The sequence below is a fragment of the Brevibacillus sp. 1238 genome, from assembly GCF_029892995.1.
Lineage (GTDB): Bacteria > Bacillota > Bacilli > Brevibacillales > Brevibacillaceae > Brevibacillus > Brevibacillus parabrevis.
The window spans coordinates 288357-346027 of record NZ_JARXWC010000005.1; the positions used below are offsets into that span (position 1 = coordinate 288357).

The following is a 57671-nucleotide window of genomic DNA, read 5'->3' on the forward strand; positions in this document are numbered from 1 at the left end:
GTATCCGCGCTGTTCAATGCTTTTGATCGTCTCTGTCGTCGGATCGGTAATCGTCTCGGTCGCGCCGTGCTCCAGATTGATTTCGTCTACGTATTTGATCAAGCCGAGCACAGTCGAAGGATTGAGGTAATCCGTCATCCATCCGCCGAACTCCGTCGTAATGTTGAATTTGCCGTCACTGTAAGCGCCTGCTCCACCAAACCCGCTGGTGATCGAACAGGCCGGAAGACAGCCTGCGTAATCCTTTTTCCCGGCAGGAGGCGGGCAGAGCTTGATTTTCTCTTCCAAAATCGGGCAGCGTCTGCTGTAAATATCGTGGCCTTTATCTATGAGCAGCACCTTCGCATTCGGCGCTTTTCGCGTCAGTTCATAGCATGTAAAAATTCCGGCTGGTCCTGCTCCTACTACAATGGCATCGTATTTTTTCATCTGCAATTCCTCCCTGTAAACACGTTTGAATACTTGGTTTTTATCAAGCATGAGTCACTCTTGCGCAGTCTCCCCTGAGTTGTTGTATGGACGACAACACAAAAAATTCCCGGCCGACGAATAAGGTATGTCAAAAAACAACCTCATTCGTAGCCGGGAATTTACGGTTCCCTGTAGAGACCCTCAAACCATATTTTCGAGGATATACGAATTTATTAAGGATTCATCAAGCCAGTTCATCTTGCTAACAACCATATGTATAGTAGCGCATAATCTGAATCAAGTCAATATACGATCATCCATTTATTCGTGTTTACAATTTTTTAACATGAAAACAGCTTGTTTGAAACGGTTACATTCAGCAAAAACCGAACATTATATCCGAACGTTCGTAATTTCCAAGGAACTCCCCCAAAAAAGTTGGAAGGAAACGACATAAAAAGATAGAATATGTAGAATTTTAAGAAATATTTTCGTATTACTACACTCATACAAAAAGGATGGGGCTTGCCCATGCGGGATTATCGTTATTACCAGTCTGCCTTTGCAGGGATTCCAAAGCCATTCGCTTTCGTCGACCTGGACCTTTTGGAGCAAAATGCCGAGCAGATCGCTTTGCAAAGCAATAGAAAGCCGATTCGGATTGCCAGCAAGTCAATCCGCAGTGTCGCCCTTCTCAAGCATCTGTTGCAGTTCGATGACTGCTTTTCCGGGCTTATGTGCTTCTCGGCTCCCGAAGCGCTCCATTTGTGCGCGGCAGGCTTTGACGATTTGCTACTGGGGTATCCCGTCTGGGAAAAAAGCTGGCTGCTCGCCCTTGGCGAACAGATCAGGCAAGGCCGTACCATCACTTTGATGATCGATTCCGTCTCCCATGTGGAACATCTGGAACAAATCGCCCGCGAGCAAGACGTGATTTTTCCCGTCTGCCTGGATATAGACATGTCGTCCGATATGTTGGGCCTGCATTTCGGCGTTTGGCGCTCTCCTCTGCGTTCTCTGGAGTCGGCCGTTGCGCTTGCTTCCCGCGTTGCTTCCTCCAAGCATCTCCGCCTGGACGGAATCATGGGCTACGAAGCGCAAATTGCAGGCGTCGGCGACCGCTATCCCCGGCGATTTATGAAGAACAGCCTGATTCGACTGCTGAAGCAACGATCGGTAAAGGAGGTGGCACATCGCAGAGCGGAACTGATGAAGGCACTTACGGCAATGGGAATCTCGCTGCGCTTCGTCAACGGCGGAGGGACAGGAAGCTTGCACCATACGGGAAAAGAAGACGCCGTTACAGAACTCACGGCTGGCTCCGGCTTCTTTTCTCCCGGACTTTTTGATTACTATCAGGACTTTCATTTCCAGCCAGCAGCCGGCTTTGCCCTGGAAATCATCCGCAAGCCGACCGAGCATATTTACACTTGCGCAGGCGGCGGCTATATCGCTTCCGGTTCGGCCGGAGCGGACCGATTGCCCAAACCGTATTTGCCGCAAGGTGTCCGGCTCATTTCCAACGAAGGCGCCGGAGAAGTGCAAACCCCCATCCAGTATCGCGGGTTGGAAACATTGGAATTGGGTGACCCCGTCTTCTTTCGCCATGCCAAAGCGGGCGAGCTGTGCGAGCGCTTTTCGCGGCTCTATTGTGTCTCAGGAGGAAACGTTGTTGATGAAGTGACGACATATCGGGGGGATGGACTATGCTCACTGTAAGCAAAAAAACAAACCGCTGGAGCAACTGGACAGGAAACGTTCAGAGCCAGCCGCGGCACATTGCCATGCCGCAATCTTTGGATGAGGTCATCTCCGTCGTCCGCGCCTGCAAAGCTGACGGAACGCGCATCCGCGTCGTTGGTTCCGGGCATTCTTTTACCAGACTCGTCCAGACCGAGGAATGCCTGCTTTCCCTGGATCGCTTGCAAGGAATCGTCCACGTCGACCAAGAGCAGCAAACCGTGGAAGTCTGGGCGGGAACGAAGCTCAAGACGCTTGGCGCGCTGCTCCATCAGGCGGGCTATTCCCAGGAAAATCTCGGCGATATCAACGCCCAGTCCATCGCAGGTGCCGTCAGCACCGGAACGCATGGCACGGGCATTCAATTCGGAAGCGTCTCGACACAAGTCGTCGGATTGACGGTCGTTACCGCATCAGGCGAAGTGCTGGAGGTGTCAGAGCAGTCACATCCCGATCTGTTCAAAGCGATGCAAGTCTCCCTTGGATTGCTCGGCATCATCGTTCGAGTCAAACTTCGCGTCCTGCCTGCTTACCGCCTTCGCTACCAAAGCCATCGCATGCCGCTTGATGAATGCTTGTCTTCCCTCGATACATTCAAGCAATCGCACCGTCATTTCGAATTTTACACCTTCCCGTACTCCGATACCGTCCAGGTCAAATTCATGAATGAAACCTCCGAGCCATCCAGCGCGAATCAGCAATGGAGCTACATGAAAAAAATGGTGGTGGAAAACGGTCTGTTCTGGCTACTTTCGGAGAGCTGCCGGCTGCGCCCGACGCTTACCCAATCCGTGAGCAAGCTGTCGGCGCAAAGCGTCCCGAACGTCAACGAAAGCGGCTATAGCCACGAGCTGTTTGCCACGCCGCGTCTGGTCCGTTTTTACGAGATGGAGTATTGCATTCCCGCCGAGCATATGGGCGAAGCCATCAAGGAAATGCGGCAAGCCATCGAGCAGGAACGCTTTGCCGTGCACTTTCCGCTGGAATGCCGTTACGTGAAACAGGACGATATTTGGCTCAGTCCCGCTTACGAACGAGACAGCGCCTTTATCGCCGTGCACATGTACAAAGGCATGCCATATGAAGCGTACTTTTCGCGCATGGAGCAAATTTTCCGCCGCTTTGGCGGTCGCCCGCATTGGGGAAAAATGCACAACATGACGGCAGAGCATCTGCATCAGGTGTACCCGCGCCTGCCCGACTTCCTCGCGATCCGCGCTCAGCTTGATCCTGACGGCATGTTCGTCAATCCGTATTTGTCTGAACTGTTTGGGCTGACCTGAATCTGACCCAAACAACCAGCCATACCTGACACGACACGCAAAAATGCCCCGCCACGGCAACTGGCAGGGGCATTTCATTTTGACCGATCGTCTAGCCTTGGGTCGGAATATCCGGCTTGATTTTCTTGTTGCGGCCATAGCGCAAATAGTAGTAGAGATAGAACAGCGCCAAAGCGCCGATCCCGTAAAACAACCCTACCCGCTGCGTCGGATCAAACGCCGGGAAGATGAGGATGAACGTGCACAAAGCCAGACACAACAGCGGCATCACCGGGTAAAACGGCGCCACGAACTGCAAGTCTTCAAGCTTGCCGCCTTCCTGCAAATATTTCCGGCGGAAGTTGAATTGGGACAGGGCAATGCCCATCCAGGTAAACGTGACCGCGATCCCGGAAACAGACATCAGTAAAACGTACACGGTATCAGCCGCGATCACGCTGGTCAGAAGCGACAAAAGCGAGAAGGCCAGAGTCGCAAGCAAGCTGTTCAGTGGAACGCTCCGCTTGGTCAGCTTGCCGAATGCCGGATGCGCCATCCCGCTGTGCGACAATGCCCAGAGCAAACGGGTAGCGGCGTACAGGCAAGAGTTTCCGACAGATAAAAGCGCTGTCAAAATGACGAAGTTCATAATATCCGCCGCAAACGGAATGCCTACCGAATCAAATACGGTCACGAACGGGCTTTCCAGCAACCCCAGCTCGCTGGATGGGAAAAGAGCGGACAAGATCATGACCGAAGCCACATAGAACACCAAAATGCGGAAAACGACATTGCGGATGGCCCGCGGGATGTTTTTGTGCGGATTTTCCGTTTCTCCGGCAGCGATCCCGATCAGTTCCGAGCCTTGATACGAAAACACGACGTTCATCATCGTGACGAAGACAATCGCAAACCCGAACGGAAACAGCCCGCCATCCGCGGAAAAGTTGGAGAAGAACGGAGCTTCCCTCCCCTCTATACTGACTATACCGAAAATAGCACCTAGTCCGACAATAATGAAGATAAGAACGGCCAACACTTTGATGCCCGCAAACCAGTATTCCGTTTCCGCGAATCCTTTGGTCGTCAGAGCGTTGAAGGTAAAGAGCAAAAGGATAAAGAGCGCGCACCAAATCCAGATCGGCGTATCCGGGAACCATCGCTGCATGACCATGCCGGCCGCAGTAAACTCCACGCCAGCCGTCGTCGCTGAACCGAGCCAGTACATCCATCCGAGTGTAAAGCCGCTTGCCGGGCCAATGTACTTCGTCGCATACGTTTGAAAAGAACCTGTTACGGGCATTTTCACGGAAAGCTCACCCAAGCAGGTCATCACCAGGTACAGCAGAATGCCCCCGACGACAAACGCGACGAGCGCTCCGCCCGGCCCCGCCTGATTGATCGTATACCCGGCATTCAGAAAAAGCCCCGTTCCGATTACTCCGCCAAGCGACAGCATAAAAAGATGGCGGCTTTTCATCGAGCGTTGCAGTTGTTTGTCCTTGTCATTCCCAGCGTTCATATAATCCCTCTCTTTCCCCAGCTCGTGAGTGGAAAATAGATGTGTAAAAAGTAAGCCGGGAAGGAACTGCCTGCGTTAGAAGCGCAGGGACAGGCAGCTCAATCCTCCATCTTGCTTGCGGAACTCGGACATATCCAGCTCGATTACTTGGTAGCCAGCATCCGTGATCTGTTTTTTCGTGCTGTCGAAGCCTTTTGGAATGATTACATGGTCATTGATGTGGATGCAGTTGGCGGAATACTCCACTTCTTTTTCCACTACCAGATGCTTGTAGTCTTTGAACACTTCGGAGTCGATAAATTCGCCTGCGAGTACGAGCGTGTCGTTACCCAGGTAAGCAATGCCCGTTTTCAGGTGGAAAAACTCCTTCAGCGGAACGATCGTAACCTCATAGCCGTATTTGGAGAGGATTTCCCGGAACTGGATCGCGCCTTCCTCGTTCGTACGCGTGGACAGGCCCACATAGAAATGATTTTCTACCTGCATGACATCTCCGCCGTCAAGGAAGCCCGGAGCCTGAATGTATTCAATCGTGTCATAGAAACGCGGGAGCACTTGTTTCATGTCCTCAATCTCACCGTTGCGGCTGTCCGCGCCAGGGTTGGTGATGACCGCGCACTTTTCGGTCAGAACCGCTGTATCTTCTACGAAAGTGGAATCCGGGAAACGCTCGTCCGCTTCCAAAACGGTCACTTCCAGACCCGCTTGCTTCAGCGCCTCTACATAAGCAGCATGCTGCTCCAAAGCAAGAGCGAAATCCGGCTTGCCCAGATCGGAAGTCGTCAGACCGTTCACGTAGCTCTGCCCCGGTTTTCTTACAATCGCACGAGAAAATTTCATGATAAAATCTCCCTTCTGTTTTGAAATCTCGTCAGTGGAACAAATGTTTCAGAGGCGATGATGCATCGCTTCGTTTTGCCATCGGTTATTCCGTATTGTGGAACGACTTCTACAATACAAAATTACACTCCTAATGTAAAATAGTTTTAAATTTTTTGTCAATGAATTTTTGTCTGCATGAAATGATGTTGATTCGTCCGAATAATTCTGATAGATTGATCTCATAAAAAGCTGGCGAAGCATCTGACAAATCGTCATTCGCAAAACGAAAGCCAGGAGGGAAACAACTTGGTACAATCGATTGACCGGGCGATGAGCATCATCTTGGTCCTGACATCTGACGAAAGCAAGACGCACTGGTCTATCTCAGAAATCGCAGAGAAGACATCTCTCCCCATCAGTACAGTCCACCGCCTGATCAGCAGTCTCATGAAGTACGGGCTGATTCAGCAGATCCCGGAAACCAAGCAGTACAAGCTTGGCATCACCTGGATGGAAATCGGTCTGCGCATCCTGGACAAAATCGACATGCGGGCAGTCGCCCGAACCGTTATGGAGCAGTTGGCGGCAGATGTGCGCGAGTCGGTCTACCTGAATATTCCGGATGGGCATGACGCCATCGTGCTTGAACGGGTGGAAAGCTCCATGACCGTCAGAAGCATCGACAATCTGGGAGAGCGCATCCCGCTGCACATCGGCGCGGCCAACAAAACGATTTTGGCGAACATGGAGCCTCGGGAAGCGGAACGAACCGTCATGGCACTGATTCCTGATCCTGAGCAGCAGCGTGAATTTATGAAGCAACTCCCCGCCATCCGCGAAAATGGTTACGCTGTCAGCTACGGGGAGAAAACGGAAGGAACCGCCTCCATCGCCGCCCCCATCATCGGCTATAACCAGCGAGTGGTCGGCGCCCTGAGCATCGGTGTTCCCACTTATCGGATCACAGAGGAGCTATTGGCTACCTTGATCGATCGCGCCAAGCAAAGCGCCAAGGAAATTTCCAAAAGAATCGGAGCAACTCCGTAATTTTTTTGCCCACTAAACGGAAATGGTTTTCACTATACGGAAAACGGAGGCATACCCCATGCAAAAATGGCAAACAAAAGAGCAACTCGTCGATCTTCTGTGCAATTTGGTGAACATCCCGAGCATTACCGGATCGCCTGCTGAGAAAGAGTTGCCTGGCTACATCGTCGAGCAGCTGCGTTCATTGCCTTACTACCAGGCGAATCCCGACCACGTTCAGGCCAATCCGACCGAGGATGGACGTCATTTTGTCACGGCGCTCGTCAAAAAACCGGGCGTTCGCGACACCGTCATTTTGGTAAGCCACTTCGATGTAGTCGATGTGGAGGATTACGGCGGCTGGATGAAGCATGCCTTTGATCCGAAGACGCTCACTCCGCTGTTTCAGCAAAACCAGGCGGACATGCCTGCCGATGTGCAGCAAGACTTGCGTTCCGGCAACTGGCTGTTCGGACGCGGGACGATGGACATGAAATGCGGCTTGACCCTGCACATGTCCATGATCGAGCAAGCTTGCGCGGGCGAGTTTGACGGCAACATCCTCTTGCTGACGGTTCCGGACGAAGAAGTAAACTCCGTCGGCATGCGGGCAGCTGTTCCTCGTCTTTTGGAAATTGCCCAAGAGTTTGATTTGCACTACACGACCGTGCTTAACTCCGAGCCGATGTTCACCCGCTATCCGGGCGACCAGAACACCTACGTGTACACAGGCTCCATCGGAAAGGTCCTGCCAGGCTTCCTCTGCTACGGAAAAGAAACGCATGTAGGCGAGCCTTTTGCCGGGTTGAACGGGAACTACATGGCGTCGCAAATTACGTGCGAGCTGGAGCTGAACACTTCTTTTTGCGAAGTCGTGGACGGCGAAGCTTCTCCGCCGCCTACCAACCTGATCCAGAAAGATTTGAAAAAAGAATACTCGGTGCAAATCCCGCATCGTGCCGTGACGCTCTTCAACCTGTTCCTGCTGGAAAAGCAAATGGAGGAAGTCGTGGAGCCGCTGCTTGGCGCAGCCCGCAATGTAGCGGAACGCATCCGCGAAAACTACCTTCGCCACGCCAGCCAGTTCGCCAATTTCGCTCCGTTCAGCCCGCGCGACCTGACGATCTCTGTGATGACCTATGAGGAGCTGTACGCCTACGCCCTGAAAACGCACGGAGAAGACAAGCTGCGTCAGTTGGAGGCAGATGTCATCGCCAACCGCCAAGACAAGGACGACCGCGACACGACAATCGAGCTGGTCGATCAGCTGGCGATTTTGTGCAAAGAGCTGTCCCCGATGATGATTTTGTTCTTTGCCCCGCCTTTCTACCCGGCCGTCAGCTCGCGCAACCATCCGTTGATCCAGCAAACGGTCGCGGAGATGGAAGCGTACGCGCGCGAACAGCATCAAGTGACCTTGCTCAAGCAAAACTACTTCGGCGGAATCTCCGACCTCAGCTACGTCGGCCTGCAATACCCGGCCGCGTCGATGCAGCCGCTGGTCGCCAACATGCCGCTGTGGGACAACGGCTACTCGATTCCGCTCCAGGAGCTGGAAGCCTTCGACGTCCCTGTCATGAACCTCGGCCCCGTCGGCCGCGATGCGCACCAATGGACGGAGCGCCTGGACGTTGATTATGCGTTTGATACATTGAAAGACATGCTGCCGAAATGCATTCAGTCCTTGTTGCGGAATGGGCGGGCAAGCGAGTAACTAACACATCAATAGAAAAAAGGCTCTTACGGCGAGGCATGAAGCATGGCTGTCGCGTAAGGGCCTTTGTTTTTTATTGGAAAATGCTTTTTTCTGCCTACCTCCCCACTTTTTCTTTATAATGAAGAAAAGCTATCGCAAAGGAGAGCGGGACATGAATTTTGAAGCAAAAGAAAAAGGGTTCGTCACCCATTTATCATATGGCGATCTGCACGTCTCTGGCGATGAGGCGTACGGCTTTCGCCCTTACCAGCTGCTCGTTTCTTCCATTGCCGTTTGCAGTGGCGGTGTCCTGCGCAAAGTGTTGGACAAAATGCGCATGCCTTGCACAGATATGCAAATCACAGCAGACGTCACACGCAATGAAGCAGAAGCAAACCGCGTTGAAAAAATTCACCTTCACTTCATCATTACCGGAGAAAACTTGAAGGCAGAAAAAGTGCAAAAGGCCGTCGATGCCGCCAGCAAAAACTGCCCGATGGTACAGTCGGTAAAAGGCAGCATCGTCGTCACCGAGTCGTTCGAACTTGTGCCACTTGTACCGTAATCCGCTAACTCCACGCTATTCCATTTGAAATGAGAGGTCATCATGGGCGACAACCACGCAGCGACAACCTTTTTCCTCTTGAAAAGCATCCGGCAAATCGCTTTGCCTCCGAATCAAGCATGGTCGCTTCCCGGCTGCCCGGAACACGCCTTGCTCATGATTACGGAAGGCAGCGGATATTGGCAGGGCGACGACACCGCTAGTGCCCCGCCCCTGTCTTCCGGGAGTGTACGATTTTTCGCACCGGAAGCTGCTGATTCCATCGTAGCTGGGCGTGGTGCTTCCCTGTCTTTTTTCGCCCTCTTTTTTGACGCGCTGCAACAAGACATGAGGCAACATAACAGCTATGCACCGGATGGCCTGTGGCACCCTCCGGCCGACAGCTATCACGTCCAGTCTCTGCACGTCTGCCTGGAGCTGGCCCGCGCCTTGCTTGCCGACCATGAGCACAAGCACGAGGCAGCGAATCCACTGGATATGTTGCAAAATCAGATTCGTTTTCAGCAGCTGTTGCTCACGATCTGGGAGGCCCCTGCCGCGCAAGCAGTCGTGGAATCGTCGCACCCCATCGACCAGACTCTCTCCTACATCCATGAACATTACGCACAATCGCTCTCGCTGGCTGATCTGGCCAACAAGGCCGGGCTTACGCCTCGCTACTACACGGAGCTATTCAAAAAGAACGTAGGAAAAAGCCCGATTGAATACTTGACCGGGTATCGGATGGATCAGGCAAAAAAGCTGTTGTGGGACTCGAAAAAGCGTTTGCGTGAGGTAGCGCAGCTTGTCGGATACGAGGATGAGTTTTACTTCAGCAGACGGTTCAAGCAGCAGGTTGGCGTCTCTCCGACTGTCTTTGTCAAAATGAGTCAGCGGCAAATCGCCCCTGTCACTTTCCAGTACACCGAGTATTTGATGGCTCTCGGCATCAAGCCTGTGGGGGCGCAGGAAGACCAAGTCTCTCACATGCGGGAACAGCTCCGGCTACAAGAGGCGTCAGATATCATTTCGCTGTCCAAAGCTTGCCCGGATTTGATCAAGCCACTGCAACCGTCCTTTATTTTGACCGATTATCCAAAAGATTGTGCGGCCTTCTCCTCGATTGCCCCTACGTGCGCACTGTCCTGGACGGATGACGACGTCTTTGGTCATTTGCAGCAAATTGCCGACCTGTTCGGGCAAAAAGACAAAGCGCTGCTCTGGTTCAAGCAGCATGAGCAAAAAGTGCAGAAAACGAAGCGATACGTGGACGCACGCATCGGCAAAGAGGAGACGGTGTCGATCCTGAATGTCCGTCCGGCGCACACCTTTGCTTACGGGGTTCGCAATCTCGGGCACGTCTTGTACAAATCGCTGAAGCTGACGCCGCCCCCGATCATTCAGGACAACATCAAGCGCGATCCGAATTTTTGGGCCGTTCCCGTACAGGAACATCAACTGAACGCTTACGCTGCCGATTGGCTGTTCGTCCACATTTTTGACGACGACCTGTCGCGCGCTCATTTTCAAGCCCTGACCCAGCGCAAAGAGTGGCAAAGCATTCCTGCCGTACAAAAAGGACAAGTCGTGCTGCTTGGCCCCGTCTGGTTCGCGTATGATCCCCTGTCGCTTGACGCCCAATTGGACGAAGCGATTCAGCTGTTGGAGCAGCAGAAAACTTCCTGACCGCCGGATTGTCCAAAGAAAACCGGAATATCCTCCATGGATGAGTCCAACGGTTCACGGTAAGATGAAGCTTGTTGTTGAGAATCATTTTCATTCAGGAGGGTATTCATGAAACGATCTCGCATACAAGCGTGTCTGTCCGGCATTATGCTCTTTGCCCTGCTTCTTTTGACAGCATGCTCCCAAACGGCTCCAAGCCAGTCCGAGCAGCAAACCGCTTCACCAGCACCTGCTTCTGAGCCTGCCAAAAAAGAGACGCGTGTCATCAAGCACGCAAAAGGCGAAGCAACGATTCCAGTCAAGCCAGAGCGCGTCATTGCCTTGCAATACTTGAGCAATATGCTCGTCCTCGGTGTAAAACCGATTGGCGCGGTGCAAGGTCACATGGAAGGGGCTGACATGGCCCCGTTCGTAAAAGGCATCGAAGTGGTAGGCGATTACGATTCCTACAATCTCGAAAAAATCTTGGAGATGCAGCCCGATCTGATTGTGACCGACACTGAGGTGGAGCAGCAAGTTTTTGAGAAGCTGCAAAAAATCGCTCCTGTAGTCGCAATCGATTTCGATAAAACCGACTTCATCGGCCACACGAAGCAAGTTGCTGACGTCCTCGGAAGACAAAAAGAGGGCGAAGAGTGGATCGCCAAGCATAACGCCAAAGTCGAAGAAGCCCGCAAACTGGTGCAGGCCAAAATCGGCAAGAACGAAACAGTCGCAGCCTTGAACGTCCGCGCGAAAGTAATCAAAATGTACGGCGCGCGCAATATGGGCCACGTCCTGTACAATTCGCTCCAACTGACGCCGCCCGCTCCGATCAAGGCCGAGCTGGACAAAGACCCTAACTTCTGGTCCAAAGACATTTCCATGGAGCTGTTGCCAGAGTATGCGGCCGACCATATTTTCCTGATGCTGTTCCCGGGCGAAGATGCCGCTTCCTACTTGAAAGAAATCGAAAGCAGCAACTTGTGGAAAAACCTCCCGGCTGTGAAAAACAATCATGTGTATATCGTCGATGTAGACAGATGGCTTGGCTACGATCCGATTTTGATTGAAAAACAGCTGGATGAAGCTGTGGAATATTTGACAGGCGCGAAAAAGCCTTAAAGTACCTCGCTGAACTGGGAGTGACGCCCGGGACGCGCAAAAAACGAAAGGACCCCCAACCCGTGAAAAAGATTCACAGGGCCAGCGGGTCCTTTTTCTTGTTATAAAATCGGTGACAACAGCCGTGTCAATGATTCCTGCATCCGCGAACGGAGCGGACGGTTCAAATACTCTTCCATCGTCATTTCCCGGCAATCCTCCAGATCAGCCTCGAACAGCTCCTCCAGTTGCTTGGCCATCTGCGAATCGTACAGGAACACGTTCGTCTCAAAATTCAGCTTGAAGCTGCGAATATCCACATTCGCTGTCCCTACAGAAGAAAGCTGCGTGTCCACCACCATCGTCTTGGCGTGCATGAAGCCTTTTTCATACAAATAGCAGCGGACACCGCTTTTCAACAGCTCCCCCAAATAAGAGTGGGTCGCCCAGAAAACCATCAGGTGGTCGGGCCTTCCCGGCACCATCACGCGCACGTCCACTCCTGACATCGCCGCCATCTTCAGCGCTGTCAGCATGCTGTCGTCCGGAATGAAGTACGGTGTTTGCAAGTAAATCTTTTTCCGCGCCTTGTAGATCATTTTCAGAAACGCGTGCTTGATTTGCTGTTTCTCCGAATTTGGCCCGCTGGACACGATCTGGCAACCAATCGTCCCTTGCGGCTCATTCATTTCCGGGAAATAGGCAAACGACTCCTGTATTCGCTTGGGAGCGGACAAATTCCAGTCCAGGAAAAAGCGGGCCTGAAGCATGTAGACGGCTTTCCCCTCGATTAGCAGGTGGGTGTCTCGCCAATACCCCAGCTTTTTGTCCTTGCCCAAATATTCATCCCCGATGTTGAAGCCGCCGATATAGCCGCTTTTCCCGTCGATGATCGTCAGCTTGCGGTGATTGCGGAAGTTGACCCGGAAATTAAGGAACGGGATCGACGAAGGGAAAAAGGAGACGACCTCCCCGCCCGCTTCCACCAGCGGCCGGAAAAACCGCGAAGGGACGCCTGCCGACCCTACCGCATCGTACAGCAGCCTGACTTCTATGCCTTCGCGCGCTTTCTTCGTCAGCAGCTGCACGAGCTGTGTTCCGAGTTCATCATCATTGAAAATATAATAGAGCAAATGAACGTGCTCTTTTGCCTCTGCGATCTGCTTGAACATAAGGTCGAACAAGCTGTGCCCTTCGGCAAACACCTGAATGGCGTTATCCTGCGTATAGTAAGCACCGTCGCTCACCACGTTCATGAAAATCATGTCCCGATGCCGTTCCATCGCCAGATCGTTCACTTGCAGCTCGCCTTGTTCCAGAAGCTTTTTCTGCTTGTCGACAGCCGCCCGAAAATGCGAGAACTCTCCCTGGCGGAGCCGATACAGCTTTTTCTTGCTCAGTCTTTGCCCAAAAATCAAATAGAAGAGAAACCCGATACCCGGCAAAAACAGGAGAACCATCAGCCAAGCCCAGGTAGCCGCAATGTTGCGCCTCTCCATGAAGATGAGAACAGCGGCCAAAACCAGGTTCCCTGCCGTAATGACCGCCACAATTTGCTCCAGCAACAACATCACATCACATCCGCCTCAAAGGATATGCTCCCATCATACACCATTTGTGATCGGGATTCATCCTGGCTCCCGGGTCAAGTCGGCTACTGTCCCAAAAGCTTCCCGCTTTTCATGATGCATGTGTCGTCCAAATACACATCCGGGTCTTTGACCACCAGATCGATATGCACTCCCGCCACAATTGTGCCGCCGAATGTGTTGTTGCTGCCAAACGCAACGTGAATCGTTCCGTACACTTTTTCGTCTTCCAGCACGACTCCCGTAATTCGTGCCTTGTCATTCGTTCCGATCCCAAATTCGCCGAGCAGACGGCCGTCTTGATCGCCCAAAGTTTGCAGCAGTCGCTCAGCCGATGCGCCTTCTGCCTGCGTGATCCGTCCTTTTTCAATCGTCAACAAAAGGGGCGAGTCGATTTTGCCAATCCCGGCGATCGAGCCGTCCACGAGGATTTGTCCCTCTGCCGTTCCTTCCAGCGGTGCCACATACGCTTCTCCGGAAGGCAGGTTGCCCGATTCACCCGGATTGACATACATGCCTGTGCTCGGCACGCCATTGCGTCCGGCGATGGAAAAAGTGAGCGATTTTCCTGCCTTTTCAATCCGCACGGTGCTGGCTGCGGTCAGCAGCTCGGTCACTTTCTCTGTCAGCACTTTCACTTGCGCATAGTCGGCAGAAATCGCCCCTTCGAGGAACATGTCTGCGGTGATGCCTGGCATGGTGGCAAGTCTCGTCCCGTTTGCCGCTGCTTCTTTGCGCGCTTTGGTGTGCGTCAAGGAATGCTTGGTCACACACACGACCACGTCGGCACTCTTCATCGCCGCTGCTACCGCCACAGGCGGCTCCTGCCCGGACTTTTCACGCTCTGTCATCACCATCAGCACTGACTCTGCCCCCAGCTGCTTGCCGGCTTCCCATAGCGCCTCGCCAAGCTCCCGCTTCGGTTCGTCCGCGACTACCAGAAAAGACTCGTTTGCTTTTAACGCCATGCAATTGGTCAAAATGCCCTTGCTCGTCTCGATCAGCTTCACCGTTCATCATCCTTTTCCTAACATCTCTTTATTCATTATGTCCATCACGAACCTGCAAACCTTTTTGACTTCGCGTTCTTTTCCATCCACTCCTGCCTGGCAAACAACTGGCGAAATTTTCTTGATTTTTTGGCTGAATTTAGTATGATGGATGTACAAATAAAAACGCAAAAGACAATGGGGTCTTTTTCTGCGCTTGCGTCAAGCGCCGGGAAGGGTCCTGTTTTTTTTGCCTTTGGTCCACTTCCCGAAAAATGATAGCGTTTTCATTTGACAAATCGACGAAACTACAGAAAGAAGAGGGGATGACAACTATGTCTCACACACTGGCAAAACGCAGCTTTTGGTGGCTGACACTGCTGATGATCGCTGTTCTGCTCGCGACTACTGTGTCCGCACAGGCTGCCACACCAGCCGCGCAAGCGCTCGACAAGGGGAAATGGGCGCCTGCAACTTATCAGGCTGTCAACGCATTGATTGAGAAAAATGGCATGCAAAATCCTGCCTACAACGCTGCAAAAAAACCGTACGCAGTCTTTGACTGGGACAATACAAGCATCATGCACGACACAGAGGAAGCTCTCTTCGTCTACCAGATCAACCACCTCGCCTACAAAATGACGCCAGAACAATTCGGCAAAGTCATCCGCACCAATGTGCCAGAAGGACCTTTTTCCGATTCGTACAAAAACGTGGACGGCAAGCAAGTGACGCTCGACGCGATCGCAAGCGATCTCGTTGCCGACTACACGTACCTGTACCAAAATTACAAAGGCTTTAAAGGAACGAAGACATTGGAGGAAGTGAAAGCAACGGAGCAATTCGCTGACTTCAAGACAAAGCTGTTTTTCCTGTACGAAGCGATCAACGATACACACAGCAACTCCGTCGGCTATCCATGGGTGCTCTACCTGTTCACCAACATGACGATCGACGAAGTTCATCAGCTTGCCGAGACTTCCAATGACGTCAGTCTGGGCATGGCGATTGAAAAAGTGACCTGGACAAGCCCGAAAGCATTGGCTGGCAAAGCTGGCGTGGTCACCGCTTCTCACACAACAGGACTGCGCCTGACTTCGGAAGTGGCAAACCTGATGAACACTCTGCGCGCCAACGGTATCGACGTGTACGTCGTATCGGCATCGCTTGAGGACGTTGTCCGCGTATTTGCCACTCTGCCAAAATACGGATACAACCTGCCAACTGAAAACATTATCGGTATGCGCTTGAAGACAGAGAATGGCCTGATCACGAACGTGTACCAGCCAAACTATCCAATTACTGTCGGTCACGGCAAAACAGAAGTCATCCAAAGCGTACTCGCGAAAAAGTACGGCTACGGCCCAATCCTGATCGCAGGCGACAGCAACGGCGATTTTGAAATGATGACCGAGCTGGACAGCGTACAACTGTCACTGGTCGTAAACCGCGTCAAAGGCGGCAAAATCGGTCAGCAAGCAGCGAAAGCAGCCGAACAGCTTGGAAAAGCCAATCCAACAGTTGTACTGCAAGGCCGTGACGAAAACACAGGCATGTGGATTCCGAGCGAAACTACGATCAAGCTGGGAGAAAAAGAGCCAAAACTGATCAGCAAATAAGAACCGAAAGCGCGAAAAACCGCCCTGCCAGTAGGGGCGGCTTTTCTTTGCATTCCCACGAAAAAAGCCCCGCCAAATCCGGATGGCAGGGCTTCCTTCTTCTTTAGCACGCGCGCTTACTGCACAGCTACTTTCATAACCGCGCGAACAGAGTCAGCCGATTTGTCCAGTGCCGCCTTCTCGGAGGCAGTCAAATCCAGCTCGATGACTTTTTCGATGCCGTTTCCACCTAGGAGAGTAGGCACGCCCAGGTACAGGTCGTGGTAGCCGTACTCGCCTTCCAGATATGCGATGGATGGCAAAATGCGCTTCTTGTCTTTCAGGATCGCTTCTGCCATTTCCACCAGGGCAGCGGCAGGCGCGTAGTAGGCGGAGCCGTTTCCGAGCAGGGCGACGATCTCACCGCCGCCTTTGCGCGTGCGCTCGACGATGGCATCGAGGCGATTTTGCGGGATCAATTTGTCCAGCGGGATGCCGCCAGCGTAAGAGTAACGCAAGAGCGGAACCATGTCGTCACCGTGTCCGCCCAGTACGAAGCCTGTGACGTCTTCTACAGAAACGTTCAGCTCCATGGCCACGAAGGTGCGGAAACGGGCGGTGTCGAGTACACCGGATTGACCGATGACGCGGTGTTTCGGGAAGCCGGACGTTTTGAAGAACGTGTACGTCATCGCATCAACCGGGTTGGACAAGATGAGTACGATGGAGTTCGGCGCGTAAATTTTCACTTGCTCCGCTACAGAACGCATGATGGCAGCGTTTGTTGCCACCAGGTCGTCGCGGGACATGCCCGGCTTGCGGGCAATCCCTGCGGTGATGATGACGATATCGGAGCCTTGAATGTCTTTGTAATCGGATGTGCCTGTGATTGAGGAATCAAAACCGAGAACCGGCGAAGATTCCATCATATCCAGCGCTTTTCCTTTGGTCGGATTCTCCAGCTGCGGGATATCCACCAACACGATGTCAGCCAACTCTTTTTGCGCCATGATGAACGCAGTGGTCGCTCCGGTAAAGCCGCTTCCGATGACGGCTACTTTTTTTCTGCGGAATGTCATGGTAGTTCCTCCTCGGGTCATTTTCCACGTATCTTACAAGACCAGCTTCACACCGCTTGCTTTTTGCTCCAGCATTTTGGAGAGAATCGTGCCGATATGTGCTCCCGCCTCAACGGGCGATGTGCCTTGACGGTGAATGTTGGAGATAACGGTACGCTCGGACTCTACCATCCCTTTGCGCGGACGATAGCACATGTAGGCACTCATCGAGTGCGCCGTGACCAGACCGGGACGTTCGCCGATCAACATGACCAATACTTCCGGCTCCAAAACTTCGCCGATATGGTCCATGCTTGCTACGCGGCCGCCTTTGACAAAGAACGGTGTGCCGCAGCTAAGCCCGTAGCTTTTCAAAGAGTCCAGCAAGGACGGCAGCACATCTTTCAGGTTGGCGTCCACCGCGCTGGCGCTCAGACCGTCAGACACGACGATTTGCACCTGCGGTTTCTTTTGGCAACGCTCTTGCAGCAGGCGTACTCCCTCATCTGTGAGAATGCGTCCCATGTCCGGGCGTTTCAAATAGTTCTCGGTGTTGTCGTACTGCGTTTCCACTGTGAACAGGGAGAATTGGTCGAGCACTTCCTGGCGGACTTCGCCGTATACGGCATCAACGGCTGCCGCGTGATCGCGACGCAATTGCAGCATCGTTTTGGTCAATGGTCGGACGCCTGTACGCCATACGCCAATCCGGGCTGGCGTACTTGTCAACAGCTCATCGAGTCCTTCTTTCCATTGCGGATTCGGGATTTGTGCCGTTCTCTCCGGCTCCTCCGATACGTCGGACTGGAAAGCTGCTGCCCCATTCACTTCCACGCTTGGCTGTGCGCCTGGTTGCATGCTTGCTTCAACCACTTCATCCACGGCCTGTTCCACCGCTTGCGCAGGAGCTTTTTCTCCCAGCTCAGACAGTTTCTTTTGCAGTTCTGCCACTACTTTGTCTACTAAAAAATCCAATTGTTGTTCCATCCGTCATACACCCCCTCTTCTTACATGAAGATTGTCGGATCGCCCGCTCTTGCCGTCAGCTTGCCGTTTTCCATGATCCCCATTTTCTCCAGCCATTTTTCAAAGGCAGGCGCCGGGCGCAGGCCGAGAACTTCGCGGAACGCAGCGATATCGTGGAAGCTGGTCGATTGATAGTTCAGCATGACGTCGTCCGCCATGGCTACCCCGATGACAAAGTTGACCCCTGCCGCCGAGAGCAAAATACCCAAGTTGTCCATATCGTTCTGGTCAACCTTCATATGGTTCGTATAGCATACGTCACAACCCATTGGCAGCCCGTGCAGCTTGCCCATGTAGTGGTCTTCCAAACCTGCCCGGATGACCTGGCGGCTGTCGTACAAATATTCCGGTCCGATGAAGCCGACAACCGTATTGACGATAAACGGGTTGTACTTGCGAGCCAATCCGTAGCAGCGGGATTCCATCGTCACCTGGTCGATGCCGAAATGCGCCTCGGAAGAAAGCTCGGAGCCTTGCCCCGTCTCGAAATACCAGAAGTTCGGCCCGTAGGACGTACCTTCTTTGCGCATCAGCTCATCTGCTTCATCCAACAGCTTGACGTCGATACCGAAAGCGTTGTTGCCTTTTTCGCTGCCTGCGAGTGATTGGAAAATCAGGTCGGCAGGCGCACCTTGACGGATTGCCCGCATTTGGGTAGTGACGTGCGCCAGAACACAGTTTTGCGTCGGGATCTCCCACTTGTTCATCACTTCTTTGGTCATCGTGAGAATATCTTTGACGCTGTCTGCCGTATCGATAACCGGGTTGATCCCGATAACCGCGTCGCCAATTCCGTAGCTAAGCCCCTCGTACAGCGCTGCCTTGATCCCTTGCACGTTGTCCGACGGATGGTTTGGCTGTACCCGTGCGGCCAGTACGCCTGGCTGGCCAATCGCTGTGTTGCAGTGGGTCACATTGCGAATTTTCGCCGCCGCTGTGATCAGGTCGAGGTTGCTCATCAGCTTTGCTGTTGCGGCGATCATTTCACTGGACAAGCCGCGGCTGATCCGCTTGATGTCGTTCTCGCCCGCATTGTGGCTCAAAATGTACTCGCGCAACTCGGCAACGCTCCAGTTTTTGATCTCGTTGTAAATTTTCTCGTTAATCCCCTCTTCAATGACACGAGAGACCTCGTCTTCCTCTGGAGGAAGCATGGGGTTGTTGCGGATGTCGGCCAAAGTCAAGTCAGCCAAAACCTGCTTGGCAGCTACGCGTTCCCGTGAATCGGAAGCAGCGATCCCAGCCAGCTGGTCTCCTGATTTGTCTTCGTTTGCCTTCGCGAAAATTTCTTTCAAATCGCGAAATTGATAGGTCTGTCCAAGCACAGTCGTTTTCGTGTTCATTTTGTCCACCCCTTTATACGTTACGCCTTCTCGTCAAAAGCGAGGGTTTTTACCACGACCGGGATAATCGTTCCCGAAATCGGCTCGCCCAGGTCGATATAATCGCCATACTCTACCCGCACCTGATCGATGCAAATAATTTCCGGTGCGCCCTTGCAACGCAGCGCCAGCGCCTGCCCCAATGCTTTTGCCATATCCGTCTCGCAGATCACGACCATCGTCTGGCTCTCGGCAAAATAGTGCCGATACTGGTCGGACAGCTCCTGGGATATCGTTTGCAGCAACGCATACGAGCAATAGCCGATGCCCGAGATCGCGAGTGCGAACGGGATTCCTGTCGTTTTATCAAAAAGCCGTTCCCCCAGCTGGTAAATCGCCGCCACTTCCTGATGAAGCTGCGCCGGGTTCGCCAACTGCTCCTGGGTAAGCTCCAGCTTGAGAATCGGAATGTTTTTGATCGGGAGCAGCTCAGGCTTGATATGCACAGTCGATCCGCTGATCTCCGTACTTTGCATGCCTGCCCCGATAACCGTAGCCCGCACCGTCTGTTCCGGATCGAGCCAGTTAACCGCGTACGTCCCTTTTTCCCGCTCCTGCTGCAACACGTAACCGAGCAGCGGGCCAAAATCGCCGTAGCGACTCACATCTGCCATGCTTCTTACGGGAGCGCCTTCCATCAGCTTCCCGACCCCGCCGGAAACGGTCAGCTCCTCCACCGGGAAATCGCCGCGCAATTGAGGCCCTACTACCAGCAAGCCCGATATTTGCCGCTCTTTTCCCGTCAAGTAATCCAGCATGCTGCACGCCATCTGCCGCGCCACTTCCGAAATCTCGGCCAGACTGATTCTTTGACCGACCGTGATGCGCAAGCCTTTCGCAGAAAGCCATGCCTGGATGTTCGGCGACACGTACGTAACCATATCTTGCTGGTCCAGGCGAATCAGCCTGCCTCCGACGTGAAAAGTCACCGTCGCAATCGCTCGGCCGCGCTGGAAGTAAGCAGCATTCGCCGTCCCGCCGCCAATATCGACATTGACGATCGTTCCCTGGATCGTTTGCGAGCGTTTTTCCGCCCCCGCGCCTTTGCCTGCCAGCACGCCTTCAAGGTCCGCTCCCGCAGTTGCTACCACGAAATCGCCGGATCGCTCCGCCAGCAGATGAACGATGTGCTGCGCGTTTTTCTTGCTGGCTGTCTCTCCGGTAATGATCACGGCGCCTGACTTGATGGACGACAGACTGATTTGGGCCTTTCTGTACTCCTCTTGCAAAATCGCACCGATTCCTTCAGCGTCAATCTCGTCAAACCCGATCAACGGGGTGGAATGCACCTCACTCGCATACAGCAGCTGCCGCTCCACGATCTGGTAGCGCGGCAGCGAAAACGTGCTGGACATGCGCCCCAACCGCAATCGGCTGACGATCATTTTCGTTGTGCTGGTTCCGACATCGATGCCGACGCTTTGGATCCACTGTTCATCCATAATGAACCTCCTTGAACCATTGGCGTGCCAGACGAGGCAAGCAAAAAGACGCTTGAACAGCCGAAATAATCGCTTCCGGTCTGATACAAGCGCCTTTGCTTCTCTTGCTATCTACTTGTTGCGTTCGTTTCTTTTTATGAAAAAACTGCTCAGAGACATTACCCCTGAGTCAAAATCGTTTGCTCGCCTGAAAGAATTTCTTCCGCCAGCTTCACAAGTGGCATGCGCCGTTGCATGCTTACTTGCTGCATCCATTTGTAAGCGGCCTCCTCCTCTAGGGAGAGCGCGCTCATCAGCTTGCCTTTGGCTTTTTCCACTGCTTTGCGATCCTCGATCTTTTGTTTCAGATCACTAATATCTTTCTTCAGCGACACCACTTTTTCCTTTTGGCTGAGCGCAATCTCGACCGCAGGAATCAGGTCATCTTCGGATACAGGCTTTACCAGATACGCCGTTACCCCGGCTTTGCGCGCATCCAGGACAAGTTCCTTCTGGCTGTACGCGGTCAAAAGAAGGATGGAGCAGTCCGAAAAGGTGCGGATGATCCCACTCGCCTTGATCCCATTCAGGCCCGGCATTTTGACGTCCATGATGATGAGGTCGGGCTTGTGGCGATGAGCGAGTTCGACTGCCTCTTCCCCGTTTTTCGCCTCGGCCACTACCTGATACCCTTCGTTTTCGAGCATCTCGCGCAAGTCCATGCGGATGATCGGCTCGTCATCAACCACCATAATCTTCGGCTGTGTCATCTTCATCCTCCTTTTGGATCGGATAGAGAATGGTAACTTCCGTTCCGTTGCCTGTGTTGCGGAAATGCATGGTTCCTTCCAGGTCTTCCCTGACGAGCGTATCGACGATTTTCAGGCCAAGGTGTCCCTTTTTATGAATATGCTCCATATCCTCGATTCCCACTCCGTCATCCGTAACAGACAGGCTGACGAAATCGTCTTTCGAGACGAGCGCAATCGAGATGCGCCCTTCATGAAGCTCGCGGAATCCGTGAATCATGCAATTTTGAATCAGCTCCGTGACAATTAAAGCAAAAGATGTCGCCTTGTTGGACGGAAGGTACACGGATTCCCCCGTCACGACGACGTGTATGGCTTGCTCTGAACGTCTCATCGAGGAGACGATAATTTTCGATATTTTGGTGAGAATCTCTTTGAAATCGATCTGTTCCAGACCATCTTGCGCCAAATATTCGTGAATAATGGCGATGCTGTTAATCCGGTTGATGCTCTCCCGGTATACTTTCTCAATCTCGTTTGACTGCGATCGCCGCATTTGCAGGCGCAGCAGGCTTGAAATAGTTTGCAAATTGTTTTTGACGCGATGGTGAATCTCTTTGATGACAGCCGACTTGATCATCAGCTGCTTCTCTTTTTCGCGGATGTCCGAGATGTCCCGGAGCAAAATAATGCCCCCGATGATGTCGAGCTTGCGAACGGACGAAACCGCTTTCATCATGATAAAATGCTTCCCTTTTGACAACTCATCCTGAATGTAGCCGCCATGGCGCACGAAATTTTCCGGGGAAACTCTCCAGGAAAAAATGCGTTCGATGCTCTCTCCCTTTTCCGGCCGATCAAAGCCGATCATGGAGAGCAGCTTGTGGGCACGCCCGTTGGCATACGTAATGATTCCACTCTGATCAAACAAAATCATGCCCTCATGCAGAAGCGAAGAAATCGGCATGTCAGGCACAGCAAACTGAATCAGTGTCTCGCTGAGATGCTCGGTCGTTTCCTTGAGCATTTCGACGTTTTTTTCTTGTTCTACCTGCTTGGAAATGTCTTGCTCGGTAATCAGCGTGCCAATCGTCTTGCCCTCGGCGTTTGTGATCGGTACGACGCTTTGACGCATGACGACCTGCTCTTGCGATACACCTCTGGAGCCAATGACCGGCTTGCCTGTAGTCAGGCAGTACATGACGGCTGGCTCGTTGATCGCAGTCGCCAAATGGCCTACGACTGAACCGCTGTACATGGAACGCGCCGTGCCCGGCTTGGCCTGCGCAACAACCAAAGCAGCACTTCGATCTACGGTCGGGCAGTCGATGAACATGTCTGCCTGCGACAGATCGGCAAAAATTTGCAGTTTGGAAGCAAGGTCCTCCACGATCTGGATGTCGTCCTCACTCAATATCGTAGACGATTTGCACAGTTCCCGTATGGATTGCATGCGAACCTCTTTTCACCTGCTAGGAGTTTGATATTGACTTCATTTTCTCACAGACTCGCTACGGCGGAAAGAGGCTTATTCGCTGACAATTTCTTGCAAATACGCACGCAATTCCGGCACTCCCTCGCTCGTGTAGGAAGACGTCGGGAATATTCTCGCGTCGCCCAGAGACTGGCGCAAGTAGCCCTCCGCTCGTTGTACATCGGCATCGGGATGGTCGACTTTCGTGATGACCCCTACGCAAGCTTGGGGAAAGCCTTGCGCGAAACCTGGGGGAAAGTAGTTGCGGTCGCGAGTGGCATCCTGAACCATCACGACGATGGTCGCCTCCAGCGAGGTAGCCATCAGCGTGCGGTAAAACATCGGATTTTCGCTATACTCGCCCGGCGTGTCAATCACCCAGTCCCGATACTCAAGCGCCTGAGTCTTCCTGGCTGGCTGTTCATCGTTGAACAGCGCTTTGACCAGAGAAGACTTGCCCGCTTCGATAGCACCGATGATCATGACACGGCCTGTCATGATTTCGTCACCAGCGCCGGTGTGAACCGCAGTTTTTCACTCAACACCTGATTGACCGCATCCACTGCCATCTGCACAGCAGAAACATCCCCAACGACAATCAGTGAGCCTGTGAAGCGATCGAGAAATCCAAGCTCGACACCCGCAGCCTTTGTCGCGATATCCGCAGCAATAATGGCTGTTTCTGTCGGTGTCAGGGTCAAAATGCCGATTGCCCCGGCTTCCTTGATCCCCAGCTTGGTGTAAAGCATAGGGTCAGGATTTGCGATCACATGAGCCAACGTGACCTGTTTTCCTGGCACAAATTCCTGTATGACTCGCGAACGTTCCTGTTCCATCGCTATTCCTCTCCTCCTGCGGCCCCCGGCACTTCAAACGAATCCACGATACCTACGATGATCGCATCGATCGGCACGCTGTTGCCCGTGAAAAGAATCCGGGCAGGCGTTCCTCGTGAAACGATGACCTGCTCGCCGATCCCAGCCCCGATCCGGTCTGCTGCGATCACGGTTTGCCCGCTCTCTTCGCCGCGCCAGTCAATCGGCTGAACAACCATCAGCTTCAAATTTTCCATGCCGTTTTCCTTTTGGGTTGCCCAAACGCTGCCGATCACTTTTCCCAAAAACATGCGATCACCCTTTTCCTAAGTAGCTGACCGTAATGCCGCGCTCCCTCATGCTGTCGTAAGCCAAAGGAGAGACAATCGCTCCTTTTTTCACATGCAAGGTCGTATCCCGAAGTTCCGGTTGGGATTTGATCCAGTCAGCCGTAAGCAGCTTGCCGGAAAAAACCGCCTCTGCCTCGTCCAACGCAGTCAATGTCGGCTGTTCAGGCTTTGCCTCCGCTTTTGGCAACTGGGCTTTCAGCTTGGAGACTACGCGATCAGCCAAACGTTTTTGTTCCGCAAACTCTACGCCCAGCTCTTTCATCGCTTCCACGTGGCGCTCGAACAGCTTTTCATAGGCTGGCGTCAGCGTCAATGTTTGCAGGGTGCGACGGTCGGCGCGCTTGATGCCCGGCACATCGGAGCCTGCAATGACGAACTTGCCTGTCACGAGTGCGGAAAAGACGATTTCTGCCTTGATCGTGCCTTTCAACCCGGATGCGATTCTTGCCGCATTGTCCAGATCGATTTCCGGGATGACGATACCAGCGTAATCTTTTGGCACTTCCAATGGCGCAGGAGCGTACTCATCCGCAGTCAGGACTTTGCCTGCTCCCCCGCATTCGATCTTGTGCATTCCCAGCCAGGACGAGGTTTCCCCGTCCAGGAAGAGAATGTCGTGGCAGATGCCGTGGTTTTTCAACTGGATAAAATGATCCTGAAACGCCTCATGAGCCTGGCTGTCGCAAAAGACATACAGGACACGAGGTGCTTCAGGTTTCTTTTCTGTATTCATCGACAGCAAAATTTCTTTTGTAATCGATGCCACCATTTCTCTGATGTCCATCAAAGCTCTACCTCCGTTAGCCGGAGTAAAACTGGCCGTTTTTGCCGATCACTTTTACCCGGTCGCCCGTTTTCAAATTGGCGGCATTCCCTTCATCCAAATCGACGTGGAAATCGAGTGCGAACTGTGGATGTACGCGAACAACTACATCCGGATAGATGACAGGGCGGTCACTCTGCGTCGCAAGGATCAGCGTGTCGCCATCCTTCACTTCGTATTGCTCGGCATCCGCAGGCGACATATGAACGTGCCGCTTGGCTACAATTACACCTTTGTCGAGTACAACTGTGCCTTTTGCTGTTACGAGTACCAGACCCGGTGTTCCTTCAATATCTCCGGACATCCGCACAGGTGCGTGCACACCGAGCGCAAAACCGTCAGTACGAGAGATTTCCACTTGTGTCGCGCCACGCGCTGGCCCCAGAATCCGCACTCCGTGAATGCTGCCTTTTGGCCCGACGATTGTCACGGTTTCCTGGCAAGCAAACTGACCAGGCTGCGACAGATCGCGCATTGGCGTCAACTGATGTCCTGCTCCAAAAAGCTTTTCTACATCGGTTGGCGACAAATGAACGTGGCGATTCGATACACCAAGGGGAATTTCCCGCACTGCCTCGGCAGTCTGATTGGTGGAAGGTTGCTGTTGTTGTTCTTCAAAAGATTTCACTTGAATCCCTCTTCCTTTCAAGAAATCTGCCGCTGCTGGTGTGATTTTATCCCCTTTCTCAATGAGAAAGGGGTTTGGGATGCCTGTCTTATGCATTGCTCTCAAAGATGCTTCTGTAATAACTGCCATAGGGGATTACCCTTCGAGCTTAGGCAGGATCAATTCAATGTCTCCGTGTGGACGTGGGATAACGTGTACAGATACGAGCTCTCCTACTTTTTCGGCAGCAGCGGCGCCTGCGTCCGTGGAAGCTTTTACTGCACCTACGTCACCACGTACCATGACTGTTACGAGACCGCCACCTACGTGTACTTTGCCAATCAATTTAACGTTAGCTGCTTTTACCATTGCGTCAGCAGCTTCAACTGCTCCTACCAAACCTTTTGTTTCTACCATTCCCAATGCGGACATTTCTCCAGCCATGTTTTCGTTCCTCCTTAATTATATGGACAAATTTTTAACGTTTTAGGACGTCATTTCAGTTAAAACAGATTTAATGATGTTTTTGATCTCATCCCGGCTCAGGCCGACATTCATGGACGAGACAGCTTGCAGCACAGCTTCTTCCGCCTGTGTCGTTGCAGCAGCTTGCACTGGCGTGGACTCAGGCATTTCTCTCACGCCAAAAGCGACGCGCTTGATGTTGAAGAGATGCTTCGGACCGATGTTGTCGGATGTGATGTTGTTCCCGAAAGAACCGCATCCGAGTGTAAAGGATGGCTGCACGCCAGTCGTTGCTCCGATTCCCCCGAAAGTCGTTCCGGTATTGACCGGGATGCGGGAAGCCGGCATCGCTTGACCGTAGGATGCAATCACATTGTCATCCTGCGCGTGAATCCCAGCGGTGTGCCCCAATCCGCCATGCGTCAAAAGCTCCCGGCAGCGGGCAAACGCTTCGTTGTCTCCCGAAACGGTGTAGAGAGCGAGGATCGGTGCCAGTTTTTCAACCGACATCGGGTACTCTTTGCCTACTCCGGTTTCTTCCGCGATCAGCACTCGTGTTTCGGCAGGAATCGAGATGCCTGCCATTTGCGCGATCACATGCGGGGAACGTCCAACGATTTTGGCGTTGAGCGAGCCGTTCACCATAATAATGGCGGCTACTTTTGCCTTCTCGTTTTCGTCCAGGAAGTACGCTCCTTCGCGCTTCAGGGCAGCAATCATCTGGTGTTTGACCGATTCCTCGATCACCAGTGCCTGCTCGGAGGCGCAGATGGTGCCGTAGTCGAAGGTTTTGCTCTGCACAATGCGCTTGGCAGCAGCAGCGAGGTCAGCGCTGTGGTGGATGTAGACCGGAACGTTTCCTGGTCCGACACCGTAAGCAGGCTTTCCGGAGCTGTATGCAGCCCGCACCATTGGCGTACCGCCAGTCGCGAGGATCACATTGGTCAGCTTGTGCTTCATCAGCTCATTCGTCGCGGGAAGCGTCGGCTTGGAGACGCAGTGGATCAAGCCTTCCGGCGCCCCAGCCTGCACAGCCGCCTGTGCCATCAGTCGCGCTGCTTCCAGCGTACACTTGGCTGCCGACGGATGCGGACTGAAGACGATTGCGTTTCTCGCTTTGAGCGCGATCATCGACTTGAAAATAACGGTCGATGTCGGGTTGGTGGATGGTACGATCCCGGCGACGATTCCTACCGGCTGTGCCACTTCCCACACTTTGTTTTCCTCGTCTTTGCGAACGATGCCGACGGTTTTCACGTCTTTGATCGAAGCATAAACATCTTGGGAAGCAAACAAGTTTTTCATCCGTTTGTCCGGGACGTTTCCGAAGCCTGTCTCCTCAACCGCAAGAGCCGCCAAACGCTCGGCATTCTCCACCCCAGCCTTGGACATGGCAGTGATGATCCGATCGATTTGCTCTTGCGTGTAAGTAGCGAGCTTCGCCTGCGCTTCCTTCGCTTGGGCGAGGTACGTACGCACTTCCTGAATGGAATACAAATCAGCGTCGAGTGTCATTATGCTTTGTCACCTCCGCCTTGTTGCTTTTCTTCAATCAGGCGAATGAGGTCTTCTTTCTTCGCCGTATTGATGTCATTGGTCGAGAGCGGGAAATCAGCAAACGAGCGAGCCAGCTTGCGCAGATCGTTGATCGATTGCTCTGCCAGCGTCGGCTCTGCCTTTGCCTGTGCAGGCTGCGGCTTCGCTTCTTCCTGCGCTTCCGAACGCATCAGATTTTTAATCATTTTCGGAACATTTTCATCAGGACGCGGTATGACGTGGGAGTGCAGCAAGCGTCCAACGCGTTTTGCCGCCTCAGCGCCAGCGTCAACAGCCGCCTGAACCGAAGAGACATCTCCGATTACGTAGACCGTTACGATCCCGCCGTCCGCGCCTTCATATGTGGCGACCTTGACGTCTGCCGCTTTGGCAGCAGCATCAGCGGCCGCAATAAGAGCGGGCAAGCCAAGTGTTTCAATCATGCCCAGTGAGTATGCATGAGCGCGCATTTACATTTCCTCCCCTTCAAGAGGGAAAATCCCTTTTATCGTTTGACTGGCTGTCGGGCAACGCTTCTTACAGCGTCGGCAAAAGCATCTGCTGCGGCAGTGCATGCCGATTGGCTTCCAGTAAGCAACGCTCCCCCAAAGTTCGTTTCCGTGGGCGGGCCAAAAAACTGCACCATCTGCACATCTGCTGCTTTGAGGGCGGCGTCAATGCCATACATAGCCTCAAGCGGCGGAGCGATCAGATAGGCGAGCGGCTCCCCTTCCCTGATTCCGGCGAGCCCAGACAAGTAGCTGCCCGTCCGCGACACGACATGTGCGTAATACGCATGCGTCCCCTCTTCATTTAACGAGTAAAAGCAAGCTCCACTCTCCATGAATGCAACGGCTGCATCGATACCGCTCTCTACCTCCGATGGCGTCGCTCCACCGATCATCCCGATGAACTCGCCGGACAACGGACCAGACGCATTTCCAGATCCTGCATAAAACGACTTGGCGTAAATCACTTCTACAGCTGCCTTTTTCGTCGCCTCATCAATGGCCGTATAGCCCACATCATCAATGGTGGATGTAAGCATCCCCACACTGCGAATATGGGAAGGCAGATTCAGCTTCTCCGCAAATTGTGGATCGACGTTGGGAATCATTCGGATCGCAAGCGGCGTCGCTCGAATTGGTTTTTCCATGCGTGTCACACTCCTTTCAGACAACTTCCCTTTTCAAAACGCAAAAAAAGGTGCCTAAACACGAAAGAACAAGACTCGTGTTCAAGGGCACCTTTGCCTTTTGTCTATTCACTTGTTTGGATAAGAATCACGCCAATTCTGCGATCTTATTCCTGCTTCTAATGTATGACAAGGCAGGAAAAAATGCAAGCGTTTTCGGTATTCCACGACTTTTCCATATTCCGGTCATTTGGCGGACACAAGCCCTGACTATTCTTGGTGTGTAGCCGGGACAGGCAAGCCTGCAAGCCGGCGCAATGAGCACGATACAACCGAAACCCAAGGAGGAATTTTTCATGAACTGAGACAGGCGATAAAATGACCTTGAACTACGAATCGCATTTCCCTTTTTCTTTTTGCCTAATGCTTGGCGTTCAGAACGAAACTTACGCTTCATGTACTTATTTTGTTTGCCATTACCAAAGAAACGTACCTTTTCATCATCTGTTACAGCGTAAAGGGGAAGGTGAGAGTGCGTAAGCTTACACTTAATTACAAAAATTTACATTTAAGGAATAAACCAATGCAAGGTTTAGTTATTTAGTAAAATGGATATTGTAGAACGGGACGTGTCAGTGAGAATCTGGCACTTTTATTTTTTGTTCAAAAAGAGAACGTACGATCTTGTTTGGGAGGGATTTTTTGTTCAGGCCTACTAACTTATCAAATCAAAAGTTTTTGGATGCATTTCTAGCTCAAGAAGACAATCAGCAACTATGCCAAAGAGTGATTGCTTCACCGGACGATACGCAGAAGAGAAATGATGAATTGAATAGTAGGATTCAGGAGTTTTACGCTGAGCTTCAACTAATCAAATATATTTCATCACTCATCCGTTTTACAGCTATCGAGTTAGCTGTTCGTACTCAAAAGATAGGAAAGGTATTCCAACCTACAGATGAAATTGAAAGGGTGATAGACAGCTTTGTTAGTGACACTGGCAAAAGTGAGTGGGAAAACAAAGCTAAGTGGGAGGATGTAATAGCTGACAAACGAGTTTTGGATGCTGTTCAAACTCTCACAGAAAAGGAAAGGGAGATACTTGCACTTCTATATTTGAGGAATCTCAAAGAGGTGGAGGCTGCGACCCTGTTAGGCACAAGCCAGCAAGCAGTTTCTAAAACAAAGAAACGAGCGTTACTGAAGCTTAGAAAACAGCTATTGGGAGGCGAAAATACATGAGCCTGTTAACGCTGGTAAAGCGAGCGCAAAATAATGATGAAAGTGCAATGGTAGAGATCATAGAAAGATTTGAGCCAAAGATTCGCAAGTCGTTGAAATTCACGGATATAGGTGTACGTGAGGACATACGTCAAGAAATAGTCTTTCGGATGATTAGAGCTGTCAAAACCTATAGCACAAAAAATTGCTTATGATAAGCAAAGAAAAAATTTTGAGATCGGGTTGTTATTTTTTACCTTCGATTCACTTTAATGAATACCAAGTTAATCACCGCGCGGAAAATTGCTTGGAATAAATTTTCGGAGGAAGATAAATTATGGCACGTACAAAATTGAAACAATACGTTGATACGATTACTGTTGACCAAGACGACCTTGATGATCTTGCCGAAGCTATGTCGGACGTTCTCAAATACGGTGTAATCCAAATGGATGATAATAAACTGGCGAATATGGCTTCACTTACGGCGTCTGTAATTGGGATCGTATTTAATCTTGTCCGACCTCTCAGTATCGCGGTAGGTGTTGTTGGTTTGGTTGCATCCTTATCACCGAATTTGAAGAAACAATTAGAAGATAATATTCGGATTGCGATCGACGATATGCATGATACTCGTCGTTTCATGAAACGAAATGGATACAGAAAGGCTAAGTTGGAATTCCCATTTATGGACTATGAAGACATTCGACTAATCACAGGTAAAGGAAATATTCTTCGACTACAGGATAAAAATGGTCGTTGGGAACAACCGTAATTAATACAAAAGGAGATATTCGGTTCAATAGCCGAATATCTCCTTTTGATCTTAATATTACAGGGAGTAATAAGTTGCATGGTGTCAAATTATTTTTTTTTTGCTGAATTGAACACTTCGTGGATTTCTAAGTCAGGATTATTTTCAATTTTATAAACAGGGATATCGTCAGATGATGATTTTCCGTAAAATATCATGTATGTAGTACCAGAGAGATAAATTGTCCCGATATCCTGTTTATTTGCATAAACATCAATGGTATACGTATGAACATTTTCTTTTACTTCTTTTGCACCAGAGTTATTTGCATCAGATTCGCTTTTAATTCTGCGAAGTTCCATTTTGGAAAAATCATTGAGTACTTTTTGAATCTCTTTTGGGTCAGTAATTTCTACTTTTTCATTTTCTTCATGGTTATGAATAGTAAGCGAGGTTATCTTTTGCTTATCAAATAAGGCTAGCTCATCAAATGCCCAGACTTTCAATCCAGGAAAATAGACGAGGTTACTGAGTGCAATAATTCCGATGAGAGATAAAATAAGGATATAAAATTTTTTCAAGGGTGACATCTCCTTTATAAGTGCATCCCCTCAACAAAAAAGGAAATGCATACTTTTATGGAAAATGAACATACAATTTGAATTATCACTTAATATTACCATATTATGTAAATTATGCAAATGCCCCATTTTACCTAAATCGTAATTTCAAAAAGAACGAAGATGATCTGTTTAGGCATAGAGAAAAAGGCCCAAAATGCATGAGCCAGGAAAATGACAGAAAGCCGTAAGCGTCAAATAGCCCCCACCTTGTTGCTGGTCTATGCTGGGGTCAAGAGTTGAACACGCGGCAAGTTAGCGGTAACGACGGCGACCAAGGCAGCAAACTATCCAGGGTTTCTGGATTTTTCAGAACGGGAAGCTGCGGGAGTTGTTCGAATAGGTACGTCAAGTACTTGAACGGGTTCAGTCCATTCTCCTTGGCTGTTTCGATGACACTGTAGATGATTGCGCTCGCCTTTGCACCGCGAGGCGTATTGGCGAACAGCTAGTTCTTTCGTCCGATCACAAACGGCTTCATCGACCGCTCGCTGCGGTTGTTGTCAATCTCGAGCCGCCCATCCTGCAAAAACGTCGTCAGCTTGTCCCACTGATTCAGGCTGTAGGCAATCGCCTGCCCCAGCAGACTTTTGGGAAGCATTCGGGGGCGTTACTGACGCAACCATGCCAAATAAGCGTCCAAAATGGGCTTGCTTCGCTCCATTCGGACGGTATAACGTTCCTCTGGTGTCACGTCCTTCAGTTCCCGCTCAATGGCAAAGAGCTGGTTGCAGAATTGAAGCCCTTGCTGAACTGCTGTTTCGTCTTTGTCTGGGGAGGCGGGCAGCGCCTTCAACGCCTCGTCAAACTTGCGACGCGCATGCGCCCAGCATCCAACGAGGGGTGACATCCTTCACCTTGTGGTAACCGGCATAGCCGTCCACGTGAAGATAGCCGCCAAACCCCGCCAGAAAGTTCCGGGGATGCTCACCGCCGCGCGTTGTCCGGTAATCGTAGAGCAGATGGGCGGCCCCATGCGGACAAACTGCTGCTCCTGTCTGTACAACGGTTGGCTGTCCACGTACTTCTGCATCACTTTACCAAACGAAGCGGTGTCCTTCTATTTTTCAAGCAGTACATCCAATTGATCTTAAATCTAAGCTGTACCTAAAGTTAAGCCGATTTTCGCACTGCGAAAGTTGAGTACTGTAAAAACCAAAAAAACTTAGACAAGCTTCGACAAAACCAATACTATTTTACCTTACTGGAAGCTAGTTAAATTCTATGAAATAGGACAAAATGTCGAATTTAGTAGATAACTAAATATTTACATTTTTGGGTTTTCATAAGAAAATCCTTGTGTACATCTAAATTGAATATTACAGAAGTGAATATTCGCATGAAAAATATATCTATTCGTGATTACACACCAACGCCAAGCAAGAATAGTACTCCTCAGAGTTCTAAAGCTATTAGCCCTACTACTAGTACTCCACCTCGAAATGATGTAGCATCTACGCCAGCAAAACCGAAAAGTGACTCGGTTCAAATTAGCCCAGCCGCTCAACAAGCTTATAAGAAAGAACTAGAAAAACCTACAGTGCAAACCCGTGTAAATGCTGAAAGTACATCTGCTGGCGGTGGTAGCTCGTCAAAACCTACGAACGATAAAGAAGCCCATGGATATAGTCCAAGCGGTAATCAACACACAAACAGCTCCTCGTCAAACTCTAAAGCCGACAAAGATAAAGAAGCCTATGGCATGAATTATAAAGGGGTTGGTGTAGCTGCTGCTGTTGGTGCTGGCAGAGAGATCTACAAGAGTACGCAAATATATAATGAAAAGTCAAAAACTGCACAGGCTGCATCTAAAATAAATCAGAACCTTGGTCCACGTGTACCAAAACCTGATACGGTAGGATCAGGAATTAGAGGGGGCTTAGTTGGAGTAGGGGTTTACATAGGAGCAGAAACCATTGTAAAACCTCTCGTGAAAGATTTAGAGAATGCTTACAAACAAAACGGCGTAAAGGGTGTCGGACTGGAGCTTCTCAATAAGTCCATCATAACTACTCCAATTCATGCTAATGAAACTCTCGATAATAAAACATCTTTTAGAGAAGAAAGAAGGGAAAAAGAAAGAGAAAGACCTGAGAAAACTGAAAGCTCACGCCGCTCTTCCGATAGAATGGATAAAATGATAACATAGGATAAATATTCTGGGACAAGAAAGGATTCAGCATGATAAGCGTATTCTTGAAAAATTTTTTTTATGCTATGTCAATCGCTTTGCTTGTTCACTTTGTTACTACATTTTATGAATACTTAACGAAACAACATAATTTAAAGATTTTGTTCAACATAAGATACTTTATCATTTACGTAGCCATAAGTTTTGTCATTAGCACAATTTTTACAGTCTACCATTTTTGGGAGTAAATACAAAAAACAATTCCGGGACGCTGGTACAGAGCGGCTCGGTTGGCACCACCTTCCGCCTGACGCTCGCTCTGCCCTCTGGCGGAAACTCATGAGTGAAAGCAATCTGCTCTCCGAAAAGCTCCCCCGCCCGCTGAAAGTCGCGCATATATCGAACATATGAAAAAGGAAGCAGCGCGTCTGATCGACGGTGCTGCTTCCCTTTTTATACGTGCGATCCTTCTTGCAGATGGGAACGAATGAGATCCATGAAAATTTCCAGCGCCCGCGTCTGAAATTCGTTCGATTTCGTCACCAGCGAAAAGTCCCGCGTCACGGGCGTTCCCGCTATTTTCAGCGTACAGAGCGTGCCGAGCTGACGTTCTTTGCGAATCGCCCAATACGAGAGCAGACTGATCCCCAAGCCAGCCTCGACCGATTCCTTAATGACTTGGGTACTGCCAAACTCCATTCGCTTCTGTGGCTGAAACTGGAGCTGACGAAACATTTTTTCCGCCGCTTCCCTCGTTCCTGAGCCTTCCTCCCGCACGATCCAGGTTTCCTCCATCAAATCATGGATGCTGACTTCTTGTTTGCTCGCCAGCCGATGACCGGGAGAGATAATCACGTACATGCGATCGTCGGCAAATGGCTCGATGCACATTTTGTCATTGACGTACTCCCCTTCGACGATCCCTACATCAAGCTGCCGGGTTGCCACCAGATCCACAATCACGGTTGAATTGTGAATCGTGATCGTCGGAGTGATCAGCGGATAGTCCTTGCGCAGCTTGGCGATCACATGTGGCAGGACGTACTCGCCATACGTATAGCTGGCGCCAATCGTCAAATGCCCGCTCGGCGTGTTCATCAAGTCATCGACGAGGCTTTGCATGCGCGTGTACAGCCCCAATATTTCCCGGGCATGGTGGTAAACAATTTCGCCCGCCTTGTTCAACCGGACGTATTTGTTGTTGCGCTCCAACAGTTTGGTTCCGATCGTCCGCTCCAACGACAAAATGTATTGGCTAACCGCAGGCTGGGTCATGTGCAATTCCTCTGCGGCCCGCGAAAAATTTTGCCTGTCTGCCACCGTGACAAACACACGCAATTGCTGATCCACGCAAGCATCCCTCCCTCGATTGTCTCTACTATACAAAATCACTTATTGTCATTATATCAATCATTTATTTTTCTTATTGTAACAGTTGTTTTATGCTTTGGTTGTCAAAACTTTTCAAGGAGTGATTGCAATGGCTTCCCCGCTTAACGAAAGCGCGCCATTGAACGACAGCCATCATCCATCTGCTCAATCCAAAAGCAAGCATACAAACACTCCCGCCTCGCTTCCGCTGTGGATAGCGGGCGTCGCCTTTACGTTTCTCGTTGCCGTGCTCGGCTACGGTTTGGCTCAAGTTCCCGGCTTTGACCGGGTCGGGCCACTCGCCTGTGCCATCCTGATTGCGGTCGCGTATCGCCAGTTTTGGGGCTATCCGGAGGCGTTGCGCGCTGGCATTCAGTTCTCGGCAAAACGCTTGCTGCGGCTCGCCATCATCTTGTACGGTCTCAAGCTGAATGTCGATGTCGTTTTGCACCAAGGTTTAGGCTTGCTCGTCTACGACGCCGGAGTCATCGTATTCGCTATCGCGCTTACTGTGCTGCTCGCCAAATGGCTGAAAGCCGACGCCTCCCTCTCCCTCTTGCTCGGCGTCGGGACAGGAGTCTGTGGAGCGGCAGCGATTGCCGCCGTTTCCCCGATCATTCAGGCCAAAGAGGAAGACACCGCCATCGGCGTAGGCATTATCGCCTTGGTCGGAACCATTTTTGCGATTCTCTACACGGTGCTTCGCCCGTTTTTGCCGCTGACTGCCATTGATTACGGCATGTGGTCCGGCATCAGCTTGCACGAAATCGCCCACGTTGCACTCGCTGCTGCTCCCGCCGGGCAGGATGGTCTGGCGATCGGGCTTTTAGCCAAGCTGGGCCGCGTCCTCCTCCTGGTTCCGCTCTGTTTTCTCCTGATGTTCTGGATGAAACGCAGCGGCAAACTGCAAGGAGAAGCAAAAGTCGAGTTCCCCTGGTTTTTGATCGGCTTTCTCGTCATGAGCCTGTTTGGAAGCTATGTGCTGGGAAAACAAATTCCCGTCTCCGAGTCCTTCAACACCGGAGTAGCCCACGTGACCACCTTCGTCCTCACGATGGCAATGGTCGGTCTTGGGCTGAACGTCAATCTGCGTGCCCTGCGCACGAAAGCAGCGAAACCGCTGATTGCCATGTCGATCACCTCCGTGCTTTTGTCACTGCTCTCTTACGTGTTGATTTAACTGTGGAACAATCATGTCGCCTTGCGCACAGCGAGGCGATTTTTTGTGGATAAGGACAAAGCTTATCCCCATATGTTGATAACAGTGTGTACATCTCATCTGGAGGCGTCGATATGTCGAGTTGTGCTTTCAAGACACGTCCGAACATCCTGTTGATCATCGTCGACCAGGAACGGTTTCCGCCAGCGTACGAGGAGAGCAGCTTGCGCACATGGCGCGAGGAAGCTCTGCCTGCCCACTCGTTTTTGCGCAGGCACGGCATGGAGTTCAAGCGCCACTATGCAGGCGCAACAGCCTGCTCGCCTAGCAGAACGACGCTGTTCACAGGCCAATACCCTTCTCTGCACGGGGTCACGCAGACGAGCGGCGTCGCCAAACTCTCCCCGGACAGCGACATGTTTTGGCTCGATCCCAACACCGTGCCGACGATGGGCGACTACTTCCGTGCGGCGGGCTATCGAACGTATTACAAAGGCAAGTGGCACATCTCTGACGGCGATATTTGGATACCGGGCACGCATGTCCCTGTTCTGAGCTACGACTCCGTCACAGGGATTCCCGATCTGCAAAAGGAAAGCTTGTACTGGCTGGCGGATCGGCTGGACGGATACGGCTTTTCCGGCTGGATCGGCCCTGAACCGCACGGCAGAGCGCCACACAATTCCGGCTCCTCCGCTGCCATCGGTGTAAACGGGCGAGACGTCGTGTACGGCAGCGAGATGATCCATCTGTTGTTTTGGCTCGAACAGGAGAAACAACAGTTGGCGCACCCTGATGAGTATCAGCCATGGTTTGTCGTCGCCTCTTTCGTCAATCCACACGATATCGCTCTTTATGGGGATATCTCCGCTCAAGTTCCGCTTTTTCGCTTTCATGTGGATGACTCCATCCCCGACATTCCGCCTTCGCCGACGCAAAACGAATCTTTGTTGACGAAACCTCGCTGCCAGGCGAGCTACCGCGATGTTTATCCACAAGCATTCCAGCCCATCTCTGACGACGACTTTTACCGCCGTCTGTACTTTCAATTGCAAAAAAACGCCGACCAGCAGGTCATGCGCGTGCTGCAGGCGTTGACGGCGACATCGTTTTACCCGGAAACGCTCGTTGTCTTCACAGCGGACCACGGAGAACTGCTCGGCGCCCACGGAAATCTCCATCAAAAATGGTATTGCGCCTACGAAGAAGCCATCCACATTCCGCTCATTATCCACAATCCGTTGCTTTTTCCACAGTCGCTGTCTACTGAAATGCTGACAAGCCATGTGGATATCCTCCCGACCTTGCTCGGCTGCGTGCAAGCCGACGTGCCCGCGCTCGCCGAACAATTGCAGCTTACTCACAGCGAAACCCGCCCTTTCGTGGGAAATAATTTTTCATCGCTGATTGTCAGTGGCGGCGAGATACAGCCAGATGATTTCGGCCCGCTTTACTTCATGTCAGAGGATGATGTGACAAAAGGCCAGCATCAAGTCAGTCTGCTCGGTCAGCCTTACCACTCTGTGATCGAGCCTAACTTGTTGGAAAGCGTAATAGCTTACTTGCCCACAGATGGGCATTGGGAGCTGTGGAAATACTCCCGTTATTTTGCTGCACCCTCTGCACCGGGCCAGCCTCCCCCGCCGATCGAACCGGAATACGAATTGTACAATCTCACGACAGACCCGTGGGAAATGCACAACCTCGCCTTCCCTGCCCTGTCCACTCCCTATGTCGAACAAGTCCGCACTCAATTAGAGCTTTTGCTCAATGAGCAGCGGCAAGCCAAACGCCTGACCCCTTTTTCAACAGTAGATAACCAAACAAAAAAGCTCCCCGGATAAGGGAGCTTTTGCACGTTATTCACACTATTCCTGGGAAGTCAGCACCGCTTCCAAAGCAGCAATCGCTTCGTTCTCGTCTACGCCATCAGCAATCAGCGTAATTTCTTCGCCTTTAGCGATCGCCGAGGCCATGATGCCCATGATGCTCTTTCCGTTGACCGTCTTCTCGTTTTTGACAATCTTGATCTCGCTGGAAAACGTCGTGGCTGTTTTCACGAAGTTGGCCGCTGGTCTGGCGTGCAAGCCGTGCGCCAGTTGAACGACGATTTTTTTCTCCACCATAATGATCTTGCCTCCTTAGATGCCATCTTTCATGATCGTTGTTTTGACGAACGCCTCTACTTGCGCGGACGTACTCATTTGCAAAATGGTGTCGATGTGCTTTTCCATTTCTTCTCGGGAAAGAAGACTCAGCTGCTTGCGGGCGGGCAAAATGCTGCTCGCACTCATGCTGAACTCATCGAGGCCGAGTCCCAACAGAATCGGTACGGCAACAGGATCGCCTGCCATCTCGCCGCACATTCCTACCCATTTTCCTTCCTTGTGCCCGGCTTGAATCACATTGCGCAAAAGCCGCAGGACAGCCGGATGGTAAGGTTGGTACAAATACGCAACCCGCTCGTTCATTCGATCGGCTGCCATCGTATATTGAATCAGGTCATTGGTGCCGATGCTGAAAAAGTCCACTTCACGCGCGAATACATCTGCCATCATGGCAGCAGCAGGGATCTCAATCATGATACCCACTTCGAAGCGATCGGATACAGCTACACCGCTATTTTGCAGGGCGTGCTTTTCTTCTTCCAGGATCGCTTTCGCCTGACGGAACTCCTCCAGTGTCGCAATCATCGGGAACATGATTTTCAGGTTGCCATGCACCCCGGCGCGAAGCAAGGCGCGCAGTTGCGTGCGGAAAAGCTCCTGTCTGTCCAGACACAGCCGGATCGCGCGATAGCCCAGAAACGGATTCATCTCTTCCGGCATGTCCAGATAGGACAGATGCTTGTCTCCGCCGATGTCCAGTGTGCGAATGACAACAGGCTTGTCTCCCATGCTCGTCAGCACTTGTTTGTACGCAACATACTGCTCTTCCTCGGTCGGGAAATCATCCCGGCCCATGTACAAAAATTCGGTGCGGAACAGCCCGACTCCTTCTGCGCCGTTCGCCAGCGCTCCTGCCACATCTGCCGGACTTCCGATGTTGGCTGCCAGCTCCACGTGATGCTGGTCCGCCGTAACCGTCTGGTTGTGAACGAGTTTTGCCAGCTCGGCCTTTTGCTCTGCGTCTTCTGCTTGCTTGCGCGTATAGTGCGCGACCTCTTCTTCGCTCGGAGCGATGATGACGACACCTTCATGCCCGTCCACAATCATAAGCGTAGAAGTCTGGACAGCACTCGTAATGTTCTGCGTCCCGACTACAGCCGGAATCTCCATGGAACGCGCCATGATAGCCGAATGCGAGGTGCGCCCGCCAATGTCGGTCACGAACCCTTTTACAAATTGGCGGTTAAGCTGAGCCGTATCCGACGGCGTCAAATCTTCCGCCACGATAATGACTTCCTCCGTCAATGAGCTGGGTTGAAAAAAGTTCACTCCAAGCAAATATGCCAATACACGCTTCGTGACGTCGCGAATGTCCGCCGCACGTTCCCGCATGTAGTCGTTGTCCATTTGTTCAAACAGGCCGATAAACGCTTGCGCCACATCATGCAGCGCGCTCTCCGCGTTTGTCATCTCCTGCGTAATCTTGTCCTTGACGGTATCGACAAGCTCCGGGTCCTCCAGGACGAGCAGATGGGCTCTGAAAATGTCGGCTTGCTCTGTGCCCATTTCTGTCTCCACACGCTGGGCAATTTCCTGCAAATCTGCCTTTGCCCGCGCAAGCGCTGCCTCGAAGCGATGAATTTCGCTGGCAGCATCTTCAATTGCCACCGTCTTGATCTGCATGTCAGGAGCCGCAAGCAAAAACGCTTTGCCAATGGCAATCCCCACAGAAGCTTTTACACCTACGATTTTCTGGGACATCCCCCGCACCCACCCTTCTTTACTTGGTACTTGTCCACTCCTGCATCAACCGCGCCTGTCTGCGAACGACTTCCTCAAGCGGATGGCCTGCCGGAATGCCTGTGCAATTGTGCAATGCATATTCCCAACCGTACAGCTTCAAATCTGACTGAATGCGCGCCGCCTCTTCGTCCTGTGGATAATCAAACAGCAGCGCCGCTGCAATCGCCATCCCCAAATGCTCCGGACTGATTCCTCTGTCCATACATTCCAGAGCAGGGCCAACCAGCCTGTCATGCCGTGAGAGCTTGCGAAGCGGCGAGCGTCCCACACGGACAACGTCGTCCGAGAGCAGCGGATTGGCAAAGCGCCCCAATATTTTCTCGATGTACTGCCCGTGCGCCTGTGCGTCAAAACCGTACTTGGCGGTCAACAGGGCACCCGTTTCCTGCAGAGCGCCTCTGGCAGCCTTGGCGACCTTTTCGTTTTGCATAGCCTGATCAATCGTTGTCATCCCCAACTGGTAGCCCATATAGGCAATTACAGCGTGGCCCGTATTTACGGTAAACAGCTTTCGTTCGATGTACGGAGCCAAGTCATCCACATAAGTGATTCCTTCAATCTGCGGCACCTCTCCAACCATTTGCGAACGGTCTACGACCCATTCAAAAAACGGTTCGACAGTAACCAGCAGCTTGTCTTCATGCTGCTGAATCGGCACGATGCGGTCTACAGCCGCGTTCGGAAACCCGATCAACTGCTCTGCTTTCGCCTGAAGCGGTTCCGCAAGCCGGGCAAAAACGTGCTCTTTCAGCTTGGCGCTTCCGCCAATCATGTTTTCGCAAGCGATCACGTTCAATGGCTGCGGATTGTCGGCAAGCCGCTTCTCGATTCCCGCCGCAATCGCTCCGGAAATCGGGCCGAGGACATTTGGCCCTACAGCAGTCGTCACCAAGTCGGCGGAAGCGATGGCAGCAGCGACCGCTTCCATATCCTGACCGTGAATCGCACGCACTCCTTCCACGACGGATTGCGGATTTCCTGCCGTTGCCAGCTGCACTTGATACATTTTTCTGCGGTTAAGCTCATCAACCAATGCCGTATTGACGTCGACGAACACGACTTCGTAGCCAGCCTTGCTCAGCAACTGTCCGATAAAGCCCCGACCGATATTCCCTGCTCCGAAATGGACTGCCAGCATGAGCGCTTACACCTCCTCTGTGAACATCGCAATGATTTCTTCAGCAGAGGAAGCATGGACGATCCGTTTCACGTTTTCCTCCTCGGAGCACAGAATAGCGATATTGGACAGCACCTCCAGATGCTCATCTCCTACGGCCGCAATTCCCACCAGCAAATACGCCACACTTCCTTCGCCAAAATCAACTCCGTCCGGCACTTGCACGACAGAAATCCCTGTGGAAAGAATATCTGCCTTGGCTTCGTTCGTTCCGTGCGGGATCGCTACACCGCTGCCGATATAAGTAGTTGCCAGTCCTTCGCGTTCCTGCATTTTTTCAACGTAAGACGCCGTGACGTGACCAGCGCGCACCAACAGCTCGCCCGTCAGTCTGATCGCTTCTTCCTTGTTTGCTACTTTGGCATTCAGCATGATTTTTTCTGTAGTCAGTATGTTTTTCATTACACTCTCTCCCATCCAGTCTTTTTCAGGCAAAAGGCATACAACTTGCCTGCTATATAATCAGCAATGTGCTGTATTTCTCCTGTCTTCAACAATTCCTGCATCTCTTCCTCAATCAAAAGCGAGCTGACCTCGCTGAGCACCTCCAGCCCTTCCTTGGGCACTTCTTTTGGCCCGAGCAAAAGCAACAGCAAATCAACGGACATCTCTTCTTCATCCATCGATCTTAGCCGCACAGGCTGCTCCAGAAAATGAATCGTGAACGAGGCTGTCGTTACCGCCTCATTCCTGCCGTGAAACAGGGCCATTGCGGTTCCCGGTATTCCCAGCCCGCCGAGCTTTTCGCGTTCAATCAGCTGCTGCACGACCGGATCGACAGCGTATATCGCCCCTCGCTGTTCCAGCTCCGAACAAATATCGTGCAGGACGCTGGGCATATCGCGCGCTACATTGCTCACTGTGCTTTGCCGTAAACCGTCGATGATCTGGTTGGCAAAAGCGGCATACAGCTGCATCGACTTCAACTGCGCCTGCGCTTGCTTTCCTAGTGGCGGCATTCCCTTGCTTTTTTTCATCGGCTCTACTTGAACAGGGCGGTTATGCAAATGAAACTTGATCTTTTGAATATCATCCTGCGGCAAAAGCGGGCTGACGACTACGTATTCCGCGGGATCAAACGACAGCGGCAAGGTAGAAATAATCAAGTCGTAATCGCTTCGCGGCACACTTCCTACATCGAACATGGACAAGTTTTTCAAGCTGACGATTTCGGGAATCTCTTTTTTGATGCGCGTCGCCAATATTTTCGAGGAACCGATTCCGCTTGAACAGACGACCAGTGCCCGGTATCGCTGCTGCTCCTGCCTGCCTCGTTCCAGCGCTGCTCCCAAGTGCATGACCAGGTAACCGATCTCTTCGTCCGGCACTGGCAGTTCCGGCAAAAGCGCTGCCATCGCTTCCTTGGCAACCGCAAACAGCTCCGGGTAGTTTTGTTTGATTTGCCCAAGAATCGGATTGTGAATCTCCATCTTGCGCCTGAGTCTGTACAAGGCTGGCTCCAAGTGCGTCAACAGCCCGTGAAACAAGGAAGAGTCGTCTCGCAGCGAAAGCCCGAGCCGTTCTTCGCACAAAGCGATGAATCGCCCAGTCAGAGCGGCAAGCTCCGTATTTTCCGGCCAGACGTAATCGTCGTGGGAATGGCGCAGCTTCGCTCCTCGCAAATGCATCGTAATATACCCGATTTCATCCCGAGGAATCTCCATCTGAAAAATGTGCCGCAGCCGTTCCATGATGTTTTCGGCAATCACAAACTCCGGCGTTCCGATTAGCTCGTTCCACGTATGCTCGTCGAAGCGAATTTTCTCGCCTTTTTCAATCCGCTCGATCGCCAAGGCCAAATGGGCAACCAGACCGATGTAGGCGCTGTCTGCAAGCGGGTACGGCAGCTCGGCTTCGAGATGACTGAGAGCATTTTCTACCTTGATCAGCTTATCCCGATCGATCAGGGAGAGCAGACGCCGGGAAATCGAATCCATGTCCCGTGTCGTCTTGTTTTGAATGTTCTCCTTGATCACCCCGATCAGCTCATGGTCATCGAGGTGCTCGGCTATCAAACGGCTGATCGCCCTTCGCTTGGAAGCTTCATTTCCCAGCAGTTCGACGCCGTATCCCCGCTTTCGCAAAAGAGTCAGGTCGTACCGTCCCAAAAGCTCTTCCAGGTCGTCCAGGTCGTGGCTGATCGTAGCAGTCGTCACTTTCAGATCAATGGCGAGCGAGATCAGCTTGACTGGCTCCGTGGCTGCCAAGAGGGAGCACATAATAATCGCCTTGCGTTCCTCTGCGGTAAATTCGGTCGTCGTTTGGTGCAAAACAGACATTTTCAAAGCAAGCTTTTGCTCCGCTGTCCCTGCGACCTCCACCCCGGCCCCCGTCTTTCTCACCAGCTCCAGTTCGTTTTTCGCAAAGAGCGGGGCCAATGCGTCCAGCTCCCTGTGTACGGTCCGGGTGCTTACGCCGATTCGCTCGGCGATCTGCGCCACGGTGATGCCCTTTTCCTCCTGCAATAAAATCTCCATGATGGATCGCTGTCGCGAGGATACTTGCATGCCGTGTTCCCTCCTTAACGCCAAAGAGGGAAAACGCTAGCTTTCACTAGCGTTGATCCCCTTTTACCCCAGTCGTTTGACCAACTTGTCATACTCCGGACTATTCAAGAAGTTATCGATCGAGATGTGCTCGGCAGTCGGTGCTTTTGCCTTCGCCCGCTCTGTCAGCGACTTGTGTGTAATCACGATATCGGCATCATTGGGGATATCGTTAATAGCTGTGTTGATGACGGTGATTTCGCTAATTCCGGCATCCTTGAACTTTTTGCGCAAGGAAGCTGCTCCCATCGCGCTGGAACCCATTCCGGCGTCGCAAGAAAACACCACTTTCTTCACGTCCGCTGCCGCGATTTCTTTTGTTGCCGCAGCTTCTTGCCCTGCTGCTGCCGGCTGCTTGTTGCCTTTCAGCTCCTGCATTTTCTCTGTCGCCTTGTCCAACTCGTCTTCTTCGGTCTTGCTGCTCATTTTCAACAAAGCCGAAGCGATGAGGAACGAGACAACGGTTGCGGCAACGACCCCTGCCCATACCGGAAGCAATCCGCCGCGCGGAGCCATGGCGCTGAGTGCGAAGATACTGCCTGGCGATGGCGGTGCCACCAGCCCTGCGCCGAGCAGCGTAAAGGTGAAGACCCCTGCCATCCCGCCGCCGATTACCGCCAAAACGAGACGCGGATTCATCAAAATGTAAGGGAAGTAAATCTCGTGAATCCCCCCGAAGAAGTGAATGATAACAGCACCTGGCGCCGATTGCTTGGCATTGCCTCGACCTGCCAGCCAGTATGCCAGTAGGATTCCCAAACCTGGGCCAGGGTTGGTCTCCAGCAGGAAAAAGATCGATTTTCCTGTGCGCGCCGCTTCATCCAGACCAATCGGGCTGAAAATACCGTGATTGATCGCGTTGTTGAGGAACAGCATTTTTGCCGGTTCGACCAAAATGCTCGCCAGCGGGAGCAACCCTGCATTGACGATGACCTGCACGCCTGATGCCAGCGCCTTGCTAAGACCCGTCACGACCGGACCAATCGCCAGGAAAGCGAGCAGCGTCAGCAATGCACCGATAATCCCTGCGGAAAAGTTGTTGACCAGCATTTCAAAACCGGAGCGAATTTTGCCTTCGAACAGTCGGTCGACTTTTTTCATGACCCAACCGCCCAGAGGCCCCATGATCATTGCCCCTAAAAACATCGGGATATCTGACCCGACTACGACCCCCATCGTGGCGACAGCCCCCACGACACCACCACGTACATCGTGAACCATTTTCCCGCCCGTGTATCCGATCAACAGCGGCAGCAAATACGTAATCATCGGCCCGACCAGTTTCGCCAGGTTTTCGTTAGGCAGCCATCCTGTCGGGATGAACAATGCCGTAATCAATCCCCAGGCAATAAACGCACCGATGTTTGGCATGACCATCGCACTGAGAAACCGTCCAAATTTTTGTACCGAGACGCGCACTCCACCAGAAGACTGGTTCTTTGTCGCCAAATTCTCCATACTGGACCCTCCTTTACCTTTTCTATAAAAATGTTGACATGATTAAACAGATAATGTGCACACCTCAAATATAAAGCGTTTACATACGCGCCACAACAAAATCAAAGCTCGCATTTGTCGTTCTCGTTGTTGCCAAAACTTAATAGCAGCAAAAAAAGAGACTCCCGCTCCGACGAGCAGAAGTCTCTTTTTCCTCAAAAATCTTCTCTCTCCACCTTCATGACCTTTCCCGTTTCTGCATTGACCTCTACCTCGTACACCTGGTTCTGGTCGGTAAGAATAATAAACTCATAGACCAGCACGCCATTTTCCGTATCCAACTCCGAGTGCAGCACGCGTCCTTTTATTTGCTGCAAAGCGATTTGCTTCGCTTGCTCCTCTGTAATTCGCATCGGCTTTACGTCTGTTGCCTGTGCTTTCTCAGCGTGCAGCGGGGCTGGCATGGCTGTTCCAAGTACACTTGCCAGCGCAACGGCTGTGGTCCAGCCAATCGACTTTTTCATGATTGCACTCACTCCTTCCTCCAAATCAATCAGTAGTTTGCCCTGCCGCCCCGCTTGTATGCAAAAAAAGCCGATGCGCTTTTCGTCGCATCGGCTCTTGCATTCTTATCGTTGTTTGTTGCTGTATGGTCTTCCGCTGGACTCTGTGCTGCGTGGGCGAGATTCTCCACTGCGCGGACGGGAATCGCCGCTGCGAGGACGGAACTCTCCACCGCGTGGACGAGGTGGGCGTTTGCTTCCAAAGCCGGAGCCAGAACCGTATCCGCCTTTGCCTTTCGGGAACGCTTTTTTCTTGCCGACACGCAGAGGCGCTTCTTCTGTCAGGCGAACCGGAGTTTGATCCGGCTCTTTGGTCAGCAGCTTGAGTGCAGCAGATACGAGCGTCACGGAATCGATATCTTCCAGCAATTGCTCGGCCAATGTTTTGTAGGCGCTCAAGTCATCGCGGCCAGACGCCTCCAAAATTTTCTCCACGGTCAAACGTTGTTGACCTTCCAGCGCTTCGCTCATGCTAGGCACAGAACGACGCTCCATACGGCGGTTTGTCGCGCGCTCGATCAGACGCAGGTGGTCGATCTCGCGGGAAGTGACAAACGTGATGGCAAGACCAGTCTTCCCGGCACGACCAGTACGGCCGATACGGTGAACGTAGCTTTCCGAGTCTTGCGGAATGTCGAAGTTGAATACGTGCGTAACGCCGCTGATATCCAGACCGCGGGCAGCTACGTCTGTCGCAACCAGCACTTCGATCGTACCTTCCTTGAACTTGCGCAGCACGCTGTCGCGTTTTGCCTGGTTCAAATCGCCATGGATTCCTTCAGCGCCGTAACCGCGCTTGGTCAGAGCCTCGGACAGTTCATCCACTCTGCGCTTGGTACGACCGAAAATGATCGCCAATTCAGGGGAATGAATGTCAAGCAGACGACACAGAACGTCGAATTTTTGCTTCTCGGCAACTTCCATGTATTGCTGCTCAATGTTTGGCACCGTTACTTCTTTCGGTTTGACGGAAATCAGCGTCGGCTCGCTCATGAACTGCTGAGCAATTTCCTGAATCGCTCTCGGCATAGTTGCAGAGAACAGCAAGGTTTGACGATTGTCAGGAACTTCTTGCAAAATTTCCTTGATATCGTCGATGAAGCCCATGTTCAGCATTTCATCTGCTTCGTCCAGAACAACGATCTCGATCGCATCGAGGCGGATCGTTCTTCTTCTCATGTGGTCCATGAAACGGCCAGGCGTCGCTACGATGATTTGCGGGCGCTTTTTCAGCGCCTTGATTTGGCGGGTAATGTCTTGACCGCCGTAAATTGGCAGAGCGGAAATGTTTTTGAACTGGGCAATTTTGTTGATTTCCTCTGCTACCTGCACAGCCAGCTCACGGGTCGGTGTCAGTACAACCCCTTGAATATTGCCGTTGTTTTCATCCAGGCGCTCAACCAGCGGAATACCGAAAGCAGCGGTTTTTCCTGTACCTGTTTGCGCCTGTCCAATCAAATCGCGGCCTTGCAAGGCTACAGGAACAGTTTGCTCCTGAATGGCTGTCGCCTCTTCAAACCCCATGTTGCCAAGAGCTCTCACAATAGAATGATGCAATCCAAAATCAAAAAAAGTAGTCAATGAACGTCAGTCTCCTTTTACTTTACCTTCTTCTATAAAATTCTCACTAAAAAAGGGCACTATTCCTTACAGCCGGAACATGCCCTTTTATCTCCGATTGTACATAAGCACCCTACAAAGAACATAGCTGTAATCGTATCATGCATCTGGAAAAATTGCAAACGGGATTTATGCCCATTTCCCTTTTAGTATCAACCGATTTTTGTCAGAATATACGGCGAAACACATAAAAAACAAAACAGCCCTGCCGGGACACTCCAGACAGGGCTGCTGCTTTGCATCATTGCGATCGATTATTCGACTCGACGCTTATTTTACCCATTTGTGGAACAGCTCATCGAATTTTCCTTGCAGCTTCATTTCGTCCATCCACACATCGAGATAGCTGGCAAAAATAAAGTCGCCACGCGGAATCATGTACGCCTTTTCGCTGCGGGTAAACGGCTTGTCGGTCAAAGCAGCGTACAGGCGGGAGTCTGCTTTGGAGTAAACCATCGCTTCAATCGTATCGGTGATCATGACATCGTACGTGCCGTTTGCGACAAGGCCCGGGATGTCCAGATTGTTTTGCACGACAGTCACGGTCGCGTTTTTCAAATAGTCACGCACGAACTTTTCATTGGTGCCGCCCGGATTTACCCCGATTCGCACTTCTTTCTTGTTAATGTCGGCCAGGCTCTTGTACTTGTCCTTGTCTTGCGCGCGAATCAACGGCGCTTTGCCAAATTCGATGTACGGATCGCCCATGTGCGCTTTTTTCTGCCGATCCGTGTTGCGTGTCACGCCGCCTACCGCGATGTCGAATTTGTTTGCCAGCAGATCGTCCATCATCGTCGGCCATGAAGTCTGCACAAAGCGCGCCTCTACGCCCAGGCTTTTGGCGAACTCTTTCATGGCGTCAATGTCGTAGCCTTCAAACTCGTTCGTCTTCGGATTCAAATATGTGAACGGCTTGTAGTCCCCAGGCGTTCCCACCACAATATATCCTCGTGCGATGATCTCGTCGAGGCGGGACTCAAACTTTTTATTGTCCTGTTTTTTGGCCGCTTCTACCGCCACGGCTTGTCCATTCGGTGTTCCCGCAGTTGCGGCAAACGCTCCGGTTCCAGTCATCAGCAATGTTGCAGCGAGTGTGCTCGCCACCATTCTTTTGGTCCACTTGTTCATCGGTTTCTTCTCCTCCTGGTTGTTGCTCTCTTTGTTTGTCTTGCTTTGTTCAAACTGTCTCATCCCTTATATCGCATCCCCCCTTTAACAGGGATGGGACCTACAGGCTAAACTTGCCAACCCCTTGTTGCAGTTCTTCCGTCACGGCGTTCAAATGCTCGACGGAACGGGCGATATCTTGAATGGCCTGAAGCTGCTCGGCTGTTGCCTCCACAACCTTTTGGGCATCAGAAGTAGCGAGCTTCGCGATATGATGCATTTCATCCACCGAGGCGCTCACCTGCTCGGAGCCTGCGGACATTTCTTCCGATGCTGCTGACACCTCCAAAATATGGGCAGCAACATTGCGGGAAGACTCCAAAATATGCGCAAAAATTTCCCGGACTTCTTCAATCATCGTGATTCCTTCGTGCGCTTCGCGGTTGCCTGTGTTCATCACTTCGACGGCATGACGGGTATCCTGTTGGATTTCGTGAATCAGTGTCGCTATTTTCGCAGCCGATTCCTCGGATTGGTGAGCGAGATTTTTCACTTCTCCGGCCACGACGGCAAAGCCTCGTCCATGCTCGCCAGCCCGCGCAGCCTCAATCGACGCATTGAGAGCGAGCAGGTTGATTTGCGACGTCAACTGGCTGATCGTATCGAGAATCCCTTCGATTTCCTTGGAGCGGCTGTTCAAACGTTCGATGGCCTCAGTTGCTTTGGTCGTTCCTTCGCCGATGCTGCCCATTTGCCGCACCGCCTGCTCCACGACAGTCGTTCCTTGCTCAGCCTGTTCCGAAGCCTCGCGCGCCGCCTCGGAAACATGCGCAGATGTCTCGGCGATTTTCACGATCCCTGCTGCCATATCATTCATGGACAGCGCGACATCTTTGGAGCTGGTCGCCTGCGCTTCCGCTCCGCCTGCAATTTGATTGATCGATTGCCCGATGCGATTGACGTTTTCCGTCGCATGCTCAATGCCTGCCGATACTTCCTGAGTAAAGCGCAGCACCTGCTCGGAAGATTGCGATACCCCCTCAATCAGACCTTTCAAGTGGGCAACAGTCTGGTTGAAGTCACGGGAAAGCACCGCAAGCTCATCCTTGCCGTCTACCGTAACGGTCTGCGTGAGATTCCCTTGCGCCACCACATTGACCACTTGGTTCAGACGCTGAATCGGTTTCACCAGGCGAACAGACAGCCAGTATACGAAAATGATCCCGAGCGCCAACACAACCAGTGAAATCGCAAGCAGCTTGATCGACAGCTCATTTACCGGAGCGTGCAAATCTTTGACCGGAGCCGTGATGAATACGCCCCAGTTCAGTTTCGTCGATGCGTACGAGGAGAACTGCGCTGTTTGCTCCTGCTGGTATTGAATAATTCCATGCCCGCCTTGCTGCGTCGCTTCAAATGCCGTTTTCAGCTCGGGAATGTCGCTTTCCAGCACGGATTGCTTCAAAATGAACTCGCTATTCGGATGCCAGATATACGTTCCTTTTTTGCTGACGAGAAAAGCATAGCCGCTGTGCCCGAATTTCTCTTCGGAAACCGTTTTTTGAATCTCATTGATTGGGATAGTAGAGCCGACATAGCCGTATTGGCGGTTGTCTTTCATCAATGGCAAAATGACCGTCACAATGTTATTGCCTGTCCGTTGGGAAACAACCGGCTCGGATACGATGATTTTCCCTTCGCCTTTTCCTGCTTCCTGAAAATGCGGACGGTCGGAAGGATTGGTTTCCTCTCCTTTGAAGTTGATGACCTTTTTGCCGCTCAAGTCATAGGAAAAGAAAAACGTTTCAAACTCAGGGTTTTTCTTTTGCGCTTCCTGAATCAGCCTCAAGTCATGCTCGAAATTGTTGTCTGAGGACATCATCTCCCCGACTGTTTCCACGATTCCGATTTTTTCCTGGAAGAAGCTGTCGATACGGATGGATAGATTGCTGGCTGTCAGTTCCGCTTCTTTGTCCAGGCTCGATGATAGCAATTGCGAAGAGCTGTAGTAGCTGGCCCCGCATACCGTGCCCAAGCTGATGATCAAAAGCAGGCACATAACGACAATTAACTTTTTCTTTAGACTTGATTCCATCACACGGTGTACCTCCTATCCTTTTTTTCACAACAAAAAAGACTGCCACCCGGACAGCCTTTTTGCGTTCGGCATGGCAACCCGGCTATCGTAGCAGCAGAGAAATGCAATCTGCTTGCCTTAGACCCGTGGCTTTGCGTCCCTGCCTTTCAACAGGTTTGCCTTTGTCATTTTTTGTCGTATTTTGTTTATAAATTTACTATAGCACACGAAAGTAAAAATGTGGGTTAACTTTCAAATAATGCCTTGGATTTTTTTCCACACGAAATCTTTACCCGATTTGTTTGATAGCTAAACTACTTTTCTTGCATAAAATTACAAAAAAGCCCCTCCAAGTAAACCATTGTGCGCTTTTCACGCCATGTCTACTTAAAGGGGATACTATCAGATCATAGCTACTTCCCAGACTCCACAGCCAAGCTGCTTAACGTATCGGTAAGCAGCTCCAGCTCTCTAAAGCTTGCCACAATTTGTTCGATCCGTTCTGTTTGTTCGTCTACACTCGCCAATACTTGCTCTACCGACGCACTCGATTGTTCCGTTACGCTATAAATCTGGGTGATTTCATCCACAATCCGCAGCGAGCCATTCTCCAACGCATGAATGAGCGTCTCAACCTCGCCCGCTTGAATGACAACGCTATTCGCGTTATTTGTAATTTGTTTTAATATGGATTCTGTGTGCTGCGCAGCGTTTTGACTGTCTACAACAGCGGCTTGTCCGGTAATGATTTGCTTGGCAAGGTCGCTTGTTTTATTTTGGATATCCACCAATATGCCTGCTATTTCTTCCGTCGATTGCTGTGAATGGACAGCCAGCTTCCTCACTTCATCAGAAACCACGGCAAAACCCCGCCCGTGCTCTCCCGCACGCGCTGCTTCGATGGCAGCATTCAAGGCCAGCAGGTTGGTTTGGTTGGAGATCTCGCTAATCTTGGAAAGAACAGAACCGATTTGCTGATTTCGTTCATGAAGCTCGTTCATCAACGTCACGGTTTTATCGATGATCGTACTGATATGAGCCATTTGTTTCGTTAGCGTCGACACCTGTTCATTTCCTTCTTCCGTTACCTTCACAGTCGCTAATGTTAAATCTTTCATGCGCTGCGAACTGGCGGCTACTCGCTGAACTCCATGATTTGAATCTTGTACGGAGTTGGAGATATCGCCGACACTTGCTGCCTGCAGTTGCACGCCTTTAGCCACCTCGGAAAAAGACGTCAATACTTCCCGAGAGACGCGTTCCGTAAAAAGGACATTATCTTTTAGCGACAAGCTGAATTGTTTAAGCGTCTCCACCGAATGTAACACCTTACCAAAAATTTGCTCGATTTGCTGTTTAGCAAACAGCGTTTCCTTATGCCGGCTTTCCGCTTGCAAATACACGTTCTCGTTAAGCTTTGCGACATAGATCGTGATGATGGCAACCACGACGAGCGGAACATTATTTGCATCTGCATAAACATTCAGATATTGACCTAGATTCGCAGTAATGATGGCTACAACTGACATCGCGATAACAGGGCGATAGTTGGGATAAAGAGATACAAGAGCGAGGTACTCGAACAAATTTAGCATACTCCTCTCGGCTGTCCGGGGAAAAGTAAGCAAATGCATAACACAAATAAGAGAAAGGACGCCAACCAAGACATACGGAATGAGCAAAATGGTTTTCGCTGCGCGGTTCATCCACATCAGCAGCAAACAAATCCCGGCAAACACGAACCACTGAATGACAAAAGCAAGGCTTAAACCTCGTGTTATATCGATCGCTACTTGCAGTACTACCATAAGCCATCCAATGCAAATGACAATTTTATTGCGCTGCTTGGTAATCAATGTTTTTTGATCCACATGGCACCTTCCTCTTCATCTTAGAAGTATGGAAAAGATGGATGAATGAGTAGCTGTGAGCCTCCTTTCCGCTATGCAACTGATAATCTGAGGCAATTTTCCCAACTTTCGAGAAAAAAATAGAAAAACACCGTCTGTTTTTGGTAAAATTTTGGTTTCCAGCAAAACCTCCAAAACAGATAGGTGTTCTCTTCTATGATAACGAAAGAAAGCTCCCATGATCAACTACAACCGGGTTTGCAGGCTTGTTTAGCTCTGCCTAAGCGCGAAAAAAAGCTGACACTTTGTTGCCCGTGTCAGCTTTTTGCCTTTGTGTTGCTTAGCTCAGTCCCTCTACATGGCCGTGCTCATCCACGTACAGCGACTCGGCTGCCGGCTTTTTCGGAAGTCCAGGCATCGTCACCAGGCTTCCGGTGAGCGCCACGATAAAGCCTGCCCCCGCCGAAATCCGCACCTCGCTCACCTGAATGGTGAAGTCTACAGGTGCTCCCAGCTGGTCAGCGCGATCTGTAAACGAGTATGGTGTCTTCGCCATGCAGACAGGCAGATGGGCCAGCCCCATGTCTTCGATCTTTTGGATCGTCTTCAATGCCAATGGGGAAAAGACTACGCCAGAACCGCGGTAAATCTCCTTCACGACCGTCTCGATTTTTTCTTTCACGCTGCGGTCTTCTTCGTACAAAAAGCGGAACTGCGAAGGACGCTCTGCCGCCCGCGTTACTTTTTCAGCCAGTTCGACCGCACCTTCGCCGCCTTCTGCCCAAGCCTTGGATAGCGCCGCTTCCGCTCCGGCCTCCTGGCACAGCTTCACGACTGCGTCGATCTCTCTTGGCGTATCTGTGGCAAAATGGTTGATGGCTACAATCGCTGGTACGCCGAACTTTTGGAGGTTCTCCAGATGGCGGCGAACGTTGGCAAAGCCTGCCTCCAATGCAGCGAGGTTTTCTTCCGCCAGATCAGGCACTTTCACCCCGCCGTTGTATTTCAGCGAACGAACGGTAATCACCACTACGGCCGCCGATGGAGTCAGTCCCGCTTTTCGGCACTTGATGTCAAAAAACTTTTCTGCGCCCAAATCAGCGCCGAAGCCCGCTTCGGTTACGACGTAATCTGCAAGCTTGAGAGCGGTTTTGGTTCCGATCACGCTGCTGCAACCATGGGCGATGTTGGCAAAAGGACCGCCGTGGACGATGACAGGCGTGCCTTCAATCGTTTGCACCAGGTTCGGCTTGATCGCTTCCTTGAGCAGGACGCACATTGCTTCTACCGCGTTGATTTCCTCCGCACGAACCGGCTGATCCTGATAATCGTAGCCGATGATGATGTGATTCAGTCGGTCGCGCAAATCGGCGAGGTTTTCGCTCAAGCACAAAATAGCCATGATCTCCGAAGCAGTCGTAATCATGAAGCCGTCCTCGCGTGTCATGCCGTTGCCTTCGCCGAGTCCGACCACAATATTTCTGAGCGCTCGGTCATTCATGTCCATCGCCCGTTTCCAGACAATCTTCTTCGGATTGATGCCGCGCGGATTGCCGTGGAAAATATGATTGTCAATCATCGCTGCGAGCAAATTGTGCGCAGCTGTAATCGCATGAATGTCTCCGGTAAAGTGCAGGTTGATTTCATCTGCGGGGAGAATTTGCGCCTTGCCGCTTCCGGTAGCGCCTCCCTTGATGCCCATGCACGGCCCCAGAGATGGCTCCCTGAGAGCGGCAATCGTTTTCTTCCCAAGCAAATTAAGCGACTGCGACAGACCGATCGTCGTCAGCGTTTTACCCGCTCCGGCCGGATTCGGATTCATCGCGGTGACGAGAATCAGCTTGCCATCAGGTCGATCTTTTATCTTATTCCATAGTTCATCAGATATTTTTGCCTTAAACTTTCCGTAAAGCTCCAGATCCTGCTCATCGATCCCTGCTGCCTGGGCAATCTCAACAATCGACTTCATGCATGCCTGCCTCCCTGCCTTGCGAAATGTTTATTTACCAATCTCCTACATTCCACATCCTCGCCCTTTCTCCTCTACCTTTCGCCATATTTCGCCAAAAAGAAAAACCTGCATTCGATCATGCCAGATCAGAATGCAGGCCATTGCTAGTTTGCGAATATTTTCCCCGGGTTCAGGATGGCGTTCGGATCGAGAACTTGCTTCATCGACCGCATCACGTCCAGCGCCGCTCCGTGCTCCTTGCGCTGATATTTGACTTTGCCCACTCCTACGCCATGCTCTCCGGTGCACGTCCCGCCGCGGCTCAGCGCGTACTCTACCAGATAGGCGTTCAGTTCCTCGGCTCGGGCCATTTCTTGTGCATCATGTACGTCGATCATCAAAATCGCGTGGTAGTTTCCGTCGCCGACATGTCCCAGCACGGCTCCATCCAAACCTGAGCGGTCAATGGCCTGCCGGGCGTCCACGACTGCCTTCGCCAGTTCGGAAAAAGGCACGCATACATCGGTCACCATCATTTTTTTGCCGGGCGATTTGTGCAGAAAAGCGTAAGCCAGATTGTGACGCGCATCCCAAAGCGCGGCACGGGCTTTGGAATCAGTCTCGAACAGAAACTGCGTGCAACCGTGCTCGGCACTGATGTTTTGGGCGAACTCAATGTCATGCGCAAGGCTTTGCTCGCTGCCGTGAAACTCAATAAAAAGCGTCGGGTTTTCCGGATAGCTCGTTTCCTTGTACAAATTCACCTGCTGAATGGAACGCTCGTCAACCAGCTCGATGCGGGCAACGGGAATCCCCGCCCCCATAATATCCACGACCGTATCTACCGCGTCTTGAACGGTTGGGAAGCTGGCCCGCGCTGCCATCGTCGCCTCGGGAATCCCGTACACACGTAGCGTCAGTTCTGTAAACACGCCCAATGTCCCTTCTGATCCGACGAACAGCCCTGTCAGGTGATACCCGGACGATGATTTGGCCGTCATGCTGCCCGTATGAATGATCCGCCCGTCTGCGAGAACGACCTGCAAATCGCGGACCTGGTCGCGCATGACACCGTAGCGGACGGAAGTGGTGCCACTCGCATTGGTGGCCGCCATCCCGCCTAATGTCGCGTCAGCACCCGGATCAACGGAAAAGAACAAACCGTGCTTTTTCAACTCGCGATTGAGCTGAGTACGCGTCACCCCCGGCTGTACTCTGACCAAAAAGTCTTGCGGACGCACCTCCAGCACTTGGTTCATCAGCGAAAAGTCCATACTGATTCCCCCTGCGTACGGAATCGCATGGCCTTCCAAGCTGGTACCCAAGCCAAACGGTGTCACGGCAATACACTGTTCATTAGCCAGCTGCAAAATGGCGCTGACCTCATCCGCAGACTGCGGAAACACGACAACATCCGGCAGATGAGGGGGATGGTACGATTCATCATGGCTATGATTCATGAGGACAGTCGGATTGGTCGTCACTCTGTCCTCTCCCAACAAACTTGCTAGTTGCTGCCGATAATCCACACACTCTCTCCTTTGCTGCTTCTCCATAGACTAGATTCCCCTCCCGCCATCAACGTTCATGACTTCCCCAGTCACGATCTTGGACAGATCGGAAGCCAGGTACAGAGCGGCCTGCGCGATATCCTCCGGCTGAATCAGCATGCCCAATGGAACGCTGCTGATGAAAATATCCTTTTTCCCGGCTTCTACCTCTTGCTCGTCTCCGTTGATGAACTTGCCCAGCATGGGAGTCTCCGCCGGGCCAGGATTGATGACATTGACTCTGATTTGATAAGGAGCCAGTTCGATTGCCAGAGCCTTGCTCAACATGATCGCCGCGCCTTTGGAAGCGCAGTAGGCATTCAGGCCGGGACGCGCGCGGATGCCCGCGATGGAGGCGATGTTGATGATGCTGCCCCTCGCTTTCGCCTTCATGTGCGGAACCGCATGTCTGGCCGTCAAGTAGAGCGACTTCGCGTTGACGGACATGATCCGATCCCACTGCTCCAATGTCAGCTCCTCAATCGGAGTAAAAGCTTGCGGAACTCCGGCGCAATTGACCAACACGTCAGGCGCACCGAAGACGGCAACTGTCTCTTGAATCAGCGCGGCTACACTTTCGTCATCGGCCACGTCGACTTGCACGGCATGGCCCCTCCCGTCCGGCAATTCCAGAGCGACCTGCACAGCCGCCTCTTTGTTCAAATCAGCCAGGACGACATTCGCTCCCTCCGCCGCGAACAGCTTGGCAGTCGCTTTTCCCATTCCGGAAGCAGCGCCTGTGACGATCGCCGTCTTTCCTTGCAGCAGTTGACCGCTCATAGATTGATCACCACCATTCGCTCGTCGGTCATTTCTTCCACGGCATAGCGCGGTCCTTCCTTGCCGAGTCCGCTGTTTTTCACGCCTCCGTACGGCATCACGTCATTGCGGTACGTAGAGACGTCATTGATGACTACCCCGCCGTACTCCAGCGTGCGTGCTGCTTTCATCGCGACATTCAGATCACAGGTAAAAATCCCCGCTTGCAAGCCGTATTCCGAATCATTCGCCTGGGCAAAAGCATCCTCCAGATCGCTGTACGGAATAATCGTCACTACCGGGGCGAACACTTCCCGGCACACTACCTTCATATCCGGTTTCGTATTCACAAGCACCGCCGGATAAAACAGAGCGCCCTCCCGCCTGATGGGCAAAAGCGCTGTCGCTCCTTCGCTGATCGCTTCCCGTACCCACTCTTCTGTCCGCTTTGCCTCTTTTTCGCTGATCATCGGGCCGACATCTGTGGCCGGGTCCTCCGGGTCGCCTACCTTCAACTGCTTGACGTGCGCGATATACTGCTCGCTGAATGCCGGAAACACATCTTCGTGCACGTAAATGCGCTGGACGGCAATGCACGCCTGACCTGCATTATGAAAGCTGCGCGCAGCCGTCTGCCGAGCCGCCAGCTCCACATCCGCATCGTAGTGAACGATATTGGGCGAGTTGTTGCCAAGCTCCAGAGCGACAGGCCGCATGCCGCTGCGCGCTTTGATATGGCGGCCAACCTCGCCCGACCCGGTAAAGGTGTACATGGCGATGCGTTCTTCATCCAAAAGCCACTCGCCCACTTCGCTGCCAGCCCCCGTCACGATGTTCACATAGCCTTTTGGCAGCCCTGCCTCCTCCAATACTTCCACCAGCAAAAAGGTCGCGAGCGGCGTGACAGTCGCCGGCTTGACCACCAGCGTATTGCCTGCCGCCAGAGCCGGAGCGATCTTGTGCGTGCTGAGCAGCAGCGGATAGTTGAAAGGCGTAATCGCGCCAATGACGCCTTTCGGTACGCGGATCGTGAACCCGAGGCGATTTTCCGAGCCTTC

At 51.9% G+C, this 57671-nt stretch carries 53 protein-coding genes, 2 pseudogenes and 2 riboswitches (2 of these 57 cut by a window edge); of the genes and pseudogenes, 14 read left to right on the plus strand and 41 right to left on the minus strand.

The genetic code is table 11. The features are described from left to right. On the minus strand, positions 1–429 hold the start of the coding sequence (locus tag M2298_RS14925) for an NAD(P)/FAD-dependent oxidoreductase (protein ID WP_173599071.1). The gene continues 1005 nt to the left of window position 1, outside the view; 429 of the gene's 1434 nt are visible here — the first part of the coding sequence; the start codon lies at positions 427–429; its stop codon lies off the left edge, out of view. A gap of 130 nt (positions 430–559) precedes the next feature. Continuing rightward, a riboswitch (purine riboswitch) is annotated at positions 560–659 on the minus strand. Between the two features lie 283 nt (positions 660–942). On the opposite strand from M2298_RS14925, the gene M2298_RS14930 reads away from it, so the two are divergent. After that, positions 943–2130, plus strand: coding sequence for an amino acid deaminase/aldolase (locus tag M2298_RS14930; protein ID WP_122962502.1), 1188 nt, complete (start codon positions 943–945; stop codon positions 2128–2130). Further along, complete coding sequence (locus M2298_RS14935; protein ID WP_122962501.1) at positions 2118–3434, plus strand: D-arabinono-1,4-lactone oxidase; 1317 nt, start codon at positions 2118–2120, stop codon at positions 3432–3434. Before M2298_RS14930 ends, M2298_RS14935 begins: the two co-directional genes overlap by 13 nt. A gap of 91 nt (positions 3435–3525) precedes the next feature. On the opposite strand, the gene M2298_RS14940 is transcribed toward M2298_RS14935, so the two are convergent. After that, the gene (locus M2298_RS14940) at positions 3526–4935 is read right to left on the minus strand and encodes an amino acid permease (protein ID WP_173599074.1); all 1410 of its coding nucleotides are present in this window, start codon (positions 4933–4935) and stop codon (positions 3526–3528) included. Positions 4936–5010: 75 nt separating this feature from the next. Next, entirely contained in the window at positions 5011–5775 is a 765-nt protein-coding gene (locus M2298_RS14945; RefSeq protein ID WP_063228884.1) for a dimethylarginine dimethylaminohydrolase family protein, read from the minus strand. A 288-nt stretch (positions 5776–6063) separates the two neighbouring features. On the opposite strand from M2298_RS14945, the gene M2298_RS14950 reads away from it, so the two are divergent. The 5 genes from M2298_RS14950 (at position 6064) to M2298_RS14970 (ending at position 11813) form a co-directional block, all read left to right on the plus strand. Then, entirely contained in the window at positions 6064–6804 is a 741-nt protein-coding gene (locus tag M2298_RS14950; RefSeq protein WP_122962499.1) for an IclR family transcriptional regulator, read from the plus strand. A 58-nt stretch (positions 6805–6862) separates the two neighbouring features. Next, positions 6863–8497, plus strand: a complete 1635-nt coding sequence (locus M2298_RS14955) for a M20/M25/M40 family metallo-hydrolase (RefSeq protein ID WP_173596324.1) — start codon at positions 6863–6865, stop codon at positions 8495–8497. A gap of 154 nt (positions 8498–8651) precedes the next feature. Then, on the plus strand, positions 8652–9044 hold the full coding sequence (locus M2298_RS14960; protein ID WP_063228878.1) for an OsmC family protein: 393 nt from the start codon (positions 8652–8654) through the stop codon (positions 9042–9044). Between the two features lie 42 nt (positions 9045–9086). Further along, positions 9087–10709 (plus strand): AraC family transcriptional regulator, encoded by a 1623-nt coding sequence (locus M2298_RS14965; RefSeq protein ID WP_173596323.1) that lies wholly within the window; start codon positions 9087–9089, stop codon positions 10707–10709. 108 nt (positions 10710–10817) lie between these two features. Then, positions 10818–11813 (plus strand): ABC transporter substrate-binding protein, encoded by a 996-nt coding sequence (locus M2298_RS14970; RefSeq protein ID WP_173596322.1) that lies wholly within the window; start codon positions 10818–10820, stop codon positions 11811–11813. A gap of 101 nt (positions 11814–11914) precedes the next feature. On the opposite strand, the gene cls is transcribed toward M2298_RS14970, so the two are convergent. Both cls and M2298_RS14980 read right to left on the minus strand, forming a co-directional pair. Next, positions 11915–13363 carry a cardiolipin synthase gene (cls, locus tag M2298_RS14975; RefSeq protein WP_280648686.1) on the minus strand — a complete coding sequence of 483 codons (1449 nt, stop codon included), beginning with the start codon at positions 13361–13363 and terminating at the stop codon, positions 11915–11917. Between the two features lie 83 nt (positions 13364–13446). Then, on the minus strand, positions 13447–14391 hold the full coding sequence (locus M2298_RS14980; RefSeq protein ID WP_280648670.1) for an aminopeptidase: 945 nt from the start codon (positions 14389–14391) through the stop codon (positions 13447–13449). 314 nt (positions 14392–14705) lie between these two features. Here M2298_RS14980 and M2298_RS14985 point away from each other — a divergent pair, with 314 nt between their 5' ends. After that, on the plus strand, positions 14706–15989 hold the full coding sequence (locus tag M2298_RS14985) for a haloacid dehalogenase-like hydrolase (protein ID WP_063228874.1): 1284 nt from the start codon (positions 14706–14708) through the stop codon (positions 15987–15989). A 116-nt stretch (positions 15990–16105) separates the two neighbouring features. Here the strand turns inward: M2298_RS14985 and mdh are convergent, their stop codons facing one another. The 16 genes and pseudogenes from mdh to M2298_RS15065 form a co-directional block, all read right to left on the minus strand. Then, entirely contained in the window at positions 16106–17047 is a 942-nt protein-coding gene (gene mdh / locus M2298_RS14990; protein WP_122962493.1) for a malate dehydrogenase, read from the minus strand. Positions 17048–17080: 33 nt separating this feature from the next. Beyond that, a complete protein-coding gene (gene eutC, locus M2298_RS14995) occupies positions 17081–18013 on the minus strand; it encodes an ethanolamine ammonia-lyase subunit EutC (protein WP_173599541.1) in 933 nt (310 codons plus the stop codon). 20 nt (positions 18014–18033) lie between these two features. Next, entirely contained in the window at positions 18034–19395 is a 1362-nt protein-coding gene (locus tag M2298_RS15000) for an ethanolamine ammonia-lyase subunit EutB (protein WP_122962491.1), read from the minus strand. A 20-nt stretch (positions 19396–19415) separates the two neighbouring features. Beyond that, positions 19416–20876, minus strand: coding sequence for an ethanolamine ammonia-lyase reactivating factor EutA (locus M2298_RS15005; RefSeq protein WP_122962490.1), 1461 nt, complete (start codon positions 20874–20876; stop codon positions 19416–19418). A 158-nt stretch (positions 20877–21034) separates the two neighbouring features. Beyond that, positions 21035–21631 carry an ANTAR domain-containing response regulator gene (locus M2298_RS15010; RefSeq protein ID WP_425266752.1) on the minus strand — a complete coding sequence of 199 codons (597 nt, stop codon included), beginning with the start codon at positions 21629–21631 and terminating at the stop codon, positions 21035–21037. Beyond that, entirely contained in the window at positions 21597–23057 is a 1461-nt protein-coding gene (locus M2298_RS15015; RefSeq protein WP_063228868.1) for a sensor histidine kinase, read from the minus strand. The genes M2298_RS15010 and M2298_RS15015 overlap by 35 nt, the downstream gene beginning before the upstream one ends. A gap of 75 nt (positions 23058–23132) precedes the next feature. Further along, on the minus strand, positions 23133–23576 hold the full coding sequence (locus M2298_RS15020) for a EutP/PduV family microcompartment system protein (protein WP_063228867.1): 444 nt from the start codon (positions 23574–23576) through the stop codon (positions 23133–23135). Further along, positions 23573–23914 (minus strand): ethanolamine utilization microcompartment protein EutS, encoded by a 342-nt coding sequence (eutS, locus tag M2298_RS15025; RefSeq protein WP_063228866.1) that lies wholly within the window; start codon positions 23912–23914, stop codon positions 23573–23575. The genes M2298_RS15020 and eutS overlap by 4 nt, the downstream gene beginning before the upstream one ends. A 2-nt stretch (positions 23915–23916) precedes the next feature. Beyond that, complete coding sequence (locus M2298_RS15030; RefSeq protein WP_063228865.1) at positions 23917–24204, minus strand: EutN/CcmL family microcompartment protein; 288 nt, start codon at positions 24202–24204, stop codon at positions 23917–23919. Positions 24205–24208: 4 nt separating this feature from the next. Beyond that, entirely contained in the window at positions 24209–25027 is an 819-nt protein-coding gene (locus M2298_RS15035) for a hypothetical protein (protein ID WP_173596318.1), read from the minus strand. Positions 25028–25043: 16 nt separating this feature from the next. Further along, positions 25044–25823 carry a phosphate propanoyltransferase gene (pduL, locus tag M2298_RS15040; protein WP_063228863.1) on the minus strand — a complete coding sequence of 260 codons (780 nt, stop codon included), beginning with the start codon at positions 25821–25823 and terminating at the stop codon, positions 25044–25046. Between the two features lie 6 nt (positions 25824–25829). Next, positions 25830–26117: an ethanolamine utilization microcompartment protein EutM gene (gene eutM / locus M2298_RS15045; RefSeq protein ID WP_005827515.1), complete on the minus strand. Its 288-nt coding sequence runs from the start codon at positions 26115–26117 to the stop codon at positions 25830–25832. A gap of 42 nt (positions 26118–26159) precedes the next feature. Next, on the minus strand, positions 26160–27653 hold the full coding sequence (locus M2298_RS15050) for an acetaldehyde dehydrogenase (acetylating) (protein WP_173596317.1): 1494 nt from the start codon (positions 27651–27653) through the stop codon (positions 26160–26162). Then, positions 27653–28144: a BMC domain-containing protein gene (locus M2298_RS15055; protein ID WP_063228861.1), complete on the minus strand. Its 492-nt coding sequence runs from the start codon at positions 28142–28144 to the stop codon at positions 27653–27655. The genes M2298_RS15050 and M2298_RS15055 overlap by 1 nt, the downstream gene beginning before the upstream one ends. Positions 28145–28179: 35 nt before the next feature. Continuing rightward, on the minus strand, positions 28180–28830 hold the full coding sequence (gene eutL / locus M2298_RS15060) for an ethanolamine utilization microcompartment protein EutL (protein WP_063228860.1): 651 nt from the start codon (positions 28828–28830) through the stop codon (positions 28180–28182). A 370-nt stretch (positions 28831–29200) separates the two neighbouring features. Continuing rightward, positions 29201–29335, minus strand: a pseudogene (locus M2298_RS15065) (RNA-guided endonuclease TnpB family protein); the annotation flags it as partial. Positions 29336–29511: 176 nt separating this feature from the next. Here M2298_RS15065 and M2298_RS15070 point away from each other — a divergent pair. The 3 genes from M2298_RS15070 to M2298_RS15080 all read left to right on the plus strand — a co-directional run bounded on the left by M2298_RS15070 (position 29512) and on the right by M2298_RS15080 (position 30805). Next, positions 29512–30051, plus strand: coding sequence for a sigma-70 family RNA polymerase sigma factor (locus tag M2298_RS15070; RefSeq protein WP_167470229.1), 540 nt, complete (start codon positions 29512–29514; stop codon positions 30049–30051). Beyond that, positions 30048–30245, plus strand: a complete 198-nt coding sequence (locus M2298_RS15075) for a helix-turn-helix domain-containing protein (protein WP_122962485.1) — start codon at positions 30048–30050, stop codon at positions 30243–30245. The genes M2298_RS15070 and M2298_RS15075 overlap by 4 nt, the downstream gene beginning before the upstream one ends. A gap of 122 nt (positions 30246–30367) precedes the next feature. Continuing rightward, a complete protein-coding gene (locus M2298_RS15080; RefSeq protein WP_122962484.1) occupies positions 30368–30805 on the plus strand; it encodes a hypothetical protein in 438 nt (145 codons plus the stop codon). 89 nt (positions 30806–30894) lie between these two features. Here the strand turns inward: M2298_RS15080 and M2298_RS15085 are convergent, their stop codons facing one another. From M2298_RS15085 to M2298_RS28275, 4 genes and pseudogenes are all read right to left on the minus strand, one after another. After that, entirely contained in the window at positions 30895–31365 is a 471-nt protein-coding gene (locus tag M2298_RS15085) for a hypothetical protein (RefSeq protein ID WP_173596316.1), read from the minus strand. Between the two features lie 271 nt (positions 31366–31636). After that, positions 31637–31756, minus strand: a complete 120-nt coding sequence (locus tag M2298_RS28265) for a hypothetical protein (RefSeq protein ID WP_370641085.1) — start codon at positions 31754–31756, stop codon at positions 31637–31639. Between the two features lie 96 nt (positions 31757–31852). After that, positions 31853–32315 (minus strand): annotated as a pseudogene (locus tag M2298_RS28270) (IS66 family transposase). Then, positions 32258–32425, minus strand: coding sequence for a hypothetical protein (locus M2298_RS28275; RefSeq protein ID WP_425592737.1), 168 nt, complete (start codon positions 32423–32425; stop codon positions 32258–32260). Before M2298_RS28275 ends, M2298_RS28270 begins: the two are co-directional and overlap by 58 nt. A gap of 318 nt (positions 32426–32743) precedes the next feature. Between M2298_RS28275 and M2298_RS15095 the strand changes: the two genes are divergently transcribed. Next, a complete protein-coding gene (locus tag M2298_RS15095) occupies positions 32744–33553 on the plus strand; it encodes a hypothetical protein (RefSeq protein ID WP_141254108.1) in 810 nt (269 codons plus the stop codon). 435 nt (positions 33554–33988) lie between these two features. Here M2298_RS15095 and M2298_RS15100 read toward each other — a convergent pair whose 3' ends face one another. Next, a complete protein-coding gene (locus M2298_RS15100) occupies positions 33989–34885 on the minus strand; it encodes a LysR family transcriptional regulator (protein WP_173596315.1) in 897 nt (298 codons plus the stop codon). A 130-nt stretch (positions 34886–35015) separates the two neighbouring features. On the opposite strand from M2298_RS15100, the gene M2298_RS15105 reads away from it, so the two are divergent. Both M2298_RS15105 and M2298_RS15110 read left to right on the plus strand, forming a co-directional pair. Further along, a complete protein-coding gene (locus M2298_RS15105; RefSeq protein ID WP_217022075.1) occupies positions 35016–36086 on the plus strand; it encodes a YeiH family protein in 1071 nt (356 codons plus the stop codon). 113 nt (positions 36087–36199) lie between these two features. Then, the gene (locus M2298_RS15110) at positions 36200–37909 is read left to right on the plus strand and encodes a sulfatase family protein (RefSeq protein ID WP_280648671.1); all 1710 of its coding nucleotides are present in this window, start codon (positions 36200–36202) and stop codon (positions 37907–37909) included. A 24-nt stretch (positions 37910–37933) separates the two neighbouring features. On the opposite strand, the gene M2298_RS15115 is transcribed toward M2298_RS15110, so the two are convergent. From M2298_RS15115 to M2298_RS15185, 15 genes are all read right to left on the minus strand, one after another. Next, positions 37934–38191: an HPr family phosphocarrier protein gene (locus tag M2298_RS15115; protein WP_122962479.1), complete on the minus strand. Its 258-nt coding sequence runs from the start codon at positions 38189–38191 to the stop codon at positions 37934–37936. 15 nt (positions 38192–38206) lie between these two features. Next, positions 38207–39934, minus strand: coding sequence for a phosphoenolpyruvate--protein phosphotransferase (gene ptsP / locus M2298_RS15120; RefSeq protein ID WP_217022073.1), 1728 nt, complete (start codon positions 39932–39934; stop codon positions 38207–38209). A 19-nt stretch (positions 39935–39953) separates the two neighbouring features. Continuing rightward, positions 39954–41114 (minus strand): mannitol-1-phosphate 5-dehydrogenase, encoded by a 1161-nt coding sequence (locus M2298_RS15125; protein WP_217022072.1) that lies wholly within the window; start codon positions 41112–41114, stop codon positions 39954–39956. A 6-nt stretch (positions 41115–41120) separates the two neighbouring features. Next, positions 41121–41555 carry a PTS mannitol transporter subunit IIA gene (locus M2298_RS15130; protein ID WP_217022071.1) on the minus strand — a complete coding sequence of 145 codons (435 nt, stop codon included), beginning with the start codon at positions 41553–41555 and terminating at the stop codon, positions 41121–41123. Further along, the gene (locus tag M2298_RS15135) at positions 41555–43660 is read right to left on the minus strand and encodes a BglG family transcription antiterminator (protein WP_173599545.1); all 2106 of its coding nucleotides are present in this window, start codon (positions 43658–43660) and stop codon (positions 41555–41557) included. The genes M2298_RS15130 and M2298_RS15135 overlap by 1 nt, the downstream gene beginning before the upstream one ends. A gap of 63 nt (positions 43661–43723) precedes the next feature. Beyond that, positions 43724–45157, minus strand: coding sequence for a PTS mannitol transporter subunit IIBC (locus M2298_RS15140; RefSeq protein ID WP_173596309.1), 1434 nt, complete (start codon positions 45155–45157; stop codon positions 43724–43726). A gap of 194 nt (positions 45158–45351) precedes the next feature. Then, positions 45352–45660: a PepSY domain-containing protein gene (locus tag M2298_RS15145; RefSeq protein WP_229049766.1), complete on the minus strand. Its 309-nt coding sequence runs from the start codon at positions 45658–45660 to the stop codon at positions 45352–45354. 105 nt (positions 45661–45765) lie between these two features. Beyond that, entirely contained in the window at positions 45766–47280 is a 1515-nt protein-coding gene (gene cshA / locus M2298_RS15150) for a degradosome RNA helicase CshA (protein WP_122962473.1), read from the minus strand. A gap of 309 nt (positions 47281–47589) precedes the next feature. Then, on the minus strand, positions 47590–48447 hold the full coding sequence (locus M2298_RS15155) for a transporter substrate-binding domain-containing protein (protein ID WP_173596448.1): 858 nt from the start codon (positions 48445–48447) through the stop codon (positions 47590–47592). Between the two features lie 100 nt (positions 48448–48547). Further along, entirely contained in the window at positions 48548–50521 is a 1974-nt protein-coding gene (locus M2298_RS15160; protein WP_122962472.1) for a methyl-accepting chemotaxis protein, read from the minus strand. A gap of 72 nt (positions 50522–50593) precedes the next feature. Next, a riboswitch (cyclic di-GMP riboswitch) is annotated at positions 50594–50694 on the minus strand. A 222-nt stretch (positions 50695–50916) separates the two neighbouring features. Further along, complete coding sequence (locus tag M2298_RS15165) at positions 50917–52374, minus strand: methyl-accepting chemotaxis protein (protein ID WP_122962471.1); 1458 nt, start codon at positions 52372–52374, stop codon at positions 50917–50919. A gap of 319 nt (positions 52375–52693) precedes the next feature. Continuing rightward, positions 52694–54322: a formate--tetrahydrofolate ligase gene (locus tag M2298_RS15170; protein WP_280648672.1), complete on the minus strand. Its 1629-nt coding sequence runs from the start codon at positions 54320–54322 to the stop codon at positions 52694–52696. 146 nt (positions 54323–54468) lie between these two features. Continuing rightward, the gene (locus M2298_RS15175; RefSeq protein ID WP_280648673.1) at positions 54469–55860 is read right to left on the minus strand and encodes an FAD-binding oxidoreductase; all 1392 of its coding nucleotides are present in this window, start codon (positions 55858–55860) and stop codon (positions 54469–54471) included. Positions 55861–55863: 3 nt separating this feature from the next. Continuing rightward, positions 55864–56634 carry an SDR family oxidoreductase gene (locus M2298_RS15180; RefSeq protein ID WP_122962468.1) on the minus strand — a complete coding sequence of 257 codons (771 nt, stop codon included), beginning with the start codon at positions 56632–56634 and terminating at the stop codon, positions 55864–55866. After that, on the minus strand, positions 56631–57671 hold the 3' portion of the coding sequence (locus tag M2298_RS15185; RefSeq protein WP_280648674.1) for an aldehyde dehydrogenase family protein. Its footprint extends 384 nt past the window's final position; only the last 1041 of its 1425 coding nucleotides appear in the window; its start codon lies off the right edge, out of view; its stop codon occupies positions 56631–56633. Before M2298_RS15185 ends, M2298_RS15180 begins: the two co-directional genes overlap by 4 nt.

Excerpts from the sequence above, each read along its gene's own strand:
- ptsP (WP_217022073.1), bottom strand. The coding sequence starts at position 39,934 with ATGTCCCAGAAAATCGTAGGTGTAAAAGCTTCTGTGGGGATTGCCATT.
- M2298_RS15180 (WP_122962468.1), bottom strand. The coding sequence starts at position 56,634 with ATGAGCGGTCAACTGCTGCAAGGAAAGACGGCGATCGTCACAGGCGCT.
- M2298_RS15170 (WP_280648672.1), bottom strand. The coding sequence starts at position 54,322 with ATGAAGTCGATTGTTGAGATTGCCCAGGCAGCAGGGATCGATGAGCAG.
- M2298_RS14985 (WP_063228874.1), top strand. The coding sequence starts at position 14,706 with ATGTCTCACACACTGGCAAAACGCAGCTTTTGGTGGCTGACACTGCTG.
- eutL (WP_063228860.1), bottom strand. The coding sequence starts at position 28,830 with ATGGAAAAACCAATTCGAGCGACGCCGCTTGCGATCCGAATGATTCCC.
- M2298_RS14960 (WP_063228878.1), top strand. The coding sequence starts at position 8,652 with ATGAATTTTGAAGCAAAAGAAAAAGGGTTCGTCACCCATTTATCATAT.
- M2298_RS15125 (WP_217022072.1), bottom strand. The coding sequence starts at position 41,114 with ATGCTGGCAGTCCATTTCGGAGCAGGGAATATCGGTCGGGGCTTTATC.
- M2298_RS15105 (WP_217022075.1), top strand. The coding sequence starts at position 35,016 with ATGGCTTCCCCGCTTAACGAAAGCGCGCCATTGAACGACAGCCATCAT.
- M2298_RS15110 (WP_280648671.1), top strand. The coding sequence starts at position 36,200 with ATGTCGAGTTGTGCTTTCAAGACACGTCCGAACATCCTGTTGATCATC.
- mdh (WP_122962493.1), bottom strand. The coding sequence starts at position 17,047 with ATGACATTCCGCAGAAAAAAAGTAGCCGTCATCGGAAGCGGCTTTACC.
- M2298_RS15130 (WP_217022071.1), bottom strand. The coding sequence starts at position 41,555 with ATGAAAAACATACTGACTACAGAAAAAATCATGCTGAATGCCAAAGTA.
- M2298_RS14955 (WP_173596324.1), top strand. The coding sequence starts at position 6,863 with ATGCAAAAATGGCAAACAAAAGAGCAACTCGTCGATCTTCTGTGCAAT.
- M2298_RS15000 (WP_122962491.1), bottom strand. The coding sequence starts at position 19,395 with ATGAACACGAAAACGACTGTGCTTGGACAGACCTATCAATTTCGCGAT.
- M2298_RS15080 (WP_122962484.1), top strand. The coding sequence starts at position 30,368 with ATGGCACGTACAAAATTGAAACAATACGTTGATACGATTACTGTTGAC.
- M2298_RS15020 (WP_063228867.1), bottom strand. The coding sequence starts at position 23,576 with ATGACAGGCCGTGTCATGATCATCGGTGCTATCGAAGCGGGCAAGTCT.
- M2298_RS15030 (WP_063228865.1), bottom strand. The coding sequence starts at position 24,204 with ATGTTTTTGGGAAAAGTGATCGGCAGCGTTTGGGCAACCCAAAAGGAA.
- M2298_RS15160 (WP_122962472.1), bottom strand. The coding sequence starts at position 50,521 with ATGGAATCAAGTCTAAAGAAAAAGTTAATTGTCGTTATGTGCCTGCTT.
- M2298_RS15055 (WP_063228861.1), bottom strand. The coding sequence starts at position 28,144 with ATGCGCGCTCATGCATACTCACTGGGCATGATTGAAACACTTGGCTTG.
- M2298_RS15175 (WP_280648673.1), bottom strand. The coding sequence starts at position 55,860 with ATGGAGAAGCAGCAAAGGAGAGAGTGTGTGGATTATCGGCAGCAACTA.
- M2298_RS15145 (WP_229049766.1), bottom strand. The coding sequence starts at position 45,660 with ATGAAAAAGTCGATTGGCTGGACCACAGCCGTTGCGCTGGCAAGTGTA.
- pduL (WP_063228863.1), bottom strand. The coding sequence starts at position 25,823 with ATGGCAGTTATTACAGAAGCATCTTTGAGAGCAATGCATAAGACAGGC.
- M2298_RS15075 (WP_122962485.1), top strand. The coding sequence starts at position 30,048 with ATGAGCCTGTTAACGCTGGTAAAGCGAGCGCAAAATAATGATGAAAGT.
- M2298_RS15135 (WP_173599545.1), bottom strand. The coding sequence starts at position 43,660 with ATGCAAGTATCCTCGCGACAGCGATCCATCATGGAGATTTTATTGCAG.
- eutM (WP_005827515.1), bottom strand. The coding sequence starts at position 26,117 with ATGGCTGGAGAAATGTCCGCATTGGGAATGGTAGAAACAAAAGGTTTG.
- M2298_RS14940 (WP_173599074.1), bottom strand. The coding sequence starts at position 4,935 with ATGAACGCTGGGAATGACAAGGACAAACAACTGCAACGCTCGATGAAA.
- M2298_RS15155 (WP_173596448.1), bottom strand. The coding sequence starts at position 48,447 with ATGAACAAGTGGACCAAAAGAATGGTGGCGAGCACACTCGCTGCAACA.
- M2298_RS15115 (WP_122962479.1), bottom strand. The coding sequence starts at position 38,191 with ATGGTGGAGAAAAAAATCGTCGTTCAACTGGCGCACGGCTTGCACGCC.
- M2298_RS15015 (WP_063228868.1), bottom strand. The coding sequence starts at position 23,057 with ATGCAATCCATACGGGAACTGTGCAAATCGTCTACGATATTGAGTGAG.
- M2298_RS14965 (WP_173596323.1), top strand. The coding sequence starts at position 9,087 with ATGGGCGACAACCACGCAGCGACAACCTTTTTCCTCTTGAAAAGCATC.
- M2298_RS15035 (WP_173596318.1), bottom strand. The coding sequence starts at position 25,027 with ATGGACATCAGAGAAATGGTGGCATCGATTACAAAAGAAATTTTGCTG.
- cls (WP_280648686.1), bottom strand. The coding sequence starts at position 13,363 with ATGTTGTTGCTGGAGCAAATTGTGGCGGTCATTACGGCAGGGAACCTG.
- M2298_RS15010 (WP_425266752.1), bottom strand. The coding sequence starts at position 21,631 with ATGAAGATGACACAGCCGAAGATTATGGTGGTTGATGACGAGCCGATC.
- eutS (WP_063228866.1), bottom strand. The coding sequence starts at position 23,914 with ATGGAACAGGAACGTTCGCGAGTCATACAGGAATTTGTGCCAGGAAAA.
- M2298_RS15050 (WP_173596317.1), bottom strand. The coding sequence starts at position 27,653 with ATGACACTCGACGCTGATTTGTATTCCATTCAGGAAGTGCGTACGTAC.
- M2298_RS15095 (WP_141254108.1), top strand. The coding sequence starts at position 32,744 with ATGAAAAATATATCTATTCGTGATTACACACCAACGCCAAGCAAGAAT.
- M2298_RS14930 (WP_122962502.1), top strand. The coding sequence starts at position 943 with ATGCGGGATTATCGTTATTACCAGTCTGCCTTTGCAGGGATTCCAAAG.
- M2298_RS15005 (WP_122962490.1), bottom strand. The coding sequence starts at position 20,876 with ATGGATGAACAGTGGATCCAAAGCGTCGGCATCGATGTCGGAACCAGC.
- M2298_RS14970 (WP_173596322.1), top strand. The coding sequence starts at position 10,818 with ATGAAACGATCTCGCATACAAGCGTGTCTGTCCGGCATTATGCTCTTT.
- M2298_RS14935 (WP_122962501.1), top strand. The coding sequence starts at position 2,118 with ATGCTCACTGTAAGCAAAAAAACAAACCGCTGGAGCAACTGGACAGGA.
- M2298_RS14945 (WP_063228884.1), bottom strand. The coding sequence starts at position 5,775 with ATGAAATTTTCTCGTGCGATTGTAAGAAAACCGGGGCAGAGCTACGTG.
- eutC (WP_173599541.1), bottom strand. The coding sequence starts at position 18,013 with ATGGAACAACAATTGGATTTTTTAGTAGACAAAGTAGTGGCAGAACTG.
- M2298_RS15140 (WP_173596309.1), bottom strand. The coding sequence starts at position 45,157 with ATGGAGAATTTGGCGACAAAGAACCAGTCTTCTGGTGGAGTGCGCGTC.